Source organism: Pedobacter sp. ok626, assembly GCF_900100435.1.
Classification (GTDB): Bacteria; Bacteroidota; Bacteroidia; order Sphingobacteriales; family Sphingobacteriaceae; genus Pedobacter.
Genome location: NZ_FNEX01000018.1, coordinates 1 through 57,671 on the forward strand (window position 1 = coordinate 1; position 57,671 = coordinate 57,671).

Below are 57,671 nucleotides of genomic sequence, written 5' to 3' on the forward strand. Positions count from 1 at the left end.
GCTTTCGATGCCAAACCAGTCGTTAGATCTGTTGTATTTGCTTTTAATGCTAATCCAGCAGTAACTGAAGTTTGATCGGCCTTTAAGGCAATAGCATCTGTGGCGGCTGTAAGTGCTGTTTGATCAGCCTTCAATGCAATGGCATTTGTAGCAGATGTAAGGGCTGCTTGGTCCGCTTTTAACGCCAATCCTGATGCGACTGCCGTCTGATCTGCCTTTAATGCAAGTCCAGTAGTAAGTGCTATTTGATCAGCTTTTGATGCCAATCCAGTAGTAAGATCTGTTGTGCTTGCTTTTAATGCTAACCCAGCAGTAAGATCAGTAGTATTTGCTTTCAATGCGATCGCATCCGTAGCAGTATTAAGTGCCGTCTGGTCTGCCTTCAATGCCAAGCCTGCTGTTACCGCTGTTTGATCAGCTTTAGATGCCAACCCAACAGTAAGATCTGCTGTATTTGCTTTTAAGGCAAGTCCGTTTGTAAGGTCCACTGTACTAACTTTTAGTGCGATTGCATCAGTGGCAGCATTAAGTGCAGACTGGTCTGCCTTCAATGCAAGTCCAGCCGTAACCGTTGTTTGATCAGCTTTTGATGCCAAGCCAGTAGTAACATCTATAGTATTTGCTTTTGATGCTAGCCCGGTGGCAAGATCTGTTGTGTTTGCTTTGGCATCCAACGCAGTTTTCGTAGCAGTACTGATCGGCTTAGCTAGGTCACTCGTATTATCAACATTCCCTAATCCAACTTTTGATGGACTAATTCCTGTAGCAATCTTTGCATCCGTTACATTCCCATCCAATAATTTCGCAGTTGTTACCGCATCATTTGCAATTTTTGAGCTAGAAATAGCAGCATCACTAATGATGGGTGCTCCTGCTGTACTACCAGTCCCCGACAAGTCTCCCGCCAGCTGTATTTTTCCTTTCACACTATTCGTAGCATCAGGAATTGTAGCCGCGTTAACAACAACAGCATCAACATATGTTTTTACAGCTTTTACTGTCGGATATTTTATGTCGGAAGCACCATCAACATTTACATCAAGTGATTTATTAGCTAAAACTTCTTTTAAATTAAGTGCAGCTTGAGTAAGTGTACTAATTGGTTTATCGAGGTCTCTGGTATTATCAACATTATTTAAACCACTTATCCCAGAAACCCCTGGTACACCCTGCGGACCCATTGGGCCTGTTGCTCCGGTGGCTCCTACCGGTCCGGCAACCCCTTGAATTCCTTGCGGTCCTGCTGGCCCAATAGCGCCCTGAGGCCCCGTCGAAGCCGTAGATTCATTACTTGGAGTCCAGGCTGTTCCATTCCATTTTAATATCTGTCCCGTTAAAGGAGCCGTAATACTTATTGCAGACCCCTGTAATTTATTTACTGTAGGATTAGGATAACTCCCACCCAAATCTCCGCCAGCAGTACCTGCAGGAGATGCAGAACTTGCATAGATTGCATAAGGAACCGACTGAAGTTGAGAAGTTCCCATATCTATAAAACTACCTCCTCCAGCGGGATCTATCTCTACCTGAAGAAACTTATTTCCCGTACTCCAATCAATTGAGGCCATCGATCCATTTTGTGTAATCGCTCCGGCACTGCCAATTACAGCCGTAAACAATCCAAATTTGTTAGTGGTACGCTGCCGGGTTTCCGAATAAACGCTATTTCCACTTGCACCACCATCTCTAATGGTCAACCTTAACCGGATAGACTGATCGGCAACAGGATTACCGTCAGACTTCCTTGCTACCCCTTGATAGTTAATTTGGGGAAGCTGTTGAGCCATAACACTGGTACAACAAATCAGTATAAATGCAAGAACAATTAAAAAAAATCGAGTTTGCGAAAGTTTAGACATATAGTGCTGAGTTCTAATTTAGAATGGTAATGAAGCCTTTGACAATTTCAAACTTGCCGTTTCTTTTAAGTTTGAGGACATAATAATAAGTGCCTTCGGTAAGCAGCTTACCTGAGAAATACGCTGTCCAATCGTTTTGATAATTTTTGGTTTGAAATACAGTCCTGCCCGAGCGGTCAAAGATGGTTACTTCGTTTTCTGGAAATTTTTCGAGATCTTTAATCATCCATACATCGTTTACTCCATCACCATTTGGTGTGAGAATATTGATAGGGAAAACTAAAGGGCCGGCAGCAATAATCAGGTTACTAACAATAGGCTGCAGTACCCCATTTGTGACGCTTACTTGCCGATTAATCATAGTTTCAACAAGCGCAACTTCCCCTACACTCCACTCGTAGGTAAAGTCTTTTTGGGCATAAGCATTACCAGAGGAGTTTATAACAGCTGCCCCTACACTTTGTGCCTGACTGCTTGTAGTCGTCAGAAAAGTGAATATAAAACACAGCCAATACCTCATGCAGCAACAATAGCTTTTAGCATAACAGTTTGGTTAATTAAAATAAAATGATTCCCTCTTTGTATCCCGACAAATGATTATAGAATTCGAAACAAAGGTATCAAAGTTGTTGCATAGATTACAAAATCCTAATGTTAAATATCTCTAACTATTCAATAGTTACACTAATTAGAAACACAACCCCTTAATTATTAATAAGATTACCAATCAAAGCAAACATAAACGCCCCCCTATTACAACTGGCCATAAGCATCGAATTGGCACTAAAAACAAAAAAAGCCTTTGCAGATTTTCAATCTACAAAGGCTTTTCAAGAGTTAATCTCTGATTTATTTACCCAAACTTAATCTTAAGTTCAATTCAAAACTACCATTCGTATAAGCACTCAATGCAGAAGTCTGTGTAGTATAAGTTCCGCTGATCAGGTATTTCTTTTTGTAATCCATACCCAAGCCAAAAGTCGCATTCTCAGAACTATGGTACATCCCCATCAAAAACACCTGTTTATTAGCAATGCTCAATTGCGCTCCGGCATCCCAGATGTTATCAAATCCTTTTACGCCACGGTAAGCAACTTTAGGCTCTACATCCATCCCCTCCATGCCTTCGCTGAGACTGATCTTATAACTCACTGCTGAGTAAAAAGTAGCCACATCGGCCAGCTTTATCACATCCTTTTTCAATACACTTTTAAGGTTAGGAATGGATGCTTGTACATTCAGTTTATCCGAGGTATAAGCCATCCCAAAATCGCCATCCAGATAGGTTTTACGATCATTGTACTGACCTACAGTCGGATCGGCAGGATTGCCATAAATATCTGCATTCTCCAAACGCTGACTCATAAAACCCAGCGATACCCCAAAGTGCAACTGATGATTATTTTCATTCAATTTCAAGTGATAAGCGTAACTACCTACCACACGGGTTTGTCTTTGCAAGCCAGCACTTTCATTGTTTACTGTTAACCCTAATCCTACTTTATTGAAACCATAATCAACAGTCAGGTTTTGGGTTAAAGGTGATCCGGGAACATTGCTCCATAACTTTCGGTAAGCACCATTTACTTTTATACCTTGTCCCGCCCCCGCAAATGCAGGATTGATTAAATACTGATTGGTATAATACTGCGCAGATAAAGGATTTAGCTGAGCTTTTGAGGTAGTACTGATTGCCGTAACGGCAATCAGTACTAATGTTTTATATATAATTTTCATCTGGTTTTTAATATTAAATACTATCGTGTTTGTTCGGTCCTGATAACCGTGATATAGCCCTTAAACGCAGCTCTGTTAGTTCCAAAGTCGATCAGGTAATAGTAAGTACCTTCCGCGAGTGGTGCTCCATTCAGTGTAGCCTCCCAACTGTTGTCGTATCCCTTTTTACTGTATATCAGACGTCCGCTCCTGTCAAAGATCTTCACCTCATTGTTCGGATAGAAATCAATGTTATCAATTATCCATTTATCATTTATCCCATCACCATTCGGAGACATAATGTTGGTCGCTTTGATTTTAACCAGATCGTCCAGCACCTTGATACTGAAAGTTTGTGTTTCCGAACATCCACTCGCATTGGTTACTGTTACCGTATAAGTGGTGGTTTCCCTTGGCCTTACTTCCAATGTTGAAGTAGTCAGGCCTCTAATGATGCTGCTGTGGTTTGCCCATGCGTAGATAGCACCACCAGTAGCGTTTAAAAATACAGTTTCACCTTTACTTACTTCAATACTATTGCTGCCGGTGCTAGTGCCTTTATCTGCAGTAATGGATACTACAGGTAGCGCGTTCACCGTCAACACAAAAGCTCTGCTGTAGGTATCCACACCCCCATTAGCTGTTCCACCATTGTCTTTTACCGTTACGGTAATTGTTGCTGTTCCCGAAGCACCGGTTTTAACGCTATAGTTAATGATAGCGGTTGCACCCGAGCCAGAAACACTTAAACTTTGTAACAAAGCACTGTTATTTCCGACAACGCTGAGGCTTGTACTTTGTGTGCTTTCCGGACCGGCACTAATGCCTGTTAAATTGATGTTCTGTGCAGTTGCAGTATAACAGATGGTCTGATTGGCAATAGCGGCCAATGTCGGCAATTCATTCACATCACTTAAAGCAATGGTAAAAGTTTTATCCAGACTGAAACCATACTGCGTAGTGCTTCTTACCCTTACACTATAAGTTGTTTTATTTTCATAATCCAGACTGGCAGCAGTTAACAGCTGATTGCCACTAATACTGAACAAAGCATTATCAGTATCGCCAGTACCTGAAACCAGGCTATAGGCAAATGTTGCATTAGGATCATCAGAAGTACTGCTTAGTGTTCCTGCTGCAGTTCCCGTAGCCTTATTCTCATATAATGTCACTCCCGCAAGCAGCACATTTGTAGGCGCTCCCGGTTTTACAGTCAATGTACCATTCACATAACTGATCTGATAATTAGCAGCTACTGCTCCTGAAGGAACAATAGTATAAGTTCCGATCGGGCTACTCGTTGTTGCTGTTGTACTGAATATCGCCGGCGTAGTCAATACAGCACTCGTTTCTCCATTTACAAGGCCAGTGTATTTTGCAGTAAATGTCGGATTAGTAGTACCTGTGAACTTTTCTTTATCCTCGCCAATAATACTCAGTGGCGCTTTGCCAATGGTTAGGCTTGCCGTAGTGTAGTTTAATACATAGTTGCTGCTCAGCGCCAACGTATTCTTATTAATGGCATAGGTTCCAACATTTTCACCTGCAGCCCTATTCAGACTTCCGCTAAAGGTATCTGTACCAATCAGCGCCGGACTGAAGGTATAAGCCAGTGTCGGATCTGCAGCACCATAGATTTTGTTAGCAGCTGTAGCAGTCACACCAATGCTTTTTGCACCGATGTTCAGGTTAGCAGAAACATAAGTAATCTGGTAATTAGGCCCTGCAGTTACTGTTCCCTGGTTAATCGCATAGCCACCAATGTTTTCGCCGATAGTCCGGTCTAAGTTTCCTGTAAAAACATCCGTACCGATAAGCACCGGACTGAAACTATAGGTCAGTGCCGGATCTCCATCACCGTATGTTTTGTTTTTGGCAACAGCGGTTACAGTTAGCACTTTTGTAGTAATGCTGAGGTTCGCCGGTACATAAGTAATCAGATAGTTGTTATTTAAAGCAAGAGAGCCCTGTCCGATAGCATAGTTTCCGATATTTTCACCAGTTGTTCTGTCTAAGTTTCCAGTAAATACATCTGTTCCAATCAGCGCCGGGCTGAATGTATATGTTAACGAAGGATCCGCTACACCATACGCTTTGGTTTTAACAATAGCAGTAACGGTCACTGTTTTTTTGGTAATGCTGAAATCAGCAGGTGTATAGGTAGTGTTATAATTACCGTTAAGTGCAAGTGTACCCTGACCGATAGCATAGTTTCCTATGTTTTCCCCAGAAGCTCTGTCCAATGTTCCCGTAAAAACATCTGTTCCGATCAATGCTGGACTGAAAGTATAAGCAAACGCTGGATCCGCCGCTCCGTATGCTTTACTGCCCGCTGTTGCGGCGATAGCAATTGTTTTCTTCGTAATATTCAGGTTTGCCGTACTAAACAATAAAGTATAGTTTGCTCCAGCAGAAAGTGTTCCCTGAGAAATGGCATAGCTACCAATGTTTTCTCCAGAAGTTCGGTCCAGCGTTCCGGTAAATACGTCCGTTCCAATCAGTTCCGGAGTAAAGGTATAAGTCAATGCAGGATCAATATTACCATAAACCTTCGTTTTAGCAGTTGCAACTACGGTAACGGCCTTGGCAGTAATGGATAGGTTAGCTGGCACATAGGTAATCTGGTAGTTTGCACCCAAACTCAGACTGCCCTGACCAATGGCATAATTACCTGCATTCTCTCCAAGAGCACGGTCTAGACTTCCTGTAAAGTTATCCATTCCGATTAGTGCAGGTGCTACAGTATAAATAAAAGTAGGATCTGTATCTCCAAAAATCTTGGTTTCAGCAGCAGCAGTTATTGTTATCGATTTCGCAGTAACCTGCAAGTCAGCCGAAGTAAATGTAATCGTGTAGTTTGCATTTAGCGCAACTGTCCCCTGATTGATGCCATAAACGCCAACATTGTCACCTGCAATACGCTCCAGTGCCCCTGTAAAGGTGTCAGAGCCAATTAATGCCGGACTGAAAGTATAAGTGAAAACTGGATCAGCTGTGCCATATATTTTGGTTTTAGCAACAGCGTTAACTGCGATATCCTTTTTGTTCACCACCAGGTCTTGAGTTACGGGAGCGGCCGCAAGGAAGGCAGCGTCTCCGATCTGTGATGCCGTAATAGTGGTTGTTCCTGCTGCCAGAATAGTTACTGTACTTCCCGATACTGTGGCTACCGCGGTGTTGCTGGAAGTATAAGTTACAGCTAATGCCGAACTGCTGCTTGCAGTCAGTGTAACCGGAGTTGCACCATAAACTGAAGCTACAAGCGGATTAAAGGTAATAGTTTGAGTTCCTTTAGGGGTAGACACAATATTACCTGATTTAGCACCTTCATTTCCCGTTGCATCCACAGCAGAAATGCGGTAGAAATAACCGACACCATTGGTCAGTCCTGTATGGGTATACGTTAAAGTTCCTGCCGGAATGGTCTGAATAGCTATGGCCGGGTTAATGCTTGTTCCTCCATAAAGAATGTATTTGTCCAGATCTGGAGCCGGACTTGCATTCCACGTGATAGTGTTCTGTGTATTTCCAGCAGTAGCTGTCAAGCCCGTAGGCGCAGCGGGAGCAGTTCTGTCAACAAGCACACTGCTGCTGTTGGTAGTTGCCGTTACCGGGGTCCCCGGATTTCCGGGTAAATCTGAAAAAGCAATATTAAAGGCAAGGATCCCTTCAGGGGTGAGTCCTGATACCGTTTGAGTTGCCGTCCAGCTGTTGCCTCCACTATTGCTCGGGGTTACCGCGATTCCCCCCATGGTTACCGTTGGGGTGGCAATGACTTCTGAGGCCATAAAATTCAGCGTGATGATATTCCCTGCTTTTGCTACGTTCGTCATCAGGTTATTTGAAGCAATGGTTACTCCGCTGAGGGTCGGGACCATTTTGTCATAGGTGACGCTGCTGCTGTTGGTGGTTGCAGTGATGTCTGTTCCGGCATTTCCGGTCAGGTCTGTAAAGGCAATATTGAAAGCAACAGCACCCTCTGTTTCTGTACCCGTTAAGGTGTAGGCAGCAGTGAAGCTGTTTCCTCCGGCAGAGGTGGGTACAACAGGATTTCCTGCGATGGTTACTACAGGAAGTGCGACGGCTTCTGAAGCGGCAAAGGTTAAAGTGATAATATTTCCTGTTTTAGCCGTTTGATTTGAAGCGTTATTGGAGACAATAGCTACCGTAGTTAAGGCTGGAACGGTCTTATCAAAAGTCACGCTGCTGGCATTGGTGGTTGCAGTTACTGCAATTCCAACATTTCCGGCAACATCTGCAAAGGCGATGTTAAAGGGAATGATACCATTGGCATTTGTTATTTGTGTGGTATAGGTTGCTGTCCAGTCGTTTGCAGTGATATTGGTCACCGTAGCGGTATTCCCAAAAATGCTCACCACTGGTGTACCGATGGTTTCAGAGGCGGTGAAGCTCAGAGTAACCACATCTCCTGTTTTTGCTTTTGCGGTATTTGCATTATTGGAGGCAATGGTTACGTTAATTAAGGTTGGAATGACTTTGTCGATGGTATAGACCTCTCCGGCAGTATATCCTGCCTGAATCTCGTTACCAACCGTGTTGATGATACCTGTTCCTGAACTTTTAAGGTCCAGTCTTAAGGTTCCCGATCCTGTTCCGGTGTTTACCGTAACTGTCCTGGTATTGTTACTTCCTGAGACGAAGGTAACTGCAGGAGCGGTGATCCCTGTAGAGGTAATGCTGAAATCGGAGGTGTTGACACCAGTTACGTTTTCAGAGAAAGTTACTAAAAACTGGGCTGAAGTGCCATTGATCGCGGCATTACCAGTTCTGGTGATGCTCAGTGTGGTTGGCGCGGTGGTATTGATGGCGATATCTTTGTTGGCACCTAAAGATCCAGCCGCTCCTGGAGCGGCGAGGGTTAAAGTGGCATCGTTTCCTGCAGCATCTTTAATGGTTCCTGCTGCAAGGGAAAGCGCAGTGGTGCTGGCCTGATCTAGGTCAGCGATACTTTGGTTAAGCGCTACAGTGTAGTTAAAGACCAAAGTTGTTGTTCCGGAGCCACTGGCATAACTTGCCGTTCCTCCTGAATTCAGACTAAGGGTTGGTGTTCCTGTTACGATCACCGCTTCAGAGAAATTGACTGATACGGGAATAATGTCATTGATTTTATGGGTTCCGTTTGCCAGACTGGAGCTCACTGAACTCACTACCGGTGAGGTAGTGTCGATAACAATATTTTTGTTGGCACCCAAAGAGTTTGCAGCTCCAGGGGCGGGTAGAGTTAATGTGGCATTATTTCCTACTTCGTCACTAAGTGACCCACCATTCAAGCTGAGTGCGGTCGTGCTGATATAATCCAGATCGGCGCTAGTATTTCCAGCCTGTACTGTATAGTTAAAGCTGAGGGTTGACGTTCCTGAACCACTGCTATAATTGACTGTTGCACCAGAATTCATAATGAGCTGGGGAGTTCCTGTAACCGTTATAACTTCCGAAAAATTCAGATTAATGGCAATCACATCTCCTTCTTTATAAGTGCCATTGGCAGTGCTTGAGTTTACAGAAGTCAGGGTCGGAACAATCCCATCTATAATAATATCTTTATTCGCACTTAAAGAACCCGATCCCCCTGGAACAGGAAGCGTCAAGGCGGCGTTAAAACCATTGCTAACAGCCTTAATCTGCCCACCATTAAGAGTCAGAGCTTGTGAATCAAAATAACTAAGCCTCGAACTATTGTCTCCATCTTCTACAGTATAATTAAAGGTAAGCGTACTTGTACCAGTACCTGAAGCATAATTAATTATTCTATCCGTTGTACCTGTTTCCAGTTTAAGCTGCGGAGTATTTGTAACATTTACGGGTTCAGAAAATGAAACATTTACCGGAATTATCTCTCCTACCTTATAGCTCCCATTAGACTTCGTCGAACTTACACTACTTGCATATACATGCGCCGTAATGGATATTCCATTAATTGCTGGCGAGATAGGACTCCCCGAAGTAAATATTCTGACTTCATCTACATTGTTAAAGCTACTATTTGAACTTAAGTCAACAACAACCCTATTACCGTTAAAATTACCAATAAAGCTACTTGTAGCTACCTGAACATTATCCCGATAACCTCTTATATTAACAATATCCCCAGATTGCCATCCCCAATCATACCAACTGAAACCATTAATTTTAAATTCTGCTCCATCTGCACTTTTGATAGCAGTACCATACCAATCAGCGGCGTTGAACGTCGTTAATCCGGTAAACCCATCAGTTCCTGACAACTGGATATCGTTTTTCCATTCCATTGGAAAATTCAATTTGGCACCTGAAATATCAGTGATATTAAAAATCTGTAAACTGAGGCCTGGAATATTAGTGGATCCCCCCTCACCATCCTGGGCTATACCATCAGCCCAATTTGTTGCGTCATTGCTGTTAAACGTTAAGACTATTGGGGTTTGCGCCTGGATTTTAAAAATAGTCAGGCAAAGAAATAAGAATAGTAAAATTCTCTTCATAGGGAGGTGTTTAATTTAGATTAATATTTGTATAGTAGTAATACCGCCCAAAAATAGGCTATGTATTTTACTATAGATTAAATATAGTATTATTTTTTCTTCCAACCATTCAATAATTAGAGGAAATACAGAAATTTATGAGACTTTTTTTTGCGAGAAAAAAGCTTTCGGCATTAGACCTGTCTCTTTCTTAAAAGCATTATAAAAAGTGGCAAGACTTTTAAAACCAGACTCATAAGCCACAGATTCGATGGTCATTTTATCAGACTTAAGCGGGTATTGATCTATAAAAAAAATAATTCGGTATCCGTTAATCCAATCGCGAAAATTTTTATCCAAAAAACTATTGATAACGAATGAACAATGGTGTACGGGAATATTAAGCTCATTAGCTAGCTCAACAATTTGAAAATTAGGCTGAAGATATGGCTTTTTGTTTTCCATAAAAGACTTCATCAAATCAGAATAAGTAGCTAACTGATCAGGCAAAAGGTTGACTTTCTTCACCGCCACTGTTGTCTTCGGAAGTTCTTTAACTTCCTCCGGTTTTTTTTCCATATCTACTGCCACAAACAAGTAGCCATAAAATAATTTCGGCTGATGCATGATAAATACAACGATCACCAAAAGCACTACGCAATTAAGTATAATGAAAGAAGTATTAAATATCGGTTCTTCTACATCCCATATCATCAATGGTATAAAGCTCACCAATTGAAAAAAAGTAGCGGCTCTTATAAAAAAGAAGATCCACTTTTTACCATTTGCATCAATATGTTCATCAATCACTTTTGATTTGAGTACAGCAAACCAGGTTGCCGTTAAATATACCAGCAACAAGAAAGGTCTGCCCAGGTAATAAAACCAAGAAGGGAATACCCCACTCCTTTCTGTTATAAAAAGTTGTTTATTATCTCTAATCTGATCCGCAATAACATCCCATTTTATTTCAGGCGAAAAGGGCAATGGCAGCAAATGAATAATGGCCAGAAAAGCGGGAATAAAATGCAGCCATTCAAACTTACGGAGCTGAGTACGTCCATTGATAAAATGGGTTACATACAAGTAAAAGCAAACAGGAGCAGCATAATAAAATGGAGCTGCAACCTGATAAAAAAAAGAAAAAACATCCTGATCCTGCGAATTTACAAGCAGTGAAACCAGTACCTGACCAAATCTGGCGATAAAGATAATAGACAGTAAACGATTCAATAGTTTCACACCTCGTTTTGCGAAAAACAAGTGCAAAGAAAGTAAGAGCAAGAAAAAACAACTAATACTTGAAAAAAAGATCAAAGCCCTATATTTGATGGTGCAAGATATGTGTTTTTCTTTAAAATGAATATTATCATTTTACACAAGCAAGCAACAATCGGGTTTTAATACCAAATAATTTTAATGATTTTCGCAATCAAGATTAAGCCCCGCTTCTAATTTTTAAATTAAAACAAAATGGATTTATTTAGTAACGAAACAGTTGAGAACAAAAATCTATTACCTTATGATGGTACAGTAAAATATTATGGCAAATTAATGTCTTCGCAAACGGCTAATCATTACCTGGATATATTGTTGAATACTATCGAATGGAGAAATGATGAGGCGGTCATTTTTGGCAAACATATACTCACAAAACGAAAGGTAGCCTGGTACGGCGAAAAAGAATTCGAATACACGTATTCAAATGTCACAAAAAAAGCACTACCCTGGACCCCAGAGTTACTTGAATTGAAAACATTAGCAGAAAAAACACTGGGAGAAACATTCAATTCCTGCCTGCTTAATCTTTACCATACTGGAGAAGAAGGTATGGCCTGGCATAGTGATGGGGAGAAAGATTTGAAAAAGAATGGAGCTATAGGCTCTATGAGCTTTGGAGCCGAAAGGAAATTTGCCTTTAAGCACAAGCAAAGCAAGCAAACCGTTTCTTTAATTCTGGAAAACGGAAGCCTATTGGTGATGAAGGATCACACGCAAACTCATTGGTTACATCGGCTCCCTCCTACCAAACAAACGCATAAGCCCAGGGTCAACCTAACCTTTCGAACGATCGTATCCTGAGCCTCTCACTTATCTTGCTATATAAAATCCTCCCTGTGTGGGCTAAATACATCTATTAAAACCCCAGGTTCCAGACATACCGACCCATGTAAAGTGTTGGGTGGTACATAAAAACCATCACCAGTTTTTAAGATCTGTTTATCATCTCCAATAGTCAGTTCAAAAACACCACTTTCTACATAGCTAACCTGCGTATGCGGATGTTCGTGAATTGAACCTACAGCATCTTTCTCAAATTTAACTTTCACCAACATTACACGGTCATCGTAACCATAAATCTGTCTTTGGATACCAGGAGATGCATATTCCCAGGGAATATCTGTACCCTGCTGAAAGTTTTTGCTTTTTAATAAATCACTCATATTTTATTATATCTAATTACACAAGATAAGCCATCAACAATGTAGCGTATACAAAGGTAACTCTTACAATTGTCTCATTTTGTATTACCGCATATCTTTACTAAATTTAATCAATCATCCTTATCGCTCTATATGGAAATACAATCTGGCTACGCGACGCGCAGGCCCTTTCTTTTTATTATCCTTATCTACCTCGCTGCAGGAGTAGCTTGGCTATACCTTGGAAGCATCATTATTGGCATTGTAGATCGTAATAACCCACACGTAGATCTCCGCTATCTATATACGAGTAAAAACATTTCTTTCTTGCTTTTCACGGCGTCAGCTTTATTTTTTCTACTCAGAGCCCACCATAAACGTTTGTTGCGTGCAGAAAGCAATTACTTCCAATTATTCGAAGCCTCACCCGGAGCTGTATACGTAATGGATAAAACGACCTTCAGGTTTCTTGCCGTTAATGATGTAATGGTCAAAAAATACGGCTATAGTCGCGGACAACTGCTAAAAATGTCAGCCTTAGATATCCGTCCTGAAGAGGAAAGAAAGAAATTAAAGGATTACCTCTATTCCGACCATGACGAAGGACACGAAACAGGGATCTGGTTACATCAGAAAAAAAACGGCGAGCTTTTCTACATGCTCATTTCCCATCACTCTATAAAATTCAAGGACAAGGAAGCTTATATTGTTATTGCGATTGATATTGACCGAAGCGTCAGAAACGAGAGAAGACTCAAAGAGATTGCCTGGACAAACTCACATGAAATCAGAAAACCGGTAAGTAATATACTGGGATTAGTTCAACTGATGAAGGCAGAGCACCCTAATGAACCCAGGGATGTCAACATTATTAAAATGCTTGTTACTTCAGCATATGAACTTGATACCGTAGTTAAAAAGATCAATTCACATGCTGAAGAACTAGATAAGCGTCTCTAAGCGCCTGCTGCGCCCGGATCTTGCTTTGGAGGTCTTGGTCCTCGTTTATAAATCACAAGACCATTTAAAAAATTGCGTAGAATCTGATCGCCGCAAGGTTTAAAATTAGGGTGATCATCGCTTCTAAAAATATCTCCAAGCTCGCTTTTGCTAACTTTAAAATTTACTAGAGACATTATTTTCAATATATCGTCGTTGGTAAGCGCCAGCGCTACACGCAACTTCTTAAAGATATCGTTATTACTCATATTACATTGCTATTTCAATCTTTACCTTTTTGTTCTTTATTCTCTCGTTAGCCAGCGCACCTAAAATGCTCTTTACCATTTTACGCTTCACAGCTACATAAGAAGCCTGGTCTTTAACTTCAATCAAACCAACATCGTCTTTCTGCAAACCACCTTTTTTAAGTAACAAGCCAACAATATCTATCTTATTAACCTTGTCCTTTTTCCCTGCAGCGATATATAAAGTTTGCCATTCACTATCTCTTGGAAGACTAAAATTACCTTTCAAATTTTCTACTTCGATATCCCCCTTCAAGAAAGGATACTTTTCATCGTCAGCAACAATCAGGTAGGCTGTACCTTTTGCATTCATACGCGCGGTACGTCCGTTGCGGTGCAAAAATGCATCTTCCGTATATGGCAACTGGTAATGAATGATACATTCTACTTCAGGTATATCCAAACCTCTTGAGGCCAGATCTGTTGTAATTAAAATCTTAATACTACCATTCCTAAACTTTAACAAAGCGCGCTCACGCTCATCTTGTTCCATTCCGCCATGAAAAATATCGTGTGAAAGATCCTGATCGATTAGCAAATCACTAATACGATCCACGGTCTCCCTATGGTTACAAAAAATCAGCATGTTTTTATGTCCAACCTTACAGATCAGCTTTAACAATGTAGGTAGCTTATCTTCCGCAGTTGTCAACACCTTTTTCAACTTCAAATCTGGCGCTACAGCGGCATCACTTAAAAAGTTAATCTCAACAGGCTTACTAATCCCAGTAAAGTCAGGAATTTCTTCCATTGAAGTTGCCGAAGTCAATATTCTTTGTTTTAAAGACAGTAGCTTACGGATGATATACGACATATCTTCCTGGAAACCGAATTCCAATGCTTTATCAAACTCATCCAATACAAGCGTAGTAATCCCAGATTCGTCAAAATTCTCATGACGAAGGTGATATGCAATCCTACCGGGGGTTCCGATCAGTACTGCAGGTGGTTGTTCAAAATTGTTTCTTTCCGTTTTTACGGGGTGACCACCATAACAGCAGTTTACCTTAAAACCGGTCGACATTTGTCTGAACACCATTTCAATTTGCAAAGCCAGCTCACGTGAGGGCACTAATATCAGCGCCTGAACGCCATCAACATCTTTTTTTAAATTGTGTAATACCGGCAATAAGAAACCCAACGTTTTACCCGACCCCGTAGGGGCCAACAAAACTAAATCACTTCCAGTTTTACCAGCAGCAACTGTTTCCTGCTGCATTTGATTTAGGGAAGCAATTTTTAATTTCTCCAGTATCTTTTCTACCATCATGGCGCAAAGATAGTGGAATTAAGGCATTAAAACTTCAGATACTTCCTCCTTAGATACTTCAGCGAGCTATTTAGTCGCATATCCAGATTCATCAACATATGTCCCCGTTCAGCAATCCATGTCGTCATCTTTCGATTAACCCGCTTCACAGGCATATAAACCCGGTCCTCCATCATTTCTTGATAATCAACTGAAGCTCTGCTCTTTTGAAGCAGATAAAATTCATTTAACAATTCTGTCTTCATAATGCTTATATTTAGTTAACGATTCTTCCTATTTAACGAAAGCGCACTTACCTTATTATAACAAGGCTTCATCAAAAGAGTTTAAATATACAACTAAGCTGTTGACAACTAGACAATTGTTAACAATTAAACCGCAACAATTTAACACGTTTTTAATTTTATCCACTTATTTTTAAGAAACCTAAATACGGGTTGTTTACAAAACATCAATTAACGTATGAACTGGAAGAAATTTAGCGGCGAAATCATTCACTCTTCAATCCTCGAAGAGGTAGAAAACGCCATCATCAGAGAAAGCGACAACGGCTACAAGCTTAAGGTCTGCATCGGTACGGATTCACAGGTAAAAGGGGCACTCACCGATTTTGCAACGGTAATTGTCTTACTAAGGGAACACCATGGGGGTTTCATGTACATTCATCAGGAGAAAACCGCTCAAAAAATGAGTATCAAAGAAAGGATGTTGGTTGAAGTACAAAAGTCTATCGAAACAGCCTACTCCATTTGTGATCTTTTAGACCTCTACAATGTAGACCTGGAAGTACATGCAGATATCAATACCAACCCAATGTTCAAATCAAACAAAGCATTAAATGAAGCGATGGGTTATATTTTAAGTATGGGATTCATTTTTAAAGCAAAGCCCGAAGCATTTGCCAGCTCTACCTGTGCAGATAAAATGGTGCACTAACTACCACTTTTTAGCAGGATTTACAGGCTCGGCTTTTATTACCGGCAAAGCAACAGCTTTGTTCATCATCGCCGCTTTAAAACGTCCGGCAAAAACATTCACAGCGCTGGTTGTCGCCTTTAGGTAACCCGCCCATTCAGCTGCATTCAACTTTCCCGGTTTAGTCTCAAGCGGAACCCCAACAGTGGTTGAAGGAACGAAATTGCCATAACGATCCCGTTGGTATGGAATAAAATTAAAATCAGTCAGCCAAAAACGATACTTCCCATCCCTGATCTCCACATAAAAATTATAAAGCACCTCACCAGATGGGCGACTTAAAACCATTGCCGTTTTATTGACGATCAGTTTCCCTTCAGCCTGAAAAACAGAATCGCTTTCCCGGGATTTCAATTTTAATGATTTACTTGATTTTTTTAAAAAAGTAGCAGCCCTTGCACTCAACGAATCTTTATGTGCATCCTTTACTGTCACTACCTCATAATAGATCAGCTTACCCCTGTCATCGTTAGACAATGGCTTGTCTTGGGCAAAACCAACAGCAGAAAAAAACAATAAGATAGCTAGAGTTAAAGTTTTCATAATATAAAGATATAAAAAAGCCATCGGACAATCCCGATGGCTCATTATTAAATGTAATAGAGACTAAAATGCATAAACAGCAGCCAAAGAGAATTGTGAAGCCGATTTAGTTGGTGTAATACCATCACTTTTAAGGAAAGACTGTGAAAAGTCTTTATCATTATCAAAACGAACCTCAGGAATGAAAGTCAAACCACCTGCTTTGATATTTGCAGATAATGTTCCAGAAAGTACACTGGCATCATCCCCACCAGCAACACCTTTAAAATTCATGTATTCTGCTCTTACACCCAAGGCAACAGCAGGACTGAAGGCATATTGTGGATACAAAGCTACACCTGTATAACCAAAGTTATCACTGCCGGCACTAAGATCTGCAGCATTTAAGCCTATTTTAACTTTCTCAGTAACTTGATAAGAAGTTGTTAAATCAACAATCGTACTGTAGTTTCCATAAGCATCTAATCCATGTAAGCCATTTATGTAGGCAGTCCAGCCCTTAACGGGAGAAACCATTAATTGACCTCCAACACTTGACACCCCACGTGAAGCAGAATAAGAATTCCACTCATTAAACAAACCTAACATTAAGCTAACTTTATCAGAGAAAGCGTAAGTACCTTTAACTCCGGCATTCTGGAAAGGTCCGTAACTAAATAAATAAGAGGTCGAATAATTGAAGTTGGCTACTGGTGAAATTACTTCATAACCAATAAATGTACCCATGTAACCCGCAGTCATTGTAAACTTATCTGTGAAGGCATAGTTTACATACAAGTTCTGAATGTGAAAACTAGATGCTGAAACATCTCCACCCGCTGTTGAAGCTAATGAGCCATTAGGTATCGATTGTCCTTGTCCTCGTGGTCCAAAAGACAGTTCTCCAACAAACGACGCCTTACCTGTAGTTTTCTTTAAAGCGAGATCAACCATACCTAGTGAAACCGAATTCTGGTCAGTAACAAAGGATGTTTTGATATTTGGCGCTTTTGCGAAGTCATACTTGAAGTAAGTATCTACCGACCCTGAGATCTGCAATGGCGCTTCTGTAGTCTCTTGTGCATAAGTTGCAGAAGCGATAGTCAATGTTGCTAAAGTGAATAGAGATCTTAATTTCATAATCAATTGGTTTAGGTTGAGGTTGAGAATTTAAATGGTGAATAATTTTTACTTAAAAAGTATTTTCGACTTCCTGACCGGCTACGATCAAAGTACCTTGAGAATATTTTTCGTTGTGCTGACTTGCATCCAAACCTTCTTCTTCTTCTTCAGAAGTTACACGAATTGGCTGTACCAGGTTAATCAGTTTAAAAATCACGAAGGACATTACAAAACTGAAGATCACCACGATTACAACACCTTTTAATTGAGTTAGGAAGAATGCAGGGTTACCATACAGCAATCCATCAACACCAGCACTATTTACAGTCTTAGTAGCAAATACACCTGTCAACAACATCCCAACAATACCACCTACACCATGACAAGGGAATACATCTAAAGTATCATCTAATGAAGTTTTTTGTTTCCATGATACTGCAAGATTTGAAATTACCGCAGCAATTACACCGATGAAGATACTTGAAGGAATACTTACAAAACCTGCACCTGGAGTGATGGCTACAAGACCAACAACAGCACCGATACAGAAACCTAGTACAGATGGTTTTTTACCTCTGGATACATCAAAGAACATCCATGACAAACCTGCTGCACCAGCTGCAATATTGGTTGTTAAAAAAGCAGATACCGCTAAACTGTTTGCACCTAAGGCAGAACCAGCATTAAAACCGAACCAACCAAACCAAAGTAATCCAGTACCGATCAATACATAAGGAATGTTAGCAGGTGGTACTTCGCGGTGTTCAATATGTGATTTTCTACGTTTCAACACCAATGCACCAGCTAAAGCAGCCATACCAGCCGAGATGTGTACAACAGTACCACCAGCAAAGTCAAGTACACCCATTTTAAACAGGATACCTTCTGGATGCCATGTCCAATGTGCCAAAGGAGAATATACCAATAGCGAGAACAACACGATAAATAAGATGTATGAAGTAAAACGGATACGTTCTGCCACAGCACCTACCACCAAACCTGGAGTAATGATGGCAAACATCAATTGGAAAACAGCAAACAAAGAAAGAGGAATTGTTGCAGCCAAACTCCACGATGGGCTAGAGTTTACACCATGAAAGAAGAAAAAGGTTCTAGGATCTCCAATAAAACCACCGATAGTATTACCGAAGGCCAGACTGAAACTAACTACTACCCATAATACAGAGATTACCCCTGCAGCTACCACACTTTTAATCATGGTAGAGAGTACATTTTTACGATGAACCATACCACCGTAGAAAAAAGCAAGCCCAGGAGTCATTAAAAATACCAAGGCTGCAGCAATTAATACAAAAGCGATATCTGGTCCACTGTATTTTCCCTCATCAAAATTAGGAAGTAAGGGAATAAATAGGGCAAGAATTGCAATTATTAATAAAACTGCAAATGGGCCCCACTGTTTAAACAAAACTTTTGCCATAATGTTAGATTTTACTTGTTATAATTATCGGTTTATTTGATTTTTTTTATAAATCTACGGATTAATTCCAAAAAACAATATTCATAACTACACAATTTCAACGAAAACGTTATAATTTTCATTACAAATCATCAAAAAACATTAAAATTTAACAAAAACACAGTCAATATTTTGAAATAATCTAATATTGAAGATGAAAAGACCTCTATTTTTTGATAAATAAATAAAAATTACACAAAATCACATAAAAAATTAAAACCCAACATAAAAAGATGGACAAAAATCAAAAAACACAGAACCATACACAGAAATAAACCCCATATAAACAAAAACATCCCGAAATTCGGGATGCAAATAAAATTAACAGAATAAAATGTGATGGGTTGCCCTTATTTCGCTAGCGGTACGTAAGCACTGCCCTGCACTACCCCTCTTTTCTCAATCTCCTTATCAATATAGGTCTGAATGGCCGATTTGTTCAAGCCCCAATTGGGTGCAATCAGCAAATCCCAGTCAGATATACCAAATAAACGTTGAATAACCACATCAGGTCTTAGTAAAGGAATCAATTTGCATAACAAATCGGTGTATTCTTCCAGAGAAAACAGTTTAAATGGTTGTTTTTTATATTTTGCCCCCATTATAGAGCCTTCAACGATGTGAAGGTGATGGAATTTTACGAATTTAATCTGAGGGAATTTATTGATCTCATGGATATAGCCCAACATCATCTCTTCAGTTTCCCATGGAAAACCAAAAATAGTATGTACACAAAGATCCAGTTTAGAATTTTCAAGTAATTTAACCGCTTCTACAAACTCACCATGACTGCAACCTCTATTGATCTGATTTAGGGTCTCATCATATATAGACTCCATACCCATTTCAAGATCCACATCAAAACGATCAGTATAAGACTCAAGTAAAGCTACTTTTTCAGCATCTATACAATCTGGTCGGGTACCTACAGAAAAACCAACAACATCGTCGGTATTTATAGAAAGTGCCTCATCGTACATCATCTTTAAATAATGTACAGGTGCATAAGTATTGGTATTAGGCTGAAAGTAAACGATAAATTTATCAGCTTTATAGAAACCCTTTCCTCTTTCCATCCCCTGCTCTAATTGCTCGCGGATGGTAGGAAGCTTACGGGAAAGCTCAGGTGTAAAAGAATCAACATTGCAATAAGTACAACCTCCGTAACCTTTACTACCGTCACGATTAGGACAAGTAAAACCGCCATCAACAATTACTTTAAACACACGCTGTCCTTTATATTTTTGTTTAAGGTGCGTACCGTAATTATTATATCCCTTTATGCCTAAATCTAATAGAGTTCCCAATTGCTTATCTTTTATTTTTTGCAAAAGTACGGCTTTTTAATTTATTCTGCTGTCCTCCCCTAGTGAAGGACAGCAGAACGAATCATAAAATTACTTTAGCAAGTCATTTATGGCAGTAACTGCAGCCGCCTCAGAAGGCATTGGTGCATCCATATCCACTATTTTAAAGTCTTTATCAATCAACAGACTTCTTGGAATGCCTACAATATTATAAGCTTGCAATTTAGCTCTGTTAATCAACCATTGGTATCCATCGGCTTTGCGACTCTCCACACTTTGCTTCCATGGCTTTTCACTATCATCAATAGATAAGGATACAAAAACCACATTGGGGTTGTTTTTATATTGCAATTTAAGTTTCTCAAAATGCGGCATCTCCTGCATACATGGACCACACCAGGTTGCCCAGATGTCTACATAGATTACCTTACCTTTTAAGCTACTTAAGTTAACCTGATTTCCGGCCATATCAACTGTGCTGAAATCAACAGCAGTATCTCCTTTTCCAAATGACATTAAGTTTTCCAGCATTTTACGAGCAGCAGCCTTATAGCTTAGCGTTTTAAACACAGCAATTTTTGCCTCAAATGCAGCCAATTGCTTTTTATCGCTCACTTTATGCATATCTGTAACCAATGTACTCATCTCGTACCAATCCTTGATAGTTTGGATATCAGCAGCTTTACCACCTAGCTTTATCACTTCATCAGCGATATCACGGTACACTACCATTTTCATCAAAGAAGCATCAGTAAAACCTTTACTATATGTAACCACCTTTGAAGCAACTGATTTTACATAATTTTCAGCATAAGCTTTAGCGGCATCACCTTTTAATTTCAATGCATAAACACCATAAGTCTCTCCACTATTAATACTATTGATCAAATCTGCTTTAATACGGGCAGTTTCCAAACGTTTGAATTCCTTAGTTACATCTTTAACATTAGCTAGTTCTTTAGTACGCAAGGCTGCCTGCTCTTCAACAGCGATCACTGTCGCTTCAGGGCTTTCCTTCACATACTTACCAGCTTCAATAAAAGAACCTCCTTTTGGGAAAGGCGTATTCTTCATGTACATATTTGCAGCTGCACCTTGCCCTTTAAATGTAGCCAATTTGGGATTGCTTTTATCGATATACACTTCTAAATGATCACCAGGCGAAAGGTAAAGCGTATTACGGCCCAGGCGATAGTAATTAGGGGCAATTGCTTTAAACTTAATACTGAAATTCCCATTAGCATCCGGCACAACCATTCTTTCTGCAGAAGGAGGAAGCAAGTATTGATACTCTGACAAGTCTTCGATCTCCGCTTGATTGCTAAAGCCTTTCAGCTGGCCTTTAAGGGTAATGAAACCGGCTTTCTGCTGCCCAAATGCACTAACCATCGTAAATAAGGCCAGGCCAGCAATCATCCTAAGTTTTTTAAATATTTTCATGCTTATCTATTCTTAATTTTTATTCGACAACAACATACTGATCATCAACTCCAATTCATCCTCATTGTCGCCATCAGTCCTAAAGTTTGAAAAGATCAGGCGACCTTCTTTATCTATCAAAAAGTTAGTTGGTGCTGCATCTCTGTTATCTAAATTACCTTTAACTCTTCCAGCCACATCTTCTAATGGTGTAAAGCTATAGCCACTACCTTTCATAAAAGGCACAACATACTCGTTTTGCTCAGAAACGATATTGATACCAACATACTCAAGCCCTTGTCCTTTAAATTTACGCACTACATTCTCGAAATGGGGAAATTCTCCACGGCATGGTCCACAACCTGGAAACCAGTAGGTCAACAATACCACTTTTCCTTTATAATCTTCCAGCGCAGTAGAGCCTGGAGTCAGGTAATTTTTAAGCTTGAAAGGAGTAGCAACTTTTGCAACCCCATCCAAACGCTTCCAAATATCTGCATCAACCTGTGTCGAATTCTTGCCTAGTTTAACACCATAGCCATTGATAACAGTTCTCAATTTAACAGCTGGTTTCTTGGCAAAAGCAACAATTAAGCTATCGTACGCAGCGCCTGTTTTTCCAGCTTGATCATCGCTCTCTGCTTTTAGCAAAATCAATTCTTTATTGAAACTAAAATACCTTGGCAATTTCACTTGATTCAGCAAAGCCAGTGCTTCTGTAGGTTTTTGTGCATTCAATAAGCCCCTAGCCTCGGCGACACGTTGCGCTTGCACCGCTAAGTTTGTCCACTCCTTCTCCGATTTTTTATCTTTAAGCATTTCTTGTGCCAAAGCAACAGCCTTACCAGGATCCACGGCCAACAGAATATTAAAATATGAAGACATTCCGCTCGATGACCAGTTAAACTTTGCCGGATCAAAACTATCATGTAACAACTCAAAGTACTTTAATTTATCTGCAACATCTGAAGAGCGTGCAGCCAACCAATATAAGGCTTGCGCCCCTCTATCACTGGTAGAGAAACGTTTTGCAACATCCATAGTTAGCTCAAGGTAGCGCTTAGGATCTTTGTCGCGGAAACTACTTGAATAATAGAAAGCATAACTTGCATTTTGAGGATCACTTTCTGCAGCCTTTTTCAGATACACATCACCAGCTTCAAAATCCCCCCAACGCTGTGCATCTGTCCATAAACCGCCCCAGGCCTCAGTAAACTTCGGATCGATAGCCACCGCTTTCAATAAATATGGTTTTGCTTTTGGACTTTCCTCATCTGTATAAGCTTTGGCTAAGGCATAAGGCACCATAGCTGATTTTGGAAACTGCTTCATCCATTTATCATATTGGGCAACAGTTGCTGCACTATTTAAGATTGCCACTTTTATGTAAGCGCTATGTGCAGCTAAGCTATCAGGGTTAGCTTCTACCGCTTTAATTAATTTAGATAGCACTGCGCGATCAGCAACAACCGCTTGTTTTTTTATCTGAGCAGTAGCAAATAGCGGTAAACTAAGACCGCAAACCAGGGCTACTTTAATCCATTTTTTCATCATTATAATTTGGTTTTAGCGTAAGGGAAATAAAAAGGGATCTGAACTTAGCCAAACACCCTTTTTAACATTTGTATTAGTAGGGATTTTGTACAATCTGACCTTTACTGGCATCCATTTCGACACCATTAATAGGTACTAATAAGCGTTTTGAACTTAAAGTATAAGTTTTAGGCACATTTACATTTACACCACTAATACTTACCTCAAAGAAATCACGGGTAACTGTAACGTCATCTGCTAGATACTCATTTGCACCGAAACGACGAATGTCATACCAGCGCATCGCAAAAGGCATTTCTCTTCTTCTTTCTTCCAAGACCTTCTTTATCGCATCATCTTTATCTGTAGCAGTTAAAGCAATATAGGTGCTCATTCTTTTTTGTCTTAATATATTAACCTCAGTCATTGCACCTCCAAAGTCGCCGCTACGAGCCAACACTTCTGCTTTGTTTAGCAATACTTCAGAAAAAGTAGGCCCCTCAGGAATATATTGCCCATCAGCAAATATGGTATACCTAAAAGCTGCTGGCGTAACTACAGAAAATCTTCTTCCTCCGTTAGGGATCATAAAGCTCTTGTAGCGTAAATCATTTTGGGTATCGTACAAAGCCAACAAAGCTGTACTTGGTAAATACCATTGGCTACGTGTAGCAACATAACGGGTATAATAAAACTCAGACCAGTACAAATATTTAGACGCAGCCCAATCATTCTGTTCTACGTAATCCAATTTAGCTACCGGATTGGTATATGATTTAGAAATACCCGGTTTTAAAGTTTTATAATCTACTAATTTAGCAACCGTAGTTGTTAACGCTATATTTGCTTGCGCTATACTCTTATCATACTCCCCTGTGAACAAGTACACACGACTCATAAATGCAGCAATCGCTTTCTTGCTCACCCTCCAGGCGCGCATTGGATCAACCTCATCATTAGGTACTTTTTGTGCCTCCGCAATATCCGCTAAAATGAAATCATAAGTTTCCTTTAATGTAGCACGTTTTAAAGGCTCAGTATAATCTAATGTTTTCTTAAGTGGTAAACCTAAGCTGTTTAAATTCGCAGCACTATATGGTGCACAATAATAATTAGCCAATACCCAATAAGCATAGGCTCTGATGAAATACGCATCAGCTTTTACACGCTGCTTACGTGCTTCATCTCCCGTCACTTCATCAACATTTGCAAGAATAAGATTGGCGGTAAATATCTTTTTATATTCGCCAGCCCACAATGCATCTGCCGCAGCACCAACTACTCCATCCACACTATTCACGTAGTACTGAAGGTTATCTATAGTAAAAGCAACCGCATTATTTTTATACAAATCTTTAGTAATCTCTGTATCATCTGTAGAGTAAACAGCAGTGTTGCTGCTTACAGAAGCAAAAGCAGTAGCATTATCCACCAATGCTTCCAGCTGCTCCACAGTCTTAATGCTGGCTTGTTTTTTAGGCTCTTCTGAAAGGTATTTTTTACACCCTACAAATAGAATTACCCCAGTAATTATCAATAACGATTTTAGTAATTTCATAATATTTAGGTCTTAAAATTGAAGGTTTACACCGAAAGTATAAGATTGTACAGGTCTGTTTGTACCAGGCAACCAGTCTGGGTTGTACCCTTTACTGTTGGCATGCCATATCATACCCAGATCACGTGTCTGCGCAAAAATCTTAACATTATTTACCTGTATTGCTTTTGCAAGTTTTTTCGACAACTTGTATTCCAATGTAAGTTCCTTAAGCTCGATGTAAGAAGAGCTCTCAACCAAACTGCTCAAAGCTGGCGAATAGCGATCCCATAGATAAAGCTTGGTTTCATCCGGATTACCAAAACCAGGAACATTTGGATTACCAGCAAGTACATCACTGATGTATTTATTCACAAAAGTTTTATCGTAACCTACAGTAGTACTATATTGAAAACCAGGATTGCGGTATACACCCCCCATTTTACCCACAAATATTGCGGTAAGGTTAAAATCATGCACCCTGATGTTGTTTACCCAGCCTAAGGTATGTGGCGGCGTTGCCGTACCTTCATAATTCAAGAAAGGTAAGCCTAATCCTCTATTATATAAAGTAACATCATTTAACGACTGCGTAGTCCCATTTGGACCCGCAACGTATGGCACACCATCCTTCATACCTAAATAATCAAAAGAGTAAACCGCATTTACGGGTCTTCCCTCTACAAACGTACCTTCAATCATCTGGTACACATACAACGATGGATTGTACAAGCTATTGATGTTATTGTAATTATAAGCGTAGTTGAATGAGGTGGAATAATTAATTGATGTATTTGGAATTGCTATATTGGTACCTAAAGAAATTTCAATACCCCTGTTGGTGATACTCGCATTATTAAATTTTTGACTAGTTGTTCCTGTTGCAGCAGGTAAAGCAACCACACCGATAATACCTTCACCTCTTTTGTTGTAAAGATCAATTGATCCAAACAACTTGTTGTTTAGCAAGGCGAAATCAATACCAAAGTTGGTACTGGTCGTTTCTTCCCAACGTAAAAAAGGATTCCCATTGTCAGAAACAGTACCTGTGATTGTCCCTGTACTTCCATTAAGCCCCGATCCTATATTCAAAAGGGCCTTTGTAGAAGTACTACCATCAACGTTTCCATTCTTTCCATAAGTTAAACGAATATCTAAGCGATCTACCGCAGCAATGTTATCCATAAAGCGTTCATTCTTCGCATTCCATTTTGCCCCAACAGACCAAAGTGGCGACCAACGCAATTTAGGATCATCAGTAATAAAATTAGATGCGTCACTTCTTATACTTCCGGTTAAGGTATACTTGTTATCATAAGTATAAGATGCATTGCTATAGAAGGAAACAAATTTATCTCGCTTCCAATCAAACACCGTATTTCCACCGGGAACAATAGCATTTCCACCTTCAAAATCAGTAAACTGGTCAACCGAACTACCATAACCATAAGGCGGTGTAGTGGCCTGCAATTTATCACCATAATAACCATAAACATAAGGATTAGCTCGCTGGCTAGTAGTGTACTGCGCCAACTCCATACCTGCTATCACAGAGATACTGTGTTTGCTCCCTATATTTTTATCGAAATTGAATTGATTTCTTAACAAGTAACTTTCCAGGTCTGTATTATTGACATCATACGTGACACCATTTGATCTGGTAAACTCACGCCCTTTTAAAATACCACCCTTTGGAATGTAAGCTTTGCCCACAGTTTTGGTGGCATCATTATACACCGTCATTTTATTGATCAATCCCCTTGTAAAGAAGGTATTTTCATCAAAATAATCGTTGTAATCAGTTTTTGACCTTTCATATTGAAGCTTTGTGTCAAAGGTCAAGCCTTTCACGATTTTCAAGTTAAGTCCAGCTTGAATCCTTGCATTCAAGGTCTCGCTCTTCAAATTACGACCTGTCACTTCACGTAACAAGTTGTATGACCAATCCGAATAAGTAAATTTATCATATGGGATAAGTCCAAGTTGTTCACGGTTGTAATCTTTCAAATTCGTTCCATAACTCCCGTCTGGATTTAACAAAAGTTCATACGGAGAAAGTCCTTGGATTTCATCTATCGTTGCACCACTACTTTCCTGATCTTTATACTGCAAATTAGCAGAGATGTTAAAATTAAGGGCCTTAGAGATTTTAAAATCATTATTAAAATTCAAATTCACACGATCGTAACCGTTTTTAACGAATGAACCTTTGTTGTTCTCATACATTAAAGACATATATGTCTTAGAACGATCTGTACCCGACTGCAAGTTTATGTTATACTGGCTCAATACAGATTTACGCATTAACAAATCTTGAAGCTGCGATCTATTGCTGATTTTACTTAAACGATCAAGACCGGCATCCATATCCGCTTTACTCAAAGTACCAGCATCATTGGCATACAATAGCTCTTGCGCCAAAGTAAGCGATTTATAGATATCCCCAAAAGATCCTGCAAACTGATCAAAAACCCAATTGTTTTCAAAAGCCTTACGTTCATAAGCCACATGATCTGCGGAATTAGCTTGTGTTAGCGCCTGGTCAAGATCTACCCTATTGGATATCCTTGTAAATGCGCTTACATCAATCTTTAGTTTAGTATTTCCCTTTACTTTTTTTGTTACTACAACGATTACCCCATTTGCAGCACGCGCACCCCATATTGAAGCCGCAGCAGCATCTTTCAACACCGTTACCGACTCCACATCATTCGGATTGATGTCTGAAAAATCACTATTTGAAATTGGGAAACCATCTACGACAACTAATGGTTTTCTATCTGCATACAATGTACTATTTCCCCTGATCAGGAAATCTACACTACCGTCTGCATTTTCCTTTGCCTGCATACCTGCTACCGCACCCTGCAATGCAGATGATAAGTTAGAAACCGGACGATGATCTAAAGCCTCTCTGTTTACCTGGCTAAAAGAACCTGTAGCACGTTCTTTAGATATTTTCTGATAACCAGTTACCATTACTGCATCCAGATTTGATTCATCTGGTTCCATTTGTATTTTTAAGAATCGACCATTACCAACTGTCACCTCCTTTGTCTTATAACCAATGAAGGAAACTGTTAGAATGGTATTTTCCTCGACACCAGAAATCGAAAACACACCTTTACCGTTGGTAATCACGGCTTTTGTTCCATTCTTCACTTTAACAGTTGCACCTGGCAGTGGTTCCCCGTCTTCGCCTACAACCATACCATTAAAGATCATAAGTTTAAAAAAATTAACCACTTTATCTAAAATGGATTCATTTTTTTTCCTCACCACAATGGTATTTTGGTCAATCGCATAAGCTAAGGACTGCTGCTCAAATACATTATCCAATAACATACGTAGGTCTGTATTGGCAGCTTCTATATTTACAGGCTTTGCGTTTTTTAGTTCACTTGGTTGATATAAAAAGTCATAACCACTCTGACTTTTAATTTCTTTAAACAACTCTTGTAGGGTGATGTTCTTTTTTGACAGGCTGATTTTTTGCGCATAGCTTGCTGCACTTACCTGAACTAAGGTCAATAAAAGAACAATGCAAGTTAAGTTAATTCGCATGATAGTTCGTTTTGATGGTACCGGTATTTTTTGCCAAAAAAAGGCAATAAGAACCTGCAAAAATTGTAGGTAAATTTTCATACTTTTGATATGTTTTGGGTTAGTTGAAATGGTTGTTTACTGCAATTCTAGAGGGTAACCTAAACTTTACCGGGAGTGGCTCGAATCACTCCTGGTTTCTTGATTACCCAGTTATACGTAAAAATTAAGGCATAACGGTAATCCTCCTTTCTTCAATTTTAAAATGAATATCTCCTGTTAGCTCAAATTTTCTTAGTACTTCAGATATATTTTTAAAACGAGAAATCGACCCCTCAAAACGACGGCTAGCAAAATCGTTTGAGAAAACAACATCTACATTGTACCAACGCGCTATTTTACGCATGATACTACGCATTTCTTCGTTCTTAAACACGAAATAGCCATTTTTCCATGCCACCTCACTGGCTACATCTGCATTTTTAACACTCAGTTCATTAGCGTTTAGCAAAGCTTGCTGCCCTGGCTTAAGCATGATTTCAGCATTTGAAAGCTTACTTCCTATAGTCTTAGTCAAGACATTAACCTTCACAGCACCTTCTAACAAGGAAGTTCTAGTTTCCACATCGTTAGGGTAACAACTGATATTAAAGTGAGTCCCCAGCACTTCTACCGATTGCTCACTCGTCTTAACAATAAAAGACATTTTATGCAGCGCTTTACGACCAGCCGTAGCCACCTTTAAGGGTGCTACTTCAAAATACCCTTCCCCACTCAACTCAACCACTCGTTTATTTTGATGTGTAAAATCTGAAGGAAATTTAAGTACGGAAGCTGCGTTGAGCCATACCTTAGTCCCATCGGGCAAGTTAACTTGGTACTGCCCACCCTTTGGCGTTTCTATGGTATTGTATCCAGTAGCGATCGCTGTTTTTCCCTTAGCCGAAACTTCATAAACAAGCTGACCATCGGCAGTTTTTGTGACAGACACCCCACCTTGATCTGCAAGCTTACCACTGCTCGCATCATTCAATATAATTTTACGGCCGTCGGCCAAAGTCAACACAGCATTATTACCACCTGGCTTAACATCCTGTTTTGAGGTAATCCCCCCTTTAATGCCCGGTAAAGCGTTTTTATGTATATAAAAGAACAAGCCCATCGACACCGTAATCAATACTGCTGCAGCCACGGCAATTCTTTGCCATAATACATGTCCCACACTTCTCTTTTTAATTGCTGGCCCAGAAAAACGCTGATCACTAACGATCCGTTTGTACAGCATTTCTGATTGTAAATCAGAAAAAGGTTTTTCCATGGGTTGACTGTCCCAAACCTTTTGCATAAAAGCATGCAACTCTGCGTCTTGCTCAGACGAAACAACAAGATCCATCAGTTCAATGTAATCTTTCGGTTCAATTTTATTGCTAGAATAAGCAATCAGTAAATTTTGTAGTTGTTGCTTGTTCATTATTTCTTATTAATACTGATATTTACCCAGGGTTTATCAGATAATACACGGCAGACGACTTATATAACTAGTCGAATTGAAATTATTTTTTTTCTGACACAAATAGAATCAGCAATGAATGTACAAACACATGAAGAGGATCAGCTTATCGCTGGCTTACGCAATAGCGAAGAGTCTGCATTTGCCCTTGTGTTTAACATTTACAAAGCTAAGCTTTATAGTTTCGCCTGGCGTTTCCTAAAAAACAGGGAGTTGAGCGAAGAAATTGTACAGGAAACACTGATTATTTTATGGACAAAGCGATTGACCCTGGATATCAGCTACCCTTTGGGACCTTATCTGTATACCATTGCCCGCCGACTCACCCTCAATGCATTACGTAATGCGGCAACCGCCGGTGCTGCCCGAGAAAAGCTTTGGGCAGATCTTAAAGAGGCGCACAATGAGACTGAAGAAGCTATTCTATTGGCAGATCTAGAAGAGTTTACGGTACAAAGCGTGGCTAAACTTCCAAGCCAACAGCAATTGGTCTTTAAATTAAGTCGTTATGAAGGGCTTACACATGATCAAATTGCCGAAATGCTAAACCTTTCTAAAAGTACTGTAAACAACCATCTGGTCGAGGCACTTAAAAACCTTCGTCAGCAATTCAAGAATTCTGGAATATCGTATGGTATTTTATTAGCCTGGTTATTTTTAAAATAACCCTATTTGTGTGCGCGATTATTTATCTACACGCATAACTTCAATCTCGCTCATGTATTTGGTCAACGCGGCTTTATAGGTTAAATCCTGACCGGCTATATTGGTCAAAAAGCCTTTAAAGTCTTCCAAATCACCAACGGTAAAGCCCATTCTCACAAAGAGCTCTTTGTCCGTTTCCCAATTGTCCAGATTAATTTTCTTTTGCGCCAGTTCTTTATAGAGCACCAATCCTTTTATAAAATCCTTATAAGCGATAGTCTTTTTATAGTCGTTAAAGTAATCTATCAACGTTCTATAAGTGGCAGGCTTGCCAATCCTTGCCTGATCCAGCATTAAAGCACCAAGCATAGGGCCTTTCAAAAACACACTATCAATAGGTTCAAAATTACCACAATGCTTAAGGATGGCAATATCACGTTTCAGCAGGCTGTCCTTTTCTGATGATTTGTGCTGCACAAAGTATGGCTCTGTGTCTAAAAGCTTTTTACAATCAATCACCTCCTGCGCAGTAGCAGCAGTACATAGCAAAACGAATAAAGAAAGGATCAGGGATAACTTCATATGGAGTTGCAAAGGTATAATCTTATTGCTAAAAAGGCTATATCATTAACACCTTGTTCGATGTTAATGATACAGCCTTTAATTTTTTTATTAAATCTTACTAGTTAAGCTTAAACTCAACTCTACGGTTTAAAGCTTTACCCTCTTCTGTAGTATTAGGCGCAGTTGGTTGTGTAGCGCCAAAGCCTTTTACAATTAAGCGGCTCCCGTCAATCCCTGCATTTGTCAGGTATGATTTCACAGAGTTTGCTCTATCTACAGATAAAGACATATTGTGTTCTGCAGATCCTTCAATTGAAGAGTGACCATTGATCATAAATTTAACTGATGAATCTTTCTTCATTTCTGCAGCGATCTTATCCAACACCTCAAACGAAGCTGTTTTCAGTACGCCTGAGTTAAATTCAAACTGAACATTACTAAAATTGTAATCAGGTTTTTCCTCTACCGGTGCTGGAGCTGGTTTTGGCTCTGGTGCAGGCGCTTCTTTTTTCTCCTCTACCGGTGGTGCTGGTTGCTCAACTGGTGCAGGTGGTTTAACAATTGCCTTCTTTGTTTTACATGACTGTACGGAGATCGCAAGCAAGCCAATGGCCGCCAATAATAAACTGGTTCTTAAAAATTTCATTTGTTTATTTGTGTTTGTGTTCGTAATGTTAAAAAATAAGTTTCACATCTTAAAAAGAATACGAACTTAAAACGAACATTTTACACAAATAGTGTTAACAAACATTTTTCATCTTCGGATTTCAAAATCATCTGGCATTACCAGTGCCAAGCAAGGCTTCCAGCTTAAGCTCCAACTCCTCTCCTCTCAGATTTTTTGCCAGTATCTTTCCATCCGGTCCAACAAGGAAGTTGCTAGGTATGGCTTTCACAAAATATTTCACAGCCACTTCATTATCTCCACCCTTAAGATCCGAAACATTAGTCCAGCTAAGCCCATCATCTTTGATCGCTTTTAGCCAGGCTGTTTTTAGTCCAGCATTGTCTAAAGACACCCCCAATACAGTAAAATTCTTGTTTTTATATTTTTGATATACTTTTACCACGTTTGGATTTTCCTGTCTGCAGGGAGCACACCAGGAGGCCCAAAAATCTAACAGGACATATTTACCTTTAAAATCGGATAATTTAACCGGCTTACCATTGCTGTCATTTTGGGTGAAATCCATCGCCGGCTGGCCCACGGCCAATAGTCTGGTGGCATATATTTCGTCCTGAATTCGCTTACCTAAGGGGCCCGATTTTAAACGTGACGAGAATTTAGCAAACTCCCTTTCTGCAACTAAGGGATCAGCGGCAATAGGCACAACAGTTTTAAATAATATTAAACTATAATACGAATCAGGATTACTACGCATAAAATTAGCATGAATATTTTTCGCCTCGGCATCAAGCACCCTCAATTGTTCATTAAAACCCACTGTGTATAGGGAATCCTTCAATTGCTGAGGAGTTCCTGATTTATATTGGGCCATAATTTGATTCGCTTTGATTTGAATGCCCGCCATTACAGCTTTACATTTTGCGACATCATCATTAACCACAGAACCTTTTATTACCGCAGAGCTTACAGAATCGGTTGTTGAGTTGAGGCTTGTTGTCCCTGGTTCCAGAAAAAAATCAAGTAAATCTGAGGGGGTACGTCGGGTTTCAGTTCCCGGCATCTTCTCTCGTTTGATTTTTAAGTATGCTTTTGCTACTTCAGAAAGCGTACCCTTAAAAGTAAAAACACCATCCTTTATAATCGCAGAATCTATAGTCGTTTTCCCGTTTATAGTGTAGTAAAGGAAAGCCCTGGCGGGAAACGTCAGCGGTTTCAGCTTAGCATTTAGAATAAAATTTTGCTGGCCCAAGGTCATAAATGGCAGCAAACATAGCAATAGTAGTATTTTTTTCATGGTTGTTTAGGTTTTGGTTTAAATTCTTCTGCTTTGTATTTTGTCGTACTCTTTAACATAATCCGGATGCTCAGTCTTTAGTAGCTTGTCCCATATTCTGAAATACAATCCATAATTTCCTTTAAACTTACTATGATGCAAATTATGATGTACAGAGGTATTAAAGATCTCGAACAACCAGGTATTTCTAAACCATTTCGGAGCGATCTCGTACCCCAAATGCCCATAAACATTGATAGCGAAAGCAACAACAACAAACATTTCAAGTACAATAGGATGAATAGGAATCAGAAAAACAATTAAGATCAACACACCACCTTCTGTCCAGGCTTCAAAAAAATGAAACGAATAAGATGTCCAGGGCGATGGATTGGTAGATTTATGATGTAAAAGGTGTACGTGAGGGAAGATTACCTTGGCATGTAACAAACGATGCATCCAGTAAAAGTAGGTGTCGTGTATAATAAGACAAACAGGTAAACTTAGCCAGAACCACCATAAGGAATAATCTGTAACAGCCTCATAAACCTTTGTATAGCCTTTTAGCGGTGTAAACAACACCAAACAACCTATAATGGTAAGAATGACGGTAGTTTGCATAGAATGCCAGATATCGCGTATAAAATTAGATCTGTCAGCATCGCGCTGTTGAATCTTCGCTTTATGCAGTTTCCCGGCAAATAACTTGTAGCATAAGCCAAATGCGATACCTGCCATAATAAAATACCTAATTGTTGAAATGCTGAATAGCATTAAAGTTTTCTCTATCAATTCCGTTAACATTTCGATGCTTTAAATAAGATACCTTTCATGAACATTTATAATGAAGGCATTCGCTAACTAAAAAAGGGTGAAAAGAATTAAAACTAATTCCGTTCACCCTTTTTAGGGTTAGGTTTGCCTTACCTATTAAATCAAACATGATGATACTAACCAAACGTAATTTATCGCTACTCGTGTGTTCAGTTCTGCTAGGCTGTTCTCCTTTTAAAACACCTCAATTCAGGATGCCATCTCTGCTAGACGTTGAAGTTCTTAAATGGGACGGTAATAAGCCAACCATCCGTACAAAAGCGGTATGTTATAATCAGAATCATCTGGGCTTTCAGTTTAAAGGTGGAGAGGTAACCATTTTTCTAGATACCTTAAGATTAGGAAAAGCGCTCATTGATACGACATTCTATGTCCCAGCACAATCTGAATTTACCGTACCCGCCAATTTAAAGATTGACCTCGCCTATCTTTCCGCACATGGTTTAAAACTGGATAGTACAATGGTCACACTTGATGGAAAATTTAAAGGCAGCATTGCTGGGATTTCAAAAACCATAAACATCAACTATAAAGGACTCCATAACATTAACCTGATCATGGAGCCCTTTTAATTAAAAACTTATCTATTTTCCCAGTAATTTTTCTATCAACTGATCCATTTCCTCATTCAATCCTGATGACACCCGCATCAGGATTTTTCCATTCTGGTCAAGCAATAATTTAGTAGGGTAACTTGTAATACCGTAAGCCCCTACAATATCCGGAGCACCTGATCCTTCATCATTCAATACATGTACCCAGTTGATATCATCTTTCTTAATCGCTGCATGCCAGGCCTGTTTGCTCTTCTCCAAATCTTTGCTCTTTTCATTAGCTACAGCAACAATTTCAAGTCCTTTACCTTTATATTTACTGTACAATTCCTTTAAATGAGGATGAGTTTGTCGACATGGCACACACCAGCTGCCCCAGAAATCGAGCAAGACCAATTTACCACGATAGTCACTTAGCTTGATGGATTTTCCATATTGATTTTTACGGGTAAAATCTTTGGCATTCGTTCCTGTTGCTGTGACCTTTAATTTATCAATTCTTTCCTTTATGGTTACTGCAAGACTGGTGTTTTTAAGCCGCGGCGTTAGTTTTTGATAAGCTGCCGCATAGCTGTCGGCGCTATACATATGCTCCAGTCCATTTAGTACATACAGGCTGACAAAAGAATCCGGATATTCTGCTATAAACTTCCGTTTCATATTTAGCTTTTGTTTATTATACAACACGCCTTTGGTATTCAGCAATTGATAAATAGCTTCGCCGTCTTTTTCAAGATCCAGCAAATCAAGTTCCTTCCCAAGTGCCCTTTCTCCGATATCCGTTTCTAGGATTTGGTTCAATTGATTATAATCTGCTGTAATATCTTCATTGAGCAATTTTTCTTTAGCAAGAGCACTCAATATAACCTGCATGTTAAGGTCTGATAAGGGTACATCAGCACCTGTAGTATTGCCGCCAAAATTATCAACAGGTAGTAATTTATCTTTAAACAATTTCTCCTTCAGCTTTGCTTGCTGGATTGTCCCATCAGGACCGATTAAGAAACTGGAAGGTAATATCGTTACATCATACAGCTGTGCAGCCTTATTTCCTTGTCCATTAAGATCTCCAACTTGTAACCAAGGTACCTGATCCTCAGCTATCGCTTTTAACCATGCTTCCTTATTTTTATCAAGAGAAACGGCTAGAATGGCAAATTTACCCGTTGCTTTTAGTGCTTCATTCAAAGCTTTTAACTCGGGTTGCACAGCGCGACAAGGTTTGCACCAGCTAGCCCAAAAATCAAGTAATATATATTTGCCTCTAAAGTCAGATAGCCTTACCGAACGTCCCTCAGGATCAAAAAGGGTAAAATCTGGCGCGATTTGTCCGGGACGGATGGACAGTACAGTCCTTGCTCCATGACTGAGCTCCTTTCCCATTTCAGTATTTCGCAGTCGGTCAGACAATAAAAGATAGTTGGCCGTTACAACACTATCCCGGTATCCGACTAAATTCATCCATTCCAGGCTAACTCTTGAATTTGGATGTTTCCTGACAAAGTCGATCATAGCTTCTTTTTGAATCGTCTGACTGGCGCCTGAATAACGCTTCATTAATGCCGTCCGTTCCTGATTGTCGGCATTAAGTTGTGTTCCTTTAACAATACTACGAATCAGAGAGTCTTTACCCTGCACCTGTATAATCCCATTTTCAAGATAGATCGACTGACAGTCCATTGGCTCCGCACCAGGCTGCTTTCCGGCATGACCTAATAATAATGAAGCTTCCATAGCTTCTGGCACTGTTCCAGTAAATAAGAATGTGCCATTACTCACCTTACAGGAATCCTGTACCATTTTTGATCCGAGCTGATAAACCAGGTAAGCCTTAGTTTTAGCCGGCAGGCCTTCCACCCGCCCTTTTATAGTAAATTTTTGCTGCTGGCAAATCCCCATCAAGGGGACCGCCAGGATCAGCAGCGAGCATATTCTTTTCATCTGTATGTTTTGATTTAATCTGAGCTTAACGGTCAGCAGTAGGTCTACAAACGAGCAATACCCTGCAAATCAACTCCAAAAACCGTTTTATAGTAACTAATAATCATGTTATATTTCAGCTTATACTTTCCATTCGGATCATTCGCTGGCTTAAACAAGCTTTGTTCTAACTCCTCAACGGTTTTTGAAGCAATAACATTAATATATCCTTCAAAATCAGTATAAACATCCGCGGCTACTCCATCCACCGTTGGGTAAAAAACCCCGTTGGCCTTTGCCGTCCAAGAATACACATCATCATAATTAGTAGCTCTAACAAACGTTGGTGGTAAAGGGATTTTACCGAAACTCACAGCTTGCATCCAGAATTCCCTATGCAAATCTACCTTCATTACCTTCAGTTCATCCTCCGCCATACCTGTCAAACTGCTGCCGGCACGGCCAAAAGCAAAATGACTAAAAGTACTTACACTGTTAACAGGCGTAGCGAGTGTATCATTATCATTAGTAACTTCTCTGATTCTGGATGAAAGGATAATTTTATAGGGCAAAGCCTTCTTTAGAAAATCCGAACTGTAATACTTAAACAAATATTTGTCTAGTGCCACAAGTGCGGGTGCGATATAATTTTCGTCACCTTGATCAGCAACATAGGAAAGCTTATTGGAAATGTTCCAGTTAAAATCCTTTTCAGTAAATTTATATAACATATAGCAGCCATAGGTATGGTAAAAATCCACGATTTGCGTATCGTAAGGATGATTCCCCTGAGGAAGGCTATATTCGGGTGTAATCGTATCTGGTATTATGGCGGCCTCCTTTTTACAGCCCACAACCATAAGTAGAGCGATCAATGGGTATACTAAAGTTCTTAATTTCATGTCGATCTGATTAATGTCCAATACGTCGTGCCGGGTCCGGATTTCGGGTTAATTTTGCATTCTTATCTAATGCTACTTTAGGAATTTGAAGTACATAGCCGGGATCATGATCAAGAAGGACATACTTTAAGACTTGCACATCACTCTCATAATAGGAATGTGTAAAGGAAGGCATGCCGTGACGGCGAAGATCAAACCAACGGTGATTCTCTTCATCAAAAAATTCCCTTCGTTTTTCATCATAACATTTTTGCAGTAGGTCATCAGCACCTGAACTTACCAGGTCATGATAAGTTGCGGAAGTAAACCTTTTTTTCCTTAAGGTATTTAAATCATCCAAAGCCAGCTGGCCATTCCCTGTTTGCCCTAATTTATTCAATTGCGCATAAGCTTCAGCCCGGTTCAATAAAGCTTCTGACACCCGGAAAGCTTGCCCAACTTTCGCCACGTAACCAAGGGTTGGACGTTTAATGGATCTTTTATTTTTAAGGTAAATACTCGATCTTAAATCTCCCGTTTCAAACTTGGAAATCAGGTCATCAGAAAGGATATAACCGTAGCCTTCCTGACTAATCCCGTCAAAGATAAGCTCATCAGGATTACCATGTACCCATAAGCTTTCTTGATTCACTGGACCAATAATAGGTTTGCCATTTTGATTTGCAGCGCCCCAGGTGGTCAAATCCATTAAATCCGACTTTCTATTCAACACATTTGTTGTCGCATCAATCACCTTTTGCCAGTTGCCCAGCTGCAATTGCACCCTCGAGGAGAGCAAATAGCCAGCGATATGGTTAATGCGGTAAACGTTGTTATTTTTACCATTTCTTTCCAGGAATTCAATTCCTTTATCTAAGTCTTCTACGATTTGCTTGTAAACCTCTGCTACCGTATTGCGCGCTTTACCATCAAACGAAAGACCAGAGCTAAGCATTAATGGAACACCGGGATCTTTAGACGGATCTGATAATTTATCGCTATAAGGTTTGGCATAAAGATTAACCAGTTTAAAATAATAAAATGCCCGCAAAAGACAGGCCTGACCAACCACATTCTCTATTTCTGCAGTTGTACCAGTTACTTTAGGCGCATAATCTAAAACCATATTGCAGGTAAGAATGCGCGGATACAAGACAGTCCATGAAGCTGATCCCGCGGTTAAGCCATCTTTACCTACGCCCTCTGGCTGCCAGGTATAGGGAAAATACATATTATTACCATATTTATAAAATGCATCCTGGGCCACATCATCATCTAAAAGACGCAAGGTCCTATCATATCCAGGACCACTATTATTTACATAGGCCGCACCCAATAATAACTCGTTCAATGCAGAAGCAGATCTAGGGATAATATCCGTCTGAGACTGTTCTTCCAGAAATTTTTTGCAGGATGACACCAAAAAAAAGCCAGAAAGAAGAAGTAAAATAGATAAATTTCTTTTCATAATTTTTTATTAAAAAGTCACATTTAAACCCAGACTGAAGATTTTACTGATGGGCAAGGCCGTTGTGCCCACGCCATCAATTTCCGGATCCTGGCCTCTTAACTTTTTATCTGCGATTACAAATAAATTAGAAGCTGTTCCCGAAACTGAAATCTGCTTTACCTTCATCCGTTTAACCAGGTTATCAGCTAAGCGATAAGAAAAATTAATTGCATTGCATCTTAAGAAACTTCCGGATACCAGATTTGCATCAGAATGGTTGTACATATCATAACGACTCATACTAGAGGTGGTAGAACCAGTTTGATTTGTCATCACAACAAATCCTTCACCCTGCAGACCGTTATTTTTAGGATAGGCGGGTATATCAGTAAAGGCTTCATCGCCCGGTTTACGCCAGCGCTGCTCCAAAATTGCTGGCAGGTTTTCTTGCGTCATCGGGATAGATACGTCAGAAACTTTATAAACTGGATTTCTCAATCTTTTTGAACCTAGTTTAAAAGCAAAGGACATCCCCAGAGAAAAAGCATGATAATCCACAGAAGTATTTAATCCGCCACTAATCTTAGCCATACGTGATCCGGCTGGTTTTAAATAATCAACAAATGAACCCTTCGGCACCACTCCATCTTCATCTATCCCGTAAAACAGGGGTACCCCTGTTTTTGGGTTCAGTCCTTTAAATGAAAAAACATAAAATGTATTGATCGGCTGTCCTTCAACAAGTACAGTACCATTCAGATAATCTGTAACTATCGTACTGGTGGTTTCTATTGTGCCCTTCTCCAGGGTATTAAAGTTCTTTGCTGAATTTACAGACATCCGCCACTTCAAATTTTCCTTACGGATGAGGTTCATCCCCAGCTGCATTTCATAACCATAATTTTTAATATTACCCCCATTAACGAGCATGGTGGCCACACCATACTCCAGTGGAATAAATTTTGAAGTAATGGCGTCTGTGGTTCGTTTATGATAATAGGCCATGCCGAAATTCAGAAATGAATTAAATAGTGAGCCATTTACTTCCAGATTGAAACTTTTAGTTTTTTCCCACCTCAAACCTGGATAGGGTAAAGATTTGATATTCAAATAAAATTCGTTTGCCCCACCATTAAGTGCCGAATTAACGTCTGGTATAGTCAAAATCAGATCCGGACCTACTGAACTGATTACATTACCCTGAAATCCATAAGAGGCCTTTAAACCTAGGTCGTTAATAATTTTACTGTTTTGCAGCCACTTTTCAGCGCTGATATTCCATCTACCCGCAATACTCCAAACTGGTAAAAAACGCTGATTAGCAAACTGGCCAAAGCGGTTGGAAGCATCTGTTCTTATGTTTCCGTTTATGATATATTTATTTGCATAACTATAGCTTGCAGTAGCAAATAAAGACATGAAATTATTTAGCGTATTTGTCCGCTTTGGGCTGATCATAGGGATAGAATTGGGCACCATGGAAAACCCTTCGCCCCTGTCCCGTAAATATCCAGGAAGCAAGTTGTCCAAACCATCGTTTTTTACAGACCTGATCTCCTGTCCAGCCACAATATTAAACACATCATTCTCGGTAAAAATGCTCCGGTTAAATTCGGCCATATTACGTAGTGTATAGCTATATACTGATGAGCTTGATGGAAGCAAAACTCCACCAAAAGGTAGGATAGAATTTAGTTCCATAGCGCTCCCTGGTGTGACGGAACCATAATTATATCCCCTACTCAGCGCAACATAATTACTAAGCTCGGTAGCATATTGTTCAGAATTTAATGCATTCACATTTCCGCTTGCCAACGAAGTAAAGGTAAGCCCCCTAAGAATAAGATAGTTGAGACTCAACGAAGATGCCAATTGTGAATTCTTAACTGAACTTCCTGTCTGCTCAATCTCATTTAGGATATTATAATCCAATGGAGTAATAAAACCAAAAGAATCTTCTTTAATGCTTGGATAAACCAGTGATGGCGAAATTGCACGGCTGGTCTGTATCGCGTAGTCAAGTGGATTTACACTAAAATAACCGGAAGAGAACCGTTGACTTCCATTCAAATTAAAGTTTAGAGTAAGCTTTCTGTTCAACTGGGAATTTATGGCTACGGAAACACCACCTTCCCTTAGCCGATCTTTTTTTGCCGTACCTTGATTATCATCATAAGAAGCAGAAGAATAATAACTCGTTTTTTCACTACCACCAGAAAGGCTCAGATGCTGACTTACGTTCAGCGTATTTTGAAACAGTATACCAAACCAATCAGTATTCATCTTTTCTAAATCCGCTACCGCTTTCTGAAACTGTCCCTCCGTAATTTTCTTGTTCATCAGGTCCATAAAGGCACCTTCATATCCCATGTTAATAGGTACGCTTTGATAAGTATAGCCATCCTGATACATCTCTCTGGAAAACCGAACACGCTGCTGCGAATTCATTAGTTGCATATCACTATACTGTGGTCTACGCGAAGTACCTAAAGTGCTGGAATAACTAATCTCAGGCTTACCAGCCTTTCCTTTTTTAGTCGTGATCACGATTACCCCATTTGCGGCCCTGGTTCCATAAATTGCTGTAGCTGAAGCGTCTTTTAAAAAGGTTATACTTTCCACATCATTTACATTTAACCCACTAATGGAATTTCCTGTTAAACTGGCTTTTGATAGAATACCATCTTTCATTAAGTACATATCACGGCTAGTTGGCTCAACCCCCAAAAGGTTATCCGGATTAATAGCATTTGGGTTTTCCCGGATAATCCCGTCAACAACAATAATCGGATTTGCATTTCCAATCAAGGTAGAGGTCCCCCGCATTCGCATGGAAGGAATGGCATTCGGACTTCCCGAATTTTTCGCAATAGATAGTCCCGGAACCTTCCCCTGAAGCATGGAAACGATATTTGTAGCACCAGGTTCCTTAACTTCAGTCCCTTTTAAGGTATAAGTAGAGCTGGCAGACAAACGCTTATTCACAGTCTGGTAACCCGTTACCACGAATTCTTCCATCTCATTTAATTCCGATTCCAGTCTGACAGTAATCATTTCTCCCGATTTCGGCTTGACGGTTTTCTTTTGAAATCCAACAGACGAAAAAGTGAGGCTTCTCCCTTCTTCCAATAAAATGCTAAACGTGCCCTTTTCATTTGTAAATGTAGTAGAGGGCGTTCCGGTTACATTTACAGTCACTGCCGGGATCGGATTCCCCTTATCATCCTGCACCATCCCCTTCATAGTATTGCTAATTTTAGCTTCTTCATCCTCCTCTTCTTTGGGCGCAATCACCATTACTTTGTCCATCATCACAAAGGTGAGGGCAGAACCCTTCAATAGCCTTTTCATTACTGATTTGAGCGGTTCATTTTTAGCTATAAAAGTTTGGCGCGGGCTCTTCTGTACCAGTTCCTGATTGTACACGATCTTAACCGAAGTTTGCTTCATCACTGCCTGAATGATCTCTTCAAGCTTTCCATTACGGATATCGATGTTAACCTTATCTTCATTTTTTTGCTGTGCCAATGCTGGCTGCAGAAAAACAGTTAAAAACATGATGCCGTAAATCACGACACCTATTGTTCGATAAAAATAATTCATGAGTTTGGTTTAGTTGTCAATGCTGCGTTATTTTAGCAATCTTATTAAGGTGTTTTCCAGTGCTTTTGAACCAGGATTAGTACCATCCCGGAAGCCTACGCCTACGATTTTACCTGTCGGATCAATCAAAAAGTTGGCCGGAATACCCTGTACCTTGTAAGCCAATACCGCACTATTCTGCTCCGCTTTCAAATCTGACAGTTGTAACCATGGCATTTGCTCTTCAGTAATAGATTGCAGCCATTTTTCTTTGTCTTTATCAAGAGAAATACTTACAATGGTAAAATTCTTGTCCTTGAACTTTTCATAAACAGATTTTAATTCTGCAATTTCCGCTTTACATGGTGTACACCAGCTCGCCCAGAAATCAACCAACACATATTTGCCTTTAAAGTCGGCCAGGCTACTTACTTTCCCTTTCGCATCGGGCTGACTAAAGTCTGGTGCCTGCTTATCTATCCATTGCGCCCTAGAACCTGTGAGCCCAGACAACATAGCTGTTGTGATCTGATTTTTAGCCCTGCCGGTAAATTTATTCAGATAAGCCAATGTCTCCTCACGAGAAAGCATGTTAGGCAAAACTGCATTGAGCAAATAGGTAGACGAACCCGAATTCAAATGATTGTCGATCCATTTTTTACCACTTGCAGTAACCTTTTGCGTCAACATAGTGATCTGCGCCGCAATTGAGTTCGCAGCAGACTCATCCCCTATCTTTTTGGCTTCAGCTAATTCGATACTTAGTGCATCAATTTTATCAAGGTTAGCATAAGATTCCGCCATCGCTTTTTCCATAGCTATCCAATCCGCTACAAAAGCATCTCCACTGAAAGTCGCCCCCTTAAACCCCGTTCCATTTCCCACAATATTCATTTTTCCCCCTTCCAGGTATACGACCATTCCCAACCCGGTTTTCTCGGGATTTTTGCCGGCCTGCAAAATAAATGTAGAACCTCCGCCTTTCATCGGATTAGTGAAAGAGAAGCTATTGTTTTTAACGTAGGTTGAATCTGTGGTTTTATCGATAGGATTCCATAGATAAACCACGTCATCGTTAATCAGCTCCGGCATTTTAGCCGTAAGCTCTAGTTTATCCTGAGCAGAAACACTAAGGGCGAAAATACTCAGACCTAAAAGTGATAATATTGATCTTTTCATTATTTTAAGATTAGTTTATGGTTAGTTTAAATTGCTTTTTCTTTAATATGACAATGTTTTCGCCTGCGCGCTTCAGTATAAGTGCATGAGGAAGGAGCAGGCCATTTACGGATTTATACTCTGCCATATCCAGGCTTGAATACAACAGATTAAAATCTTCAGCCCCGACATAGATCTCTTTCACCTTTAAGCCGCTACTAACTTCATAATAGCACTTTCTTTCTCCAGGTTTACCCTTATCCAGATGAAGCACGTAAACATCGGTACCATTTATATTTTGTATGGTCTCTTCCAGCTGCATATCGGATTCAAGAACTTGTAGCTCAGGAAACAACTGACACATCTGCTGAATACTTTTCTTTTGTGTGGTGTTTAGCTCTACTTGTGTACCCATTTGTTTATACAGCACATCATTCTCCTTTGTGGTGTATTTATGCAAGGGATAGGAGAGATTGGAAAGCCTGATTTCTGTACCACATTGACCTTCATTGACAGTTCTGATGAAGGCATATTCAACTTCACCAACAAGCTTAAAGTACTCAAGCTCTGCCTTAGACACTTTCATAGCCTTATTTCTTCCACCAACAGCTTGGAGATATTGCTCAATAACTTTTTTTGCTGTAACTCCAGTAGGCACAGGTTTACGTACAGTACTGCCCTGCCAGGTATTATTGCTATAATCCTGATCTGGGAGGCATTGATCGGGATCAATCTTCACAGAGATGACCGTACTAGTTGAGGGATAATGGAAAACCCATTCCGGACCTTTCTGCCAAATTTCTGCAGGAAGTTTAACCCGATTTATATTCCCGTTGAATTCAATAACCTCTACCACAACCGGCATCACCATCTTTCCTTTATTCAGAAGCTTAATATTTATACCTTTCTCTGGTTGCTTATCAACATACGCAACCTCTGTTAGGGATTGGTCCAACCTCCAGTCATTCAAAAACCAGCTTTGCCAGAACCAGGAAAGATCTTCTCCCGTCGCACTTTCCATGTAACGGAAAAAATCTGAAGGCATAGGATGTTTAAATTTCCAATCGGCGATAAATCCACGAAATGCAGGATCAAATCGTTCGGCTCCTAAAACCTGCGTTCTCAAGAGGTTTATTGCAATTGCCGGCTTCATATAAGAGAGTAAAGCAAAATTATTGTAGGTAAGCAGTTCAGCAGGAGTAGCAGCAGTTTGTCCAGGTTTTGCTTTGGTAAGCCATTGTACCGCATCTGGCATCTCAAACGCAGTTTGGCGTTTTAGCTGTTCTCCATTTACATGATTGATAAATGAATTTAAACCTTCAACCATCCAACCATGTCGACCATTACCCGCGACCATGATGTTAAACCAGTTGTGACCAAGCTCATGGTTCAATATCGGCCATACACCATTTGCCATCCCATTTGATTTATAATAGAGAAAACAAGCCCCAGGCCCAGCAATCCCTGTAACTAAGCCACCGATATTTACAGCCGTAGCATAAGGATAAGGCCCCCAGAGTTTTGAATAGTTTTCCAATATCTTTTTCATGGATTGTGCAGACTCCTGCCAAACAGCATAATTGCTTTCCACAGGATATAAAGACATAGCTAAGGCCGGTGCTTTACCAGGGATATTTACTTTTACAGCATCCCAAATAAAAGCCTTTGATAAGGCAAAAATCGCATCACCGGCGTTATCAGCCTTAAAGTGCCAGGTGGAGCGACCACCAGGAGATTTTGTTGCCGACAGGTTAATTTCTTCTGGCCTGCGAATCCGAACGGTCGTATCACTGTTAGCCGCTTTTAGCAACCGTTCATATTGCAATTTTGTTAAAACCTCCCTGGGATTTACAAGGCTGCCAGTGCCCTGAACTATCATTTCAGAAGGTACATTTATCGAATAATCTATAGTACCCGGTTCCACATAATAACCTGCATTCGTGTTCCAACCTTTGATGTTGTCATAAACAACTACACGGGGAAACCAGGACGAGATCTGATAAATGGATCCGTTTAAGGAGGGCATCACCCCCATAAAGTCAGATCCTTTCACAGGCAGTGTAAAATGATAATTAATGCTCAGTGTAATACTTTTTGAAGGTTTTAGTGTATTTGGAAGGTTGATTTTGAGTTGGTCGTTCATTAGCTCATAACCTGCCCTGGCTACCTGGTTCCTGGATTTACCTGGGACCGAGACCGCATCCAACACGAAGCCTTCGGTATACTCCTGAATACCGAAACGGCTCCCATTTATCGGAGTGAGTGCCGAAGCACGTGAGTCTTTCCTAAAACGGTTCTGTGCTAGACCAACCCAGATTTCTTGTAAATCATGAGGGCTATTATTGGTATACCTGACCGTCATTTTAGCGGAGAAAACTCTTGATAAAGTATCAAAACGTCCCACTATTTTATAGTCTGCTTTATTTTGCCAATACCCAGCTCCCGGCCTGCCGTTTGCAGTTCTGTACAAATCGTCTGGCGGATAACTCATAGACTTAAAAGTTTCATGAGGATCAAAGAGCACTGCTTGCTGCGCGTACAATGGCTCGATGAAAAAAGCCATGGCCACAAGCCATAAGCAAAGTGTGATGCTTATCTTTTCTCTTTGTACCATTGGTCGACTTTCTCCTTAAATGATTTTTGATTCGGGTGTTCTAGGTGCGAATCGAGAAAATTTCCCTTTCGATCTAAAACAATATATCGTGGATAGGTATTCATCTTATAGATATCTCTAAAGAAATCATGATCTTTTGACCCATTTACAAGATGCAAATTGATTTCCTGCTCCATCTTGTGTTCTTTTATATATTCCCGCCAGTCAATCCCATCCTTTGTCTCCAAGGCAATGGTAATGAATGCGACATCGGTACTGTCCTTGTAATTTGCTGCAATGGCCCTAAATAATGGGAGTGTTTCCTTGCATGGTCCACACCATGTACCCCAACAATCTATGACCAACATTTTACCTTTAAAATCAGATGAGCGAACCAATTTTCCGTCCGTATCTGGCAAAGCGAAATCAGGAGCAGGCTTACCTACCTGCAAGTTTTCATAGGTATGATAAAATGCTTCAAACGCTTTGATATCTTCTGCATTCGTTAATGCCCTTCTAATTTTCGGATAAAATTCATCGAGCTCCGAAGTCAATCCTTTCGTACGAAAAAGTGCATAATAAAATGGAATGATGTTCTTTTTTATTAAAAACTGGTTTTTGTCCTGTAATATTGGTGCCCATTTTTCAAATCTGGATGCTGCGGGATTGATCAATGCTTGTCCCTCTTCGAACCCAACGACGTAATTATGAACCATCTCCTCACGGCAAATCCTACCCAAATCCGTTCCTTTAAAGCCTTCGCCCTTTAAATACCAATCGGCGAAATTATCTGGCAAAGTATTGTTGTCCTTATGCAGTTTCAAATAAGTTTGTTTAATCTGCATCCGAAGCAAACCTGTATAACGGCGTAGTAAGGACAACTCAGCAGGCTTTACTACTCCTGCTTTCTTAAGCAAGACCTCTCCCCTTTCATTCAGCTTTTTAAGATCAACAATCAACTCTTCTAGATTCATCTTAGCCAACTTATCGGTTGAAATCTCGTACAAGCTGTCCATTTGATAAGGAAGACTTTGTCTGAAGCCCTCAATTCCATTAAAATTAACCGTAGGACGAACTGTCCGTGATTTAGCACGAATCATCAAATTAACATCCTGAGCTCCGCTTATAAATACCGGAATCTGATTCAAGGATATAATCTGTAAGGCGAATGGCAAATCTTTTTTAATTAAAATCTGACCTGACTTTTTAGGCATAACCATCTCTGTTTCCCAAACAGTTTCATCCTGATCTTTTAAATGAGAAAACGCGACAAAATGTAGGTCCGGACAATTAACTGTTACATTAAGCCTGATCTTTCCCGAAGGTTCGTCTGCAGCACGAAGCCCACTCGACGCTAATATCAATAGCGTAAAGCAGCACAAGAATAATTTTAACTTCATTATAGTTTAGGTTGGTTTTTAGTATAGGCGAGGCTAGTACTAAAAAGGGTGAAAACAATTGCAAATTATTTTCACCCTTTTGTGATAAGCGATAAAAACTTAGCGCGATTTTACTTGTATTTTATTTCCCTCAATCCTAAAATCAACCTGATTACTACTAAATTTAATGTTGTTTAAAATCTTGCTTACATCTTGTGTTTTAGGCATATCAATAGTAAAATGCAGATTTTTAAGTGCATCATTTTCAAAATTGAATTCCAGATTATACTCGCGTTGCAGGCGAGCTGCAATTTCTTCCAGCCTACTGTTGTCGAAATAAATATCCGAATCTTTCCATGCAGTATAAACTCTTAAGTCTGACTCAGTTTTAGACAATTGTTTTTCCTGCTTATTGTATTTACCCAGTTCGCCAGGCAATAGATAGACGGATTGATTTCCTGTCTCCAGACTAACCTTTCCACGTTCAAGCGCGGTGTGGATCACATTCCCAAAGGTGCTGATACTAAATGCTGTACCCAGCACCTTCACATTCAGGTTTTTCAAATGAACTATAAAGGGCCTGGCGGCATTGTGGCTCACATCAAAATAAGCTTCTCCCTCTAATGTCACCTCTCTTTTTGCCGCTGAAAAAAATGTAGGGTAGCTTAGTTTTGACCCCGAATTTACCCATACCACCGTACCGTCACTGAGTTCCAGCTTGGTATACTTACCATTAGGCACCTCAACCACATTCATTTGTAATTCAGTTCCTTCTTTAAGCAAATCCCCTTCCTTTTGATAGATAAGGGTACTGCCATTCAAAGTGGCACCTTCAGATTTTAAGACTTTTACCTGGCTTGCTGCCAGTTCAACAGTCTCCCCATTTGCCAGCGTAAGCTGAATCTGATCTGACACCTTCGGGGTAGATTTAACCCCATCATTCTGTTTTAAGAACAACCACCATGCTGGTGCCATCACAAGAGCGATTAAGGCGGCTACAGCCATTGCCTTATATAACTTTTGGCGATTAACTACACCTGTTTTCAACTGTTCCTTTTCTTTATGCCTTGCCTGTAATTCTTCCCAGCCTGCCGCCACCGGAAATTTATGCTCCGGATTTTCTTCCTTTAACCTCATATTTGTTTCTTCTGCCAGTAATAGCAATTCAAGCTCCTCTTCATTCAACTCCTCGGCATCCTGATCGTTTTCATAATTGCCTTCTATATGCTTCAACAGCTTATCCCAGTTTAACTTTTCTTCCTGATCCATATCCCTGTTAATAAAATCCAATCCATATACCAACTAAAACCATTATTCTGACCAATGACTGGCACTCACGTCGTAAAAACTCATAGGATAGTTTGATATGTGTTTTGACCGTATTTACCGAAATATCCAGCTGTTCAGCAATTTCCGTATATTTTAATCCCTCCTTGTTACTCAATAAAAACACATGCCTTCGCTTTTCAGGCATTTGTCCGATAATTTCCCATAACACCAAATCGCGTGCAGTCTCATGTTCCTGTACATCCTGTTCCGAATAACTGGCCATGTTCGCGGTCTTTTTCCGCAGCAGTTCATCATTAAAATCTACCTTTTTCGACTTTTTCCTATAACTCAATGATGCATTCCTTACAGCCCGAAAAGCATAGCTTTTAAAGCTGGCATGGATTTCTATCGTTGACATTTTATCCAGGCAATAGAGAAAAAAATTCTGAACAATATCCTTGGCGACCTCTTCATCTTCTACGACTTTATAGGCAATAGCACATAAAAAGGAATAATGCTCCCGAAATAAAGGTTCTATCTTTGAAAGATCTGCCATCGGCCTTATAGTTTAAGTATTGGGTTATTTAACTTCAATAATTTTAGTCACAATATCCAGACTTTTATCGATGTATAAGTCTGCTGAGAGCCCATCTATCCACTTCGTATACCATTCATTACCTGGATCAGCACTTTGATCCAGCATTCCCTTCACTTTATTCTTTTTAAATTCAGACAGCAGTATTGCCTGGTCAATATTCCGGGAAAATGCCGATAATTTGGCTTGTTCTTTACTAAATTTATCTAAGTTCAGGCTTACTGGATTAAGTTGGTTTTGCGCTAGCAATTTACTGTTTTCATCCACAATCCTAAACTTTTCATCCTGCCCAACTGATTCTTTTGCTAAATGCAAGATATTTTTCCAAACTGATGCTTTATTGAATTCTGTATAAACCGCCGGCTGAATACTATCCCAGGCCAAGGCTGTTGAATTGTCTTTTTCTCTGATCTTCAAATAAGCAAGCTTCCCTGGTAAAACTACATCTGCTCTTACTCCTCTCAACTGTGTTGAGGCTCCATTAACCCTGTAAAACTGGTGCTGGGTAAGTCTTAAAGATCCGTAACTTATATTTGGAGTTCCCTTGGTCTTATCTCCCATTTTTCCCATTGGGAGCGTTGCTTGGGCCGTTCCTTTTCCATAAGTCGATGGGCTACCAATGATAATTCCACGATTATAATCCTGAATTACTGCGGCAAATATTTCCGAAGCCGAGGCACTTTGTTCGTTCACCAAAACAACAAGAGGACCCGCGTACAGAGGAGCTCCGTTTGTAGTATGTATTTTTAGTTCATTTGGATCCTTAATTTGAACTTTAGGTCCCGCTCCTAAAAAGTAACCACTCATTTTAACCACTTCATCCAATGATCCGCCACCATTACCGCGCAGATCAAAGATGATTCCGTTCACATTTTCGGCTTTTAATTTAATCAGCTCTCTTTGCACATCATCAGCAGAACGGATTCCGGCAGGGTTTACCATGTCGACGTAAAACTCCTGCAAATAAATGTAGCCAATTTTATAACCGTTCTTTTCAATAATGGCGCTCCTGGCCCTTCCCTCTTCATCCTTTATTTCGCTTCGCTTCAGCGCAACGGTTTTCTCCTGTCCGCTACTTTTCAACAGCCCCAAAGACACTTCAGTATCCTTTTCGCCTCTGATCATATCTGCAATATCAGTGATTGGAATTCCCGTAACATCAAGCATAGCCCCTTTTGCATCACTAATGCTCAAAATCCTATCATTGACATCCACTAATCCACTTTTTATGGCCACTCCTCCTGGCCTTAAGGCTTTGATGAACACATCACCTTCCTTATCCTGAAGCTCTAATCCCAGGCCATAGAATCGTTTTGCCATCTGGTCATTAACACTCCTTGCCTTCACCGGAGGAAAATAGGAAGTATGAGGATCAACTTCAAGCGTAATGGTATTGATGTATTGACTAAATCTTTCATTTAAGGCCGAAGGCCCCGTTAGGTTTTTAAATGTATTGGAAACCCATTTGCCAACTTTTACTCTGGCTTCCTTTTCTAAAGCAGCATTCTGCCCTTTACCATTGTTCAGATCTGACATTTTTTTCAATACCAGGTATTTGGCTTTTTTCTGCCACAACTGCGTCAATACCGCTTGGTTACTGGCAAAGTCGCGTAAATCTCCATTAAGTTGAATGCTTTCATTTTTACTGAAGTCAAAAGGCTTTTCCAGGATTCTTTTGTAGCCCCCGGCAGCCTCATTTAGTCTTTTATGAAAGATCTGGTATGCCGCGGTAAAAAAGTCAGAAGACCCATCATGCAATTCATTATCGATAGCCAACTCATACTTCTTTAGGTATTCGAGATCACTTTTCAAAAACACATCCTTATTCGGATCCAGGCCATTCAGAAATTTCGTCCATATAATTTTAGAGAAATTATCATCAATAGATTTAGGCCTTACATGCTTTGTTTCCAGATTCTGGATCACCCTTAGTATTGTATTTTTTTGAATGGCCGCAATGTCGGGAACTTCTGACTGCCCCATTGTGCCCTGCAGCGATCCTAAAAAAAATACTGCAGCACAAAAGGCTGATTTAAACACATTTAAATGGCTGTTATTATTCATCATTCTTGTTAATTTCAGTTGTCATTTTCGCAACATTCACAAATACACCGATAGATGCAATATCCGGTAAATGTGAATACATAATTTTTTGATCACTTATAATCATATGCCTTGTCAGGTTCATTAGCATAAACTGATTAGTAAATTCATTCTTATTTAAGGGCGAGAGCTGCAGTACATGAGGGCTTGTAAAGGCCTCGACGGCCGTGTTACCCAGCTTAATATTTTTCCCCATATCTATACGAACAAAAAGAATTGAATCCTTATCCGCGAAAGAATCAGCGACCTTTTCAAATGCTTTTTTTTGCGCCAGTATACTATCAGCCGACTTATTACTAAATAGTACCTGCATTACCAAAACTTTTCCCTTAAATGAAGCGGGTGTTAAAATTTCTCCTTTGCTAGTTGTTAAACTAAACTGAGGACTAATAGCTCCTCGTTCAATGAGTTTATACCTCTCGAGCAAAATCCTCGTATCCGCGATGAACGCCTCATCTTTAATTGTCAGTTCCGCATCTTCAAATAATGATTTTAGCTCATCAGATAAACCTTCTTTTCCAAGGCCTGCCTTCAAAACCTTATTAAAATAAGTCTTTTTTAGCGCCGTATTTTTCACATTATAAAGCAGATAGCTTGCCTTGTTTATAGCTGAGCTGGTACAGATTTCCTCTCCTTTAACCAGTTTGCGTAAGTTAAAATAGGTATCAAAATATTTAACAGGATTTTTGATGGTCTTACTTAACAAGGCATGGTCAATGTCTAACTTCTCGAATGCAGCTTCCATCATTTTTTTTGAAGAAGGATCCGTATTCCCGGTCTTCACCCATACATCTGCTGCAAGATAATCTGCATATAGCTTTCCCATCCTGGCATTGGAAATCTTGTCTATAGATGGCTGAAGTAATTTCTGGCCAAAAACATGCCCAACCTTTAAGAAAATCATCAAAACAATTATTACTATATATTTCATCTATTTGTCTTTAAGTGTTTTTTCTATTTCTACTTCAAGTGTATTCTTCAATTCAAAGTCTATTGAAGCCGCAACCTTTCCTTCGCCATTTACAACTACCAAAAACGGGATGCTATCAAATCCAAAAACACTTCTCAAACCATCCTTATCAAAGCCTTTTTCGTCTCTTACCTGAGGCCATTCCATTTTTTCCTGTTCCAATGCTTTTTTCCATTTTTCATCCTCACTATCCATGGAAACAGCAAGAAAAACAACATTCTTATCTTTAAATTTATTGTACAGTTCCCTTATATGTGGAATTTCTCTCCGGCATGGCGCGCACCAGGAAGCCCAGAAATCGATTACTATTGTTTTACCTGCATACTCGCTCAAATCAGACTTACTACCGTTTACATTTAGCACTTCGAATACCGGAACCTTTCGTCCGGGTTGTGTTTTTGCCATCATGTCTATTTTTTTCTTGAGCAATCTCCCATAATGCATTTCTTTGGCACGGTTACCTAACAATGCATAATGTTCTACCACTCTCCTATAGGGAAAATTGGCATAGAGATTTACCAGGTACCCCGAAAGCTCATTATCATTTTGCTCCTTAATAAAATTTGCAAGGTCCGTTGGCTTCAGGAGCCTCCATTTAATATACAGGTCATTAAGGGGGCTCCCTTTTAACAGATCGACGGTTAAATGATTTACATCCCCTTCAAAGGTCATATTGGTGTTCTCCAACAATACCATTACCCCAGAGCGGTTGATGTTTAAATAACATGATGTGGCATATTCCATTTCCCCTTTAATAGTGAAACGACCATTTTCAATTTCTACCGGGCCTGCAATCACCTTATTATCTTCAGATCTAGTGATCCAGGCTTTCCCATATTTTGCACCGGTAATTTCTCCCTTGATGACAAAACCGGCATAGGCTACATTAAAAAAAGGCGCCAAAAATAGCATTAAGTAAAAGGGTCTTAAATTCATTCGTCTGGTTGGTTTAGCTGATAAAATTCGCCTGATGGCGGTATAATATTTTATAAGGCGAACAGAAACGAAAAAAGGGTGAACAGATTTTAAAAAAAATCTATTCACCCTTTTAAAGGTCTTTTATAATACTTAATTATTTCTTATCAATACTTTAGGATTTGTCAATCACCCCAAAGGCGACTGTTTTCCATTTAATATAGCCCAGTTTTGCACATTGATCGGCTACTTCGGCTTCTACACTACCCGGTACATCGTTTACAATCTTCCAGCGTACGCTGTATTTACTATTATATCCGATATAAATTACAATATCATCAAATAAAGGTTCAACTGTTTCCAGTCCCTTAAGGTGTATTTCTTGCAGCTCCTTAGCAAAGCGTACAAGTCTTTCGTTCATCACTTTTGCCAGCGGTGGTGCTGGCTTAACATCTGGTTCTATAATCGCAAGTACAGTTACAGTCATCGGCTAAAATCTCAGTAATACTACTATTTTTAGCAAAGCTAACTATTATTCCCGAATTTATTAACATTTATGATCTGAATACTGTTGTTAATGCACTCCCTGTTAACTTACTTGCCATTACATTAATTGACTATTTATCGTAACCACCTAACAAACAACACAAACCAAATCAAGCTACATCAACCTCCACACATTATCAACAATAAGTGCAACAGCAAAAAAAATCAATTAAATTTGCTGAATGAGTAATGGCGGTTCTTCTAATTCAATTTTCGACAAGGTTTTATCTTTTATCGACTACAGCAACCAGAGTATTTTTCTTACCGGAAAGGCGGGGACAGGAAAAACCACCCTGCTAAAACGGATCAAAGAAACTTCTTCGAAAAAGATGGCCGTTATCGCTCCAACCGGGGTCGCAGCAATGAACGCAAAAGGCACCACCATCAATTCCTTTTTTCAATTGCCTCCAGGTTCCTTTTTCCCGGGAGACATTAGTCTTGAAAACCTTCAATCAGGCATACTCTCTATTCAATCGATGGTTTCTGATTTGAGCTACAGCAGAGAAAAAACAAGTCTTTTTAATGAACTCGAACTCCTGATTATCGATGAGGTATCTATGGTGCGTTGCGATTTGTTAGACGTAATTGATGCGATATTGCGTACTGTTAGAAAAAACAATGCCCCCTTTGGCGGCGTACAGTTACTCCTTATCGGCGATTTATACCAACTGCCACCAGTTACCAAAAGGGAAGATTGGACATTTTTAAGCAGAGCCTACCCTTCTCCGTATTTTTTTGATGCACTGGTGATCCGCAGAAACCCCGTTTTACAAATAGAGCTCAGCACGGTATTTCGACAAACTGAGCCTGAATTTATCAATATCTTAAATGACATCAGAAACAATCAGATTAACGAAAGCGGACTAGAACTATTAAACAAAAGATACAATCCTAGCCCCAATACTGCCGATGAGGTAAGCCCTATTATCATTACTTCTCACAATGCCGAAGCCAATGCCATCAATAAAGAGAAACTAGAGGAGCTTACGGGCACAGAATACACCTTTGAAGGTGAAGTAAGTGGAGAGTTTAGAGATCTTGGTTTACAAGCGGAACAAAGCTTGAAATTGAAGGAAGGCGCCCAGATCATGTTCATCAAAAACGATACTGGCGAGAACCGTAAATTCTATAATGGAAAGATTGGAAAGGTAAAATCGCTGAACGAAGGTGAAATCTATATTTCCTTCCCAAATGAACCAGACTTTTTATTAGAAAAAACCTCATGGCAATCTTTCGAATACAAAACAGATACGGAAGAAGCCATTGTTCAGCAACAGGTAGGTGAATTTTCTCAATACCCTATTAAACTGGCCTGGGCCGTAACCATTCATAAAAGCCAGGGTCTCACTTTTGATAGTGCAATTATTGATGCTGGGAAATCCTTTGTTGCTGGTCAGGTCTATGTCGCATTAAGTCGTGTAAGGACACTAAACGGCTTGATTTTAAAATCAAAAATCAGCACAGAAAGCTTAAGATCAAATACAGAAGTGATCAATTATATGAACCCTGCAAAGGAAGCTGAACTGGATGATATCTTAATCACTGCTCAGGAGAGTTTTATTCTGCAATTGGTCCTGGATCATTTTTCTTTTAGCCGCATTTATACCGGATTGGAGACCATGGCATCCAACCCTGAAGTAGTCAAATCAATTCTGCCAGAATTTAAATCTTTACTTGTTCAGCTTAACAAATCAGTGAATGATCTATTGGCACTATCAGACCGTTTCCAAAATCAGGTAAAACAACTACATAAACAAAGCGGATTTAAGGATCAGGAAGCACTTCAAGCCCGAATTGAATCTGCGTTGGCTTACTTCATTAAAGAGCTAAACTTGCAGCTCATCAATCAGCTCAATAAAAATATCAGGATTAAACCCAAAAACAAGATTCAACAGCAGCTACAGCACCTGATGCAAAAGTACAGACAGGTGATAGAAGGCAGAATTGTGCTAATGCAATATGCTTCGAACCTATTAAAGGAACCTATTAAAACCGAGGATTATACAACCTGGATCAATAAACACAAAGTAAAAGCCAATACAAAACCGGGTTCTTCTTCCTCAGCTTCGCAGCAATCGACTGTTAACTTGCAATTATTTTAAATATGCCCCTATAACCCTTTATTACCACTGGGATTCCCTCGGGAAAGGTCTTACGCAACAGGGAGTTCCAAAGGAATATAAAAGGAGTTTGAAAGGAGCGAGGGTCCTATCAGAGTCCTTTCAAACTCCTTTCGAACTCCTTTCAGACTCCTTCCAGGGTAAGACCGTTCCCGAAGGATTACAAAGCCTGCCCCTTATGTTGACAATCTATTCGACTTTGATCTCCAAAGTTGTGTTCATTGGATTTTCTTTATTCAAGTTTTGAACAGATATTCTGTAATTGCCCGTTACGTCGCTGGTATAAAAATCCAGCGTACCAGGTAAAACGTTAGGCGCATAATAAATTAAACTCCTTTGATCTGGCAATCTTTTGTTAATGGCTTGTTGCGGAGAAAAAGGCGTACGTGGAAGCTGTATTCCATTAAAAGAATGCACTGATACATAAGGTTCAAGTGGAAATCCATCCAGGTCGCCATTGTAAGTTTGTAAACTTAAAATTCCATCAACTTGAAGGTTGTTATAAAAGTAAGTATGCGCTATTACCGCACCTTTTTTAAGCTTAAATGGATCGAATTTGAAGAATTTGTTGAAGTTGAAAATTGGCACCCCATCGAGCATTATAAAAGGATCGTAATCAGAAAAACGTGGGGTGACTAAACCTTTATCCAACACATGAAGATGAAGTCCATCCTTGTGTTTTTGAACCATAATCGTACCCACATATTCCCTAAATACTTCTTCAATAGTCGTAAACCGGTTGTAATCGTCTAGATTAAACTTTTCATCAGGCTTTCCGAAAAATTGGGTACTATCAAGAGGTGGGGCATTTAAGATGGTACTTAAGCTGTCGTTATGGTAGGCTAACTGTACCTGCAAGGCTTTATGACGTTCCCTGATGTCTGCGATTAAATCAGGGTTAAGACGTACCTCATTGGGCATTACGCTATCTGCAACTTTATGCTCATGGTATGGGCTATGGATTACTATTCTTGCGGTACTATCTTTAGGTAAGGGTTGAACGATTAAGTCCATGTTACCATTTAACACTGGGATTTCTAAATCCAAGTTCCCATCCTGATCACTTTCAATGGCATAAAGTCGAACATTTTTGCCAGGGATGGTAACCAATACGGGGATGTTAGGAAGCGGGTCTCCAGCTTTGCTCAATACTTTCCCCTTAATGAGCTGTCCGTTAATTTCCGGTGGAAATAGGTATGCTGCAGGATTTGTGTCCATTAGCTTTCCCTTGGACATGTTTTTTTGAAGATCTGGTGTAAGCATTGTATTTGCAGCCCATTCGGAAAGTTTATCAGTTTTTATTACCGTTACCATTAAATTATTGGATATGCTATCGTTCGATTTCAAGTTTAGGGTGACTTTTTCCCGTTTATGAAAAACGGTTTTGGCTGTTTTAACCGATAGTCCCGCAGTATATGTTTGAGCTTGAACAATAGCAATTGTGCTGATCGGGGAAGGGGCCTCCGAAATAAGGGGGAGGGGTTGAAAAGAGTTGATCAGTACAATTTGCTTTTTAAAAAAGCAGTCTTCTCCAAAGTTTTTCATCCAATTTGTGTAGGCGCATATGGTGTAATTGCCAGTGGATAGTTCTGTGGGTAACTTTAGATAACCAGTTGCTGATCCGTTTTTCATGCCTATCTTTTCTTGAAAGACAGGTTTGTTTTGAGCGTCCAAAATTTCAACATATATTAATTTACTTAGATCTTGGGATTCAGTGGTCACCGCCATAGTTGGAAGTAGCTGTAGCCAGATCGTTTCTCCAGCGAGG

At 39.8% G+C, this 57,671-nt stretch carries 41 protein-coding genes and 1 pseudogene (1 of these 42 running past the window's edge); 6 read left to right on the forward strand and 36 right to left on the reverse strand.

The genetic code is table 11. The features are described 5' to 3' along the window. The 5 genes and pseudogenes from BLS35_RS28330 to BLS35_RS21900 form a co-directional block, all read right to left on the reverse strand. Positions 1-1,787: pseudogene (locus BLS35_RS28330) on the reverse strand (collagen-like protein); the annotation flags it as partial. A gap of 85 nt (positions 1,788-1,872) precedes the next feature. Then, positions 1,873-2,379, reverse strand: a complete 507-nt coding sequence (locus tag BLS35_RS21885) for a gliding motility-associated C-terminal domain-containing protein (protein WP_090785567.1) — start codon at positions 2,377-2,379, stop codon at positions 1,873-1,875. 329 nt (positions 2,380-2,708) lie between these two features. Continuing rightward, positions 2,709-3,596 (reverse strand): PorP/SprF family type IX secretion system membrane protein, encoded by an 888-nt coding sequence (locus BLS35_RS21890; protein ID WP_090785568.1) that lies wholly within the window; start codon positions 3,594-3,596, stop codon positions 2,709-2,711. 20 nt (positions 3,597-3,616) lie between these two features. Then, positions 3,617-10,057 carry an MBG domain-containing protein gene (locus tag BLS35_RS21895; protein ID WP_090785569.1) on the reverse strand — a complete coding sequence of 2,147 codons (6,441 nt, stop codon included), beginning with the start codon at positions 10,055-10,057 and terminating at the stop codon, positions 3,617-3,619. 135 nt (positions 10,058-10,192) lie between these two features. Further along, complete coding sequence (locus BLS35_RS21900) at positions 10,193-11,278, reverse strand: helix-turn-helix domain-containing protein (protein WP_132226012.1); 1,086 nt, start codon at positions 11,276-11,278, stop codon at positions 10,193-10,195. Between the two features lie 231 nt (positions 11,279-11,509). Between BLS35_RS21900 and BLS35_RS21905 the strand changes: the two genes are divergently transcribed. Continuing rightward, positions 11,510-12,118: an alpha-ketoglutarate-dependent dioxygenase AlkB family protein gene (locus BLS35_RS21905; protein WP_090785571.1), complete on the forward strand. Its 609-nt coding sequence runs from the start codon at positions 11,510-11,512 to the stop codon at positions 12,116-12,118. Between the two features lie 17 nt (positions 12,119-12,135). Here BLS35_RS21905 and BLS35_RS21910 read toward each other — a convergent pair whose 3' ends face one another. After that, complete coding sequence (locus tag BLS35_RS21910; RefSeq protein WP_090785572.1) at positions 12,136-12,480, reverse strand: cupin domain-containing protein; 345 nt, start codon at positions 12,478-12,480, stop codon at positions 12,136-12,138. Between the two features lie 132 nt (positions 12,481-12,612). Here BLS35_RS21910 and BLS35_RS21915 point away from each other — a divergent pair, with 132 nt between their 5' ends. Next, entirely contained in the window at positions 12,613-13,419 is an 807-nt protein-coding gene (locus tag BLS35_RS21915) for a PAS domain S-box protein (RefSeq protein WP_090785573.1), read from the forward strand. Here the strand turns inward: BLS35_RS21915 and BLS35_RS21920 are convergent. The 3 genes from BLS35_RS21920 to BLS35_RS21930 are packed head-to-tail and all read right to left on the reverse strand — an operon-like array spanning position 13,416 to position 15,221. Then, on the reverse strand, positions 13,416-13,667 hold the full coding sequence (locus BLS35_RS21920) for a DUF1456 family protein (protein ID WP_090785574.1): 252 nt from the start codon (positions 13,665-13,667) through the stop codon (positions 13,416-13,418). The two genes, BLS35_RS21915 and BLS35_RS21920, sit on opposite strands and share 4 nt — an antisense overlap. A gap of 1 nt (position 13,668) precedes the next feature. Continuing rightward, entirely contained in the window at positions 13,669-14,976 is a 1,308-nt protein-coding gene (locus BLS35_RS21925; RefSeq protein ID WP_090785575.1) for a DEAD/DEAH box helicase, read from the reverse strand. 26 nt (positions 14,977-15,002) lie between these two features. Next, positions 15,003-15,221 (reverse strand): hypothetical protein, encoded by a 219-nt coding sequence (locus BLS35_RS21930; RefSeq protein WP_090785576.1) that lies wholly within the window; start codon positions 15,219-15,221, stop codon positions 15,003-15,005. A 217-nt stretch (positions 15,222-15,438) separates the two neighbouring features. Between BLS35_RS21930 and BLS35_RS21935 the strand changes: the two genes are divergently transcribed. After that, positions 15,439-15,912 carry a ribonuclease H-like YkuK family protein gene (locus tag BLS35_RS21935; RefSeq protein WP_090785577.1) on the forward strand — a complete coding sequence of 158 codons (474 nt, stop codon included), beginning with the start codon at positions 15,439-15,441 and terminating at the stop codon, positions 15,910-15,912. Here the strand turns inward: BLS35_RS21935 and BLS35_RS21940 are convergent, their stop codons facing one another. The 9 genes from BLS35_RS21940 to BLS35_RS21980 all read right to left on the reverse strand — a co-directional run bounded on the left by BLS35_RS21940 (position 15,913) and on the right by BLS35_RS21980 (position 29,885). Next, positions 15,913-16,494 (reverse strand): DUF4468 domain-containing protein, encoded by a 582-nt coding sequence (locus BLS35_RS21940; RefSeq protein WP_090785668.1) that lies wholly within the window; start codon positions 16,492-16,494, stop codon positions 15,913-15,915. A 63-nt stretch (positions 16,495-16,557) separates the two neighbouring features. Further along, on the reverse strand, positions 16,558-17,613 hold the full coding sequence (locus BLS35_RS21945) for a porin (protein ID WP_090785578.1): 1,056 nt from the start codon (positions 17,611-17,613) through the stop codon (positions 16,558-16,560). Positions 17,614-17,665: 52 nt separating this feature from the next. After that, complete coding sequence (locus BLS35_RS21950; protein ID WP_090785579.1) at positions 17,666-19,036, reverse strand: ammonium transporter; 1,371 nt, start codon at positions 19,034-19,036, stop codon at positions 17,666-17,668. 389 nt (positions 19,037-19,425) lie between these two features. Further along, positions 19,426-20,382: a tRNA modification radical SAM protein MnmL/YtqA gene (locus tag BLS35_RS21955; RefSeq protein ID WP_090785580.1), complete on the reverse strand. Its 957-nt coding sequence runs from the start codon at positions 20,380-20,382 to the stop codon at positions 19,426-19,428. Between the two features lie 90 nt (positions 20,383-20,472). Continuing rightward, positions 20,473-21,822 carry a TlpA family protein disulfide reductase gene (locus BLS35_RS21960; protein ID WP_090785581.1) on the reverse strand — a complete coding sequence of 450 codons (1,350 nt, stop codon included), beginning with the start codon at positions 21,820-21,822 and terminating at the stop codon, positions 20,473-20,475. A 12-nt stretch (positions 21,823-21,834) separates the two neighbouring features. Beyond that, complete coding sequence (locus BLS35_RS21965) at positions 21,835-23,355, reverse strand: redoxin domain-containing protein (RefSeq protein WP_090785582.1); 1,521 nt, start codon at positions 23,353-23,355, stop codon at positions 21,835-21,837. 73 nt (positions 23,356-23,428) lie between these two features. Beyond that, positions 23,429-24,892: a RagB/SusD family nutrient uptake outer membrane protein gene (locus tag BLS35_RS21970; protein ID WP_090785583.1), complete on the reverse strand. Its 1,464-nt coding sequence runs from the start codon at positions 24,890-24,892 to the stop codon at positions 23,429-23,431. A gap of 12 nt (positions 24,893-24,904) precedes the next feature. Beyond that, the gene (locus BLS35_RS21975) at positions 24,905-28,435 is read right to left on the reverse strand and encodes a SusC/RagA family TonB-linked outer membrane protein (protein WP_165973339.1); all 3,531 of its coding nucleotides are present in this window, start codon (positions 28,433-28,435) and stop codon (positions 24,905-24,907) included. A 205-nt stretch (positions 28,436-28,640) separates the two neighbouring features. After that, positions 28,641-29,885: a FecR family protein gene (locus tag BLS35_RS21980; protein ID WP_090785585.1), complete on the reverse strand. Its 1,245-nt coding sequence runs from the start codon at positions 29,883-29,885 to the stop codon at positions 28,641-28,643. A 114-nt stretch (positions 29,886-29,999) separates the two neighbouring features. Here BLS35_RS21980 and BLS35_RS21985 point away from each other — a divergent pair, with 114 nt between their 5' ends. Beyond that, positions 30,000-30,590: an RNA polymerase sigma factor gene (locus tag BLS35_RS21985; RefSeq protein ID WP_090785586.1), complete on the forward strand. Its 591-nt coding sequence runs from the start codon at positions 30,000-30,002 to the stop codon at positions 30,588-30,590. Positions 30,591-30,608: 18 nt separating this feature from the next. Here BLS35_RS21985 and BLS35_RS21990 read toward each other — a convergent pair whose 3' ends face one another. The 4 genes from BLS35_RS21990 to BLS35_RS22005 all read right to left on the reverse strand — a co-directional run bounded on the left by BLS35_RS21990 (position 30,609) and on the right by BLS35_RS22005 (position 33,838). Beyond that, the gene (locus BLS35_RS21990) at positions 30,609-31,151 is read right to left on the reverse strand and encodes a hypothetical protein (RefSeq protein ID WP_090785587.1); all 543 of its coding nucleotides are present in this window, start codon (positions 31,149-31,151) and stop codon (positions 30,609-30,611) included. Between the two features lie 100 nt (positions 31,152-31,251). Next, the gene (locus tag BLS35_RS21995; protein WP_090785588.1) at positions 31,252-31,779 is read right to left on the reverse strand and encodes an OmpA family protein; all 528 of its coding nucleotides are present in this window, start codon (positions 31,777-31,779) and stop codon (positions 31,252-31,254) included. A gap of 127 nt (positions 31,780-31,906) precedes the next feature. After that, on the reverse strand, positions 31,907-33,055 hold the full coding sequence (locus BLS35_RS22000; RefSeq protein WP_090785589.1) for a TlpA disulfide reductase family protein: 1,149 nt from the start codon (positions 33,053-33,055) through the stop codon (positions 31,907-31,909). Between the two features lie 18 nt (positions 33,056-33,073). Next, positions 33,074-33,838 (reverse strand): sterol desaturase family protein, encoded by a 765-nt coding sequence (locus tag BLS35_RS22005; RefSeq protein WP_090785590.1) that lies wholly within the window; start codon positions 33,836-33,838, stop codon positions 33,074-33,076. Between the two features lie 137 nt (positions 33,839-33,975). On the opposite strand from BLS35_RS22005, the gene BLS35_RS22010 reads away from it, so the two are divergent. Further along, on the forward strand, positions 33,976-34,440 hold the full coding sequence (locus tag BLS35_RS22010; protein WP_132226013.1) for an LEA/WHy family protein: 465 nt from the start codon (positions 33,976-33,978) through the stop codon (positions 34,438-34,440). 12 nt (positions 34,441-34,452) lie between these two features. Here the strand turns inward: BLS35_RS22010 and BLS35_RS22015 are convergent, their stop codons facing one another. The 13 genes from BLS35_RS22015 to BLS35_RS22075 all read right to left on the reverse strand — a co-directional run bounded on the left by BLS35_RS22015 (position 34,453) and on the right by BLS35_RS22075 (position 53,724). Next, positions 34,453-36,363 (reverse strand): TlpA disulfide reductase family protein, encoded by a 1,911-nt coding sequence (locus tag BLS35_RS22015; RefSeq protein WP_090785592.1) that lies wholly within the window; start codon positions 36,361-36,363, stop codon positions 34,453-34,455. 44 nt (positions 36,364-36,407) lie between these two features. After that, entirely contained in the window at positions 36,408-37,244 is an 837-nt protein-coding gene (locus BLS35_RS22020) for a hypothetical protein (protein ID WP_132226014.1), read from the reverse strand. 10 nt (positions 37,245-37,254) lie between these two features. Continuing rightward, a complete protein-coding gene (locus BLS35_RS22025) occupies positions 37,255-38,691 on the reverse strand; it encodes a RagB/SusD family nutrient uptake outer membrane protein (RefSeq protein ID WP_090785594.1) in 1,437 nt (478 codons plus the stop codon). Between the two features lie 9 nt (positions 38,692-38,700). Beyond that, positions 38,701-42,276, reverse strand: coding sequence for a SusC/RagA family TonB-linked outer membrane protein (locus BLS35_RS22030; RefSeq protein ID WP_090785595.1), 3,576 nt, complete (start codon positions 42,274-42,276; stop codon positions 38,701-38,703). 27 nt (positions 42,277-42,303) lie between these two features. Further along, a complete protein-coding gene (locus BLS35_RS22035) occupies positions 42,304-43,434 on the reverse strand; it encodes a TlpA disulfide reductase family protein (RefSeq protein WP_090785596.1) in 1,131 nt (376 codons plus the stop codon). A gap of 10 nt (positions 43,435-43,444) precedes the next feature. Next, entirely contained in the window at positions 43,445-46,027 is a 2,583-nt protein-coding gene (locus tag BLS35_RS22040) for a M1 family metallopeptidase (protein WP_090785597.1), read from the reverse strand. Further along, entirely contained in the window at positions 46,006-47,406 is a 1,401-nt protein-coding gene (locus BLS35_RS22045) for a TlpA family protein disulfide reductase (RefSeq protein WP_090785598.1), read from the reverse strand. Before BLS35_RS22045 ends, BLS35_RS22040 begins: the two co-directional genes overlap by 22 nt. A gap of 99 nt (positions 47,407-47,505) precedes the next feature. After that, positions 47,506-48,654, reverse strand: a complete 1,149-nt coding sequence (locus BLS35_RS22050; RefSeq protein ID WP_132226015.1) for a FecR family protein — start codon at positions 48,652-48,654, stop codon at positions 47,506-47,508. 7 nt (positions 48,655-48,661) lie between these two features. Beyond that, entirely contained in the window at positions 48,662-49,210 is a 549-nt protein-coding gene (locus tag BLS35_RS22055; protein ID WP_090785600.1) for an RNA polymerase sigma-70 factor, read from the reverse strand. Between the two features lie 24 nt (positions 49,211-49,234). Then, positions 49,235-51,316: a carboxy terminal-processing peptidase gene (locus tag BLS35_RS22060; protein ID WP_090785601.1), complete on the reverse strand. Its 2,082-nt coding sequence runs from the start codon at positions 51,314-51,316 to the stop codon at positions 49,235-49,237. After that, the gene (locus BLS35_RS22065) at positions 51,306-52,283 is read right to left on the reverse strand and encodes a hypothetical protein (protein WP_132226016.1); all 978 of its coding nucleotides are present in this window, start codon (positions 52,281-52,283) and stop codon (positions 51,306-51,308) included. Before BLS35_RS22065 ends, BLS35_RS22060 begins: the two co-directional genes overlap by 11 nt. Beyond that, complete coding sequence (locus BLS35_RS22070; protein WP_090785603.1) at positions 52,284-53,258, reverse strand: TlpA disulfide reductase family protein; 975 nt, start codon at positions 53,256-53,258, stop codon at positions 52,284-52,286. 154 nt (positions 53,259-53,412) lie between these two features. Beyond that, a complete protein-coding gene (locus tag BLS35_RS22075) occupies positions 53,413-53,724 on the reverse strand; it encodes a hypothetical protein (protein ID WP_090785604.1) in 312 nt (103 codons plus the stop codon). A gap of 241 nt (positions 53,725-53,965) precedes the next feature. Here BLS35_RS22075 and BLS35_RS22080 point away from each other — a divergent pair, with 241 nt between their 5' ends. Further along, the gene (locus BLS35_RS22080; protein ID WP_090785605.1) at positions 53,966-55,885 is read left to right on the forward strand and encodes an ATP-dependent DNA helicase; all 1,920 of its coding nucleotides are present in this window, start codon (positions 53,966-53,968) and stop codon (positions 55,883-55,885) included. A 207-nt stretch (positions 55,886-56,092) separates the two neighbouring features. Here the strand turns inward: BLS35_RS22080 and BLS35_RS22085 are convergent, their stop codons facing one another. After that, positions 56,093-57,671, reverse strand: the 3' portion of a protein-coding gene (locus tag BLS35_RS22085; protein ID WP_090785606.1) for a hypothetical protein. Its footprint extends 155 nt past the window's final position; 1,579 of the gene's 1,734 nt are visible here — the last part of the coding sequence; the start codon falls outside the window, past its right edge; it ends in the stop codon at positions 56,093-56,095.

What these genes read in the sequence shown, in the direction of transcription:
- BLS35_RS22050 (WP_132226015.1), bottom strand. Translation starts at nt 48,654, where the DNA reads ATGGATCAGGAAGAAAAGTTAAACTGGGATAAGCTGTTGAAGCATATA.
- BLS35_RS21980 (WP_090785585.1), bottom strand. Translation starts at nt 29,885, where the DNA reads ATGAACAAGCAACAACTACAAAATTTACTGATTGCTTATTCTAGCAAT.
- BLS35_RS21945 (WP_090785578.1), bottom strand. Translation starts at nt 17,613, where the DNA reads ATGAAATTAAGATCTCTATTCACTTTAGCAACATTGACTATCGCTTCT.
- BLS35_RS21995 (WP_090785588.1), bottom strand. Translation starts at nt 31,779, where the DNA reads ATGAAATTTTTAAGAACCAGTTTATTATTGGCGGCCATTGGCTTGCTT.
- BLS35_RS21990 (WP_090785587.1), bottom strand. Translation starts at nt 31,151, where the DNA reads ATGAAGTTATCCCTGATCCTTTCTTTATTCGTTTTGCTATGTACTGCT.
- BLS35_RS21975 (WP_165973339.1), bottom strand. Translation starts at nt 28,435, where the DNA reads ATGCGAATTAACTTAACTTGCATTGTTCTTTTATTGACCTTAGTTCAG.
- BLS35_RS22055 (WP_090785600.1), bottom strand. Translation starts at nt 49,210, where the DNA reads ATGGCAGATCTTTCAAAGATAGAACCTTTATTTCGGGAGCATTATTCC.
- BLS35_RS21950 (WP_090785579.1), bottom strand. Translation starts at nt 19,036, where the DNA reads ATGGCAAAAGTTTTGTTTAAACAGTGGGGCCCATTTGCAGTTTTATTA.
- BLS35_RS21940 (WP_090785668.1), bottom strand. Translation starts at nt 16,494, where the DNA reads ATGAAAACTTTAACTCTAGCTATCTTATTGTTTTTTTCTGCTGTTGGT.
- BLS35_RS21970 (WP_090785583.1), bottom strand. Translation starts at nt 24,892, where the DNA reads ATGAAATTACTAAAATCGTTATTGATAATTACTGGGGTAATTCTATTT.
- BLS35_RS21925 (WP_090785575.1), bottom strand. Translation starts at nt 14,976, where the DNA reads ATGATGGTAGAAAAGATACTGGAGAAATTAAAAATTGCTTCCCTAAAT.
- BLS35_RS21960 (WP_090785581.1), bottom strand. Translation starts at nt 21,822, where the DNA reads ATGAAAATATTTAAAAAACTTAGGATGATTGCTGGCCTGGCCTTATTT.
- BLS35_RS22080 (WP_090785605.1), top strand. Translation starts at nt 53,966, where the DNA reads ATGAGTAATGGCGGTTCTTCTAATTCAATTTTCGACAAGGTTTTATCT.
- BLS35_RS22020 (WP_132226014.1), bottom strand. Translation starts at nt 37,244, where the DNA reads ATGAAATTAAGAACTTTAGTATACCCATTGATCGCTCTACTTATGGTT.
- BLS35_RS22070 (WP_090785603.1), bottom strand. Translation starts at nt 53,258, where the DNA reads ATGAATTTAAGACCCTTTTACTTAATGCTATTTTTGGCGCCTTTTTTT.
- BLS35_RS21895 (WP_090785569.1), bottom strand. Translation starts at nt 10,057, where the DNA reads ATGAAGAGAATTTTACTATTCTTATTTCTTTGCCTGACTATTTTTAAA.
- BLS35_RS22035 (WP_090785596.1), bottom strand. Translation starts at nt 43,434, where the DNA reads ATGAAAAGATCAATATTATCACTTTTAGGTCTGAGTATTTTCGCCCTT.
- BLS35_RS22030 (WP_090785595.1), bottom strand. Translation starts at nt 42,276, where the DNA reads ATGAATTATTTTTATCGAACAATAGGTGTCGTGATTTACGGCATCATG.
- BLS35_RS21935 (WP_090785577.1), top strand. Translation starts at nt 15,439, where the DNA reads ATGAACTGGAAGAAATTTAGCGGCGAAATCATTCACTCTTCAATCCTC.
- BLS35_RS22075 (WP_090785604.1), bottom strand. Translation starts at nt 53,724, where the DNA reads ATGACTGTAACTGTACTTGCGATTATAGAACCAGATGTTAAGCCAGCA.
- BLS35_RS22040 (WP_090785597.1), bottom strand. Translation starts at nt 46,027, where the DNA reads ATGGTACAAAGAGAAAAGATAAGCATCACACTTTGCTTATGGCTTGTG.
- BLS35_RS21905 (WP_090785571.1), top strand. Translation starts at nt 11,510, where the DNA reads ATGGATTTATTTAGTAACGAAACAGTTGAGAACAAAAATCTATTACCT.
- BLS35_RS22015 (WP_090785592.1), bottom strand. Translation starts at nt 36,363, where the DNA reads ATGAAAAGAATATGCTCGCTGCTGATCCTGGCGGTCCCCTTGATGGGG.
- BLS35_RS22000 (WP_090785589.1), bottom strand. Translation starts at nt 33,055, where the DNA reads ATGAAAAAAATACTACTATTGCTATGTTTGCTGCCATTTATGACCTTG.
- BLS35_RS22025 (WP_090785594.1), bottom strand. Translation starts at nt 38,691, where the DNA reads ATGAAAAGAAATTTATCTATTTTACTTCTTCTTTCTGGCTTTTTTTTG.
- BLS35_RS21890 (WP_090785568.1), bottom strand. Translation starts at nt 3,596, where the DNA reads ATGAAAATTATATATAAAACATTAGTACTGATTGCCGTTACGGCAATC.
- BLS35_RS21930 (WP_090785576.1), bottom strand. Translation starts at nt 15,221, where the DNA reads ATGAAGACAGAATTGTTAAATGAATTTTATCTGCTTCAAAAGAGCAGA.
- BLS35_RS22045 (WP_090785598.1), bottom strand. Translation starts at nt 47,406, where the DNA reads ATGAAGTTAAAATTATTCTTGTGCTGCTTTACGCTATTGATATTAGCG.
- BLS35_RS21920 (WP_090785574.1), bottom strand. Translation starts at nt 13,667, where the DNA reads ATGAGTAATAACGATATCTTTAAGAAGTTGCGTGTAGCGCTGGCGCTT.
- BLS35_RS22010 (WP_132226013.1), top strand. Translation starts at nt 33,976, where the DNA reads ATGATGATACTAACCAAACGTAATTTATCGCTACTCGTGTGTTCAGTT.
- BLS35_RS21985 (WP_090785586.1), top strand. Translation starts at nt 30,000, where the DNA reads ATGAATGTACAAACACATGAAGAGGATCAGCTTATCGCTGGCTTACGC.
- BLS35_RS22060 (WP_090785601.1), bottom strand. Translation starts at nt 51,316, where the DNA reads ATGATGAATAATAACAGCCATTTAAATGTGTTTAAATCAGCCTTTTGT.
- BLS35_RS22005 (WP_090785590.1), bottom strand. Translation starts at nt 33,838, where the DNA reads ATGTTAACGGAATTGATAGAGAAAACTTTAATGCTATTCAGCATTTCA.
- BLS35_RS21915 (WP_090785573.1), top strand. Translation starts at nt 12,613, where the DNA reads ATGGAAATACAATCTGGCTACGCGACGCGCAGGCCCTTTCTTTTTATT.
- BLS35_RS21910 (WP_090785572.1), bottom strand. Translation starts at nt 12,480, where the DNA reads ATGAGTGATTTATTAAAAAGCAAAAACTTTCAGCAGGGTACAGATATT.
- BLS35_RS22065 (WP_132226016.1), bottom strand. Translation starts at nt 52,283, where the DNA reads ATGAAATATATAGTAATAATTGTTTTGATGATTTTCTTAAAGGTTGGG.
- BLS35_RS21885 (WP_090785567.1), bottom strand. Translation starts at nt 2,379, where the DNA reads ATGAGGTATTGGCTGTGTTTTATATTCACTTTTCTGACGACTACAAGC.
- BLS35_RS21965 (WP_090785582.1), bottom strand. Translation starts at nt 23,355, where the DNA reads ATGATGAAAAAATGGATTAAAGTAGCCCTGGTTTGCGGTCTTAGTTTA.